Raw genomic sequence first — 44,056 nt, forward strand, 5'->3', positions numbered from 1 at the left:
CCCCGATTGCGGTGTATCAGCCAACACATGCAGTGGCTGACACTCTGCAATCGGGGGCAAGCCCCCTCCCACATTTGATCTTCATAGGGCGCGGGATTGGGTCATACGCGAAAGGCTTGGACTGCGGTGTTGAGCTGCCCACCCAGCACCAGCAGATGCTCTCCCTGGCTACGCCCTTGCCCGATGCGCAGCAAATTATCCTCACCCAACTGGTGAATCCGTTCGCTGTTGTCGCGAATTTCGCTCACTGCACCGCTCTGCTGCGCGGTCACGTCGGCAATTCGCACCGCCGTGTCGGAAATCGTCTGGATGGCCCCGACAATTTCGTCCAGCGCGCCGTCCGCCGCCTGGGCTTGCTGGGCGGTGGCCTCGGCGTGTTCGACCTGGGCGCGCATGCCTTCCACCGATTGGTGGGCGGCGGTTTGCAAACCCGTGATCAAACCCTGGATTTCGGCAGTGGCGCCAGCGGTGCGTTGGGCCAGTGTGCGTACTTCGTCGGCGACCACGGCAAAGCCGCGGCCCGCTTCACCGGCGCGCGCGGCTTCAATCGCCGCATTGAGTGCCAGCAGGTTGGTCTGGTCGGCAATCGAACGAATCACCGTGAGCACGCCGCCGATGGTGGCGGACTCGGCGGCGAGTTTCTCGATCATCTGTGCGTTTTGCTGCACTTCGCCCACCAGCGCATGCAGGCCGGTAAGGCTCAGGCCGATCACCCGTTGGCCTTGCTCCACGGCCTGGCCCGCGCTGCGGCTGGCACCGGCGGCCTGGCTGGCATCGCCGGCCACTTGCTGGATAGTGGCTTCCAGTTCGCCCAGGGAGTCGCGAATCTGCGCGGTATCCCCGGCCTGGCGCTCGGCGCCGTCATGCAAGCCGCTGCTCAGTTCGGCGAGGGCGCGACTGCTGCCGGCCACTTCCTGGGCGTTGCCGCGAATGGTGTCCACCAGGTCCACCAGATAGGCACGCAAGCGGTTGAGGGAGGCTTCGATGTCGTGCAGTTCGCGGTTGGTCTTGCCCAGGACGATCGGCTGGCTGAAGTTGCCTTCACCCCAGGTCGACAGGGCCGGCGCCAGGTTGGTCAGCACCCGCGCCAGGCGCCGTTGCAAGGTGTCGATCAACAGTGCGATCAACAGGATCAGGCCGATCATCACGCCCTGCATCAGCCGCACTTCGCCCTGAATAATGGCGTGTTGTGCACGTACCACCGGCTCAAGCGCGGCGATGGCCTGTTGTACCGCGTTGATTTTCAGATGGGTGGCGGCGGCCAGGTCGGCGCGTTTTTGGATCTGCTCGCGAGTACGCTTGAGTTCGGCGGGGTAGCGGGTCAGCAAGCTGTTGAGTTCGCGCTTGAGATCGACGCCGGTGTCCTGGGCTTCGACTTTTTCGCTGTTTTGCAGGCCCATCAGGGCGGAAAAATCGTCGGTGTTGGACTCGGTACTGGCTTTGACGCCGAGCAAGGGCAGTTGCTCCAGCAGGTCAGCCTGGCTGCGGATACTGCCGACTTCGCGCTCCACGTCGGCGGCCAGTTCCGCGCGCCCGCTGCTCACCAGTTTGTCGCGGGCCAGGGACAGCTTGCCCAGATGCTGGGACGCGGCCAGCAGCGGCGGCAGATAACGCGCTGCTTCCGGGGTGTTCACGCCCATGGCGTATTGGCTCAATTGCTCCAGGTTCGCGCCCAGTTCGCGTTCGGCTTGCAGCAACAGGGCTTGCGGGTCGCCGGCCAACTTGCCGGCGGCGAGCAGGTCGGTTTTGCTGAAGGCGTCCAGCTCCACCAGGCTGGGGCGCAGGTTTTGCGTCAGCTCGGCGGGCAATTCATTCAGGTCCCGCAGCAGGCTTTCCAGGCTTTGGCTGGCGCCGCTCAAGCGCAGGGCGTCGCCGCTGGCCAGGTAGTCGTCGATATTGCGCGCGGCCTGGTTCTGAAAGCTCTGCGACAGCCCCAGGTAGCGTTCCATCAACAAATACGGGCGTTCCAGCGCGCGTTGCGACCACCACAGCGTCGCCCCGAGTGCCAGGCACACGGCTACCAGCAGAAGGGTATTGAGATTGGTCAGCAGCTTCAGGCGCATGCGGGGTTTCAACCGACAGCAAAAGGTAAGTGCCTGAAGTTATTGCGTTTCCATTACAAGGTTATGACGGATTCAGTGGATTCCGGTGAAAAGATGGCACTTTGCTTTGATGTGTGCGCGGCTTGTACGCGATTGCGTCCGGCGCCCTTGGCGCGGTACAGCGCTTCGTCCGCCTGAGCGGCCATCATCAAACTGTCAGAGTCATCGCACAGCTCCACCAGCCCGGCGCTGAAGGTGCACCACAAGTCCTGGGGCTGGGCCGGGTAATGAATTTCGGCGAAGCGCCCACGAATCTCATCCAGCACCTTGCAGGCCGACTCCAAGTCGGTGTCGGGCATCACGATGGCGAATTCTTCGCCGCCGTAGCGCCCGATGTAGTCGGTCTTGCGCAGCCGCTGCTTGAGGAACAGCGCCAGGCTCTTGATCACGCGGTCGCCCATGGGGTGGCCGTGGCTGTCATTGACGCGCTTGAAGTGGTCGATATCGAGCATGGCAAAGCTCAGCGGCTTGTTCTCGCGGCGTGCGCGGAAGCTGCAGTCTTCGAGCAGTTGCAGGATATGGGTGTGGTTGTACAACCCGGTCAGGCTGTCGCGCACCATGCGCGCCTTGAGGTGGCGCGCGCGGGCCGCGCGGTTGCGCACGGTGGTGATCAGGTGGCGCGGCTTGATGGGCTTGGTGAGGAAGTCGTCGCCGCCTTCACTCATGGCATCCAGCTGTTTATCCAGGTCATCTTCGGCCGACAGGTAGATGATCGGCACGCTCACATAGCGGTCGTTGTGGCGGATCACCTTGGCCAGCTCGGTACCGGTGCACGCGGGCATATACATGTCGAGGATGATCAGGTCGGGCTGGAAATCCGCCAGCTCGGCCATGGCCTGGATCGGCTCGATCAGGGTGCGGGTGACGATGCCGGCGCTGTTGAGGAGGCGCTCGGTGTGCAGCGCCTGGGCCCGTGAGTCGTCGATGATCAGCACTTTGTAGGGTTCGTACTGAGCGACGCAGGTCAGCACTTCGATCTTTTCCAGCAGGCTGGAGGCTTCCAGGGTGCCGGTGAGGAACTCCTGGCCACCGGCGCGCACGGCCGCCAGGCGGGTTGGGGTGTCGGTTTCGTGCAGGCTGAAAAACAGCAGCGGCAGCTTGTGCTCCAGGCCTTCCTGGGCTTCGGCGGCAAGTTGGAGGCCCAGGCCCGCACCGCAGAAGTCCACATCCATCACAATCACCGAGGGCAGGCGCTCGGCCATCGACGCGCGAAACGCCGCCACGCTGTCCAGCGACTGCGCGCTCATGCCAAAGAATTCCAGTTGCTTGGCCAGGCGCTCGGCGCGGTCGTGATCGGCCAGCATCACGTAGATCGGCTTGCGCATCGGCGGCAGGAAGGTCTGTTCCAACTGGTCGCCCTGGCGTAGGCCGGTACGGGACAGGCGCTGCATCAAGCGGTTGATTTCGGTGATCAGTTGGCTGCTCAGACGCCCGCGATTTTCGTCCACGGCCTTGAGCGATTCACCGATATGGCGCGCCAGCTGGCCGTGCTCGGGTTGTTCGAAACGCTCGGCAAAGCGCAGCAGGCGCAGGTTGGCTTCGCTGAGTTCGCAAAGGTCGGTGTTCGACCATTCGCTGCGTTGCAGGCGCTGCCAGATCTCAAGAATTTGACGTGCCTGATGAATTACCCGCTGGGCAAAATGCTGCTTGAGACGCTCGCGGCTGGGGTCTTCTGGCTCGGTCATATCCTGACTACTAGTGAGGGTGCATGCAGAGGTCGAACTGATGGCTCTATGCTAGCACCTCTTTTCGATCGTATGAGTGTCATACATCAATTAACTGTGAGGCCCTTGCATTCAGTTAATGACCTGATGGTCACGCAGCGTAAAAAGCGTGCATCCTTTATAGTCGAACTTCCCGCACGCGCCAGTTTGATGAAAAGCCCCGCATTGGCTGGCACGATGGGGTAGGGTTGCTGTCGGAGTGTGTGAACGCACGCCGCCCGTTGAAGTGCATGAACTCAAGTGATTGAAAGGATATCGCCATGCTGGACTGGAAAAACCGCGCAGGCAGTACCAAAGGCCCCGCCCCTGAGCCCAAGTCGGCCAACCGCAGCTATTTTCGTACTCTGCTGATGAGCCGAGCGGTGCTCAGCGTCCTCGGCCTGTACCTGTTGGTCACCGGCGCCCTGGGCTGGTACTGGAGCGAAGAACCGGCGCTGTTCCCGGTCCAGCAAAACGCGCAAATTGCGGCCGAGAAGGAAGGCAAGCAAATGGTGGTGGGCTACACCACCGTCGAAACCCTCAAGACCGTGGTCGGCACCTTGCTGAACAAGCCCGGTGGCTATATCTCCAACGACCGTTTCCCGCCAGGCCTGTGGATGGACAACATGCCGAGCTGGGAATACGGCGTGCTGGTGCAGGTCCGCGACCTGACCCGCGCCCTGCGTAAAGATTTTGCCCGTTCCCAGTCGCAGTCGGCCGAAGACGCCGATTTGGCCAAGGCCGAGCCGCGTTTCAACTTCGACAACAAGAGCTGGGTGCTGCCCTCCAGCGAGTCGGAATACCAGGAAGGCATCAACTCCCTGAGCCGCTACGAAGCGCGCCTGTCCGACCCGAACCAGCGCGGCGCGCTGTTCTATGCACGCGCCGACAACCTGAACAACTGGCTGGGCGATGTGGCCACCCGCTTGGGCTCGCTGTCGCAACGTCTTTCGGCCAGTGTTGGTCGGGTCAAGTTGAACACCGCCCTGAAAACCGAAGCCCTGGCGCCGGGTGAAGTGCCGCAGGTCGACGAAGAAGTGGTGGAAACCCCATGGATGCAGATCGATAACGTGTTCTACGAAGCCCGTGGCCAGGCATGGGCCTTGTCCCACCTGCTGCGTGCCATCGAAGTCGACTTTGCCGACGTACTGGCCAAGAAAAACGCCACGGTCAGCGTGCGCCAGATCATTCGTGAGCTGGAGGCCTCGCAGGAACCGGTGTGGAGTCCTATGATTCTCAATGGCAGTGGCTTCGGTGTACTGGCGAACCACTCGCTGGTGATGGCCAATTACATTTCCCGGGCCAACGCTGCAGTGATCGATTTGCGTCAGCTCCTCAATCAGGGTTGATGATGGACGCTAGTCAAAAGGAGGCCGCGCATCGCCTGGCCTCCGATGCTGAACTGATCTGCTGGGTCGACGATCAGGACAACCTGCTCGGGCACCTTGTCAGGTCCGATCTGCGCCGGCGCGGCCTGATCGGTCGTTGCACCTTTATCTTCCTGTTCAACTCCCAGGGTGAGTTGTGTGTGCATCGGCGCACCTTGAGCAAGGCGCTGTATCCCGGTTTCTGGGATACGGCGGCCGGCGGGATGGTCGCGGCAGGGGAGAGCTACGCCGAGTCGGCGGCCCGTGAGCTTGAAGAAGAACTCGGCGTCAGCGGGGTGGTATTGACCGAACATGACCATTTCTTCTTTGAAGACGGCGACAGCAGGCTGTGGTGCAAGTCTTACTCCGCCGTATGGGACGGGCTACTGTGCCTGCAACCGGAAGAAGTCATGGAGGCGCGCTTTTTGCCGGTGAAGGCCGTCTTGCGGGACGCCAAGAAAAAGCCCTACTGCCCGGACGCTCAAGAGGGCCTGCGGCGCTATCTGGCGTTACGTCGCTAAAGTTGCATGAAATGGCGCCATTTGGCCCTTAGCAACTTCGCTTTTTGCCGTTACACTGCGCCACTTTTCATCCCCTAGAGGATTGCCGGTGGCCAAGAAAGCCGCATCCTTCGCCGCCCTTGGTGGCCTGGTATTTTCCACTGACGCAGGTCGACACTGCCCGGACTGCCGTCAGCCCGTGGATTCGTGCACCTGCAAACAGACCCTGATCCCCGAAGGCGACGGTATTGCCCGCGTGCGACGCGAGAGCAAGGGCCGTGGCGGCAAGACGGTGACCACCATCACCGGCGTGCCGCTGGCGGAGGACGCGCTCAAGGAATTGGCCACCACGCTGAAAAAGCGCTGTGGCACTGGTGGCGCGTTGAAAGACGGGGTCATCGAGATCCAGGGCGATCACGTCGAACTGCTGTTGGCCGAGCTGATCAAGCTCGGTTACAAGGCCAAGAAGTCCGGCGGCTGAAGGCCTCTTCCCAACCTGTGTCTAAACTCTGTCCTGCTAGTGGGGTCTGACCTTCTTACAGGCAAATCGTCATTTTCATTCTTTAGACTGCGCCAGCCTCGAACGAGAGGTGGCGCCTTCGCCTTCATTTATAGGGGACTTCGATGTCCGTACGACGCACACGCAAAGACGATGGCAGCCAATGGACAGTTGCGGACAGCCGCAGTGTTTACGGGATTCGCCATTGGGGGGCCGGGTATTTCGCGATCAATGAAGCCGGTCGCGTTGAAGTCCGTCCGAACGGCCCGAACAGCACGCCGGTCGATCTGTACGAGCAAGTCGACCAACTGCGTAAAAGCGGCCTGTCGCTGCCGCTGCTGGTGCGCTTTCCCGACATCCTGCAAGACCGTGTACGCCAGCTGACCGGCGCCTTCGATTCGAACATCGAGCGCCTGGAATACCAGAGCAAGTACACCGCGCTGTACCCGATCAAAGTGAACCAACAGGAAGCGGTGATCGAAAACATCATCGCTACCCAGAACGTGTCCATCGGCCTGGAAGCCGGTTCCAAGCCTGAGCTGCTGGCCGTGCTGGCCCTGGCGCCGAAGGGCGGCACCATTGTGTGCAACGGTTACAAGGACCGTGAATTCATCCGCCTGGCGCTGATGGGCCAGAAGCTCGGCCACAACGTGTTTATCGTGATCGAGAAAGAATCCGAAGTCGGCCTGGTGATCGAAGAGGCCGCGAGCCTCAAGGTCAAGCCGCAGGTCGGCCTGCGCGTGCGTTTGTCGTCCCTGGCGTCGAGCAAGTGGGCGGACACCGGTGGCGAGAAATCCAAGTTCGGCCTGTCGGCGGCGCAGTTGCTGTCGGTGGTCGAGCGCTTCCGCGCAGCCGGCCTGGACCAGGGCATCCGTCTGCTGCACTTCCACATGGGCTCGCAGATCGCCAACCTGGCCGACTACCAGCACGGGTTCAAGGAAGCCATCCGTTACTACGGCGAGTTGCGCAACCTCGGGCTGCCGGTGGACCACATCGACGTCGGCGGCGGCCTGGGCGTGGACTACGACGGGACTCACTCGCGTAACGCCAGCTCGATCAACTACGACATGGACGACTACGCCGGCGTGGTCGTGGGCATGCTCAAGGAATTCTGCGATGCGCAGAGCCTGCCGCACCCGAATATCTTCTCCGAAAGCGGCCGTTCCCTGACCGCCCACCACGCCATGCTGGTGGTGCAGGTGACCGACGTCGAGAAACACAACGACGAAATCCCAAAGATCGAAAACAAGGAAAGCCTGCCGGAAACCGTGCAGTGGCTGGTGGACCTGCTCGGCCCGACCGATATCGAGATGGTCACCGAAACCTACTGGCGCGCCACTCACTACATGAGCGACGTGGCCACCCAGTACGCCGACGGCAAGCTGACCCTGGCCGAAAAAGCCCTGGCCGAGCAGTGCTACTTCGCGGTATGCCGCCGCCTGCATAACTCGTTGAAAGCCCGCCAGCGCTCGCACCGCCAGGTGCTGGACGAACTCAATGACAAGTTGGCCGACAAGTACATCTGCAACTTCTCGGTGTTCCAGAGCCTGCCGGACACCTGGGCGATCGGTCAGGTTCTGCCGATTCTGCCGCTGCACCGCCTCGACGAAGAACCGCTGCGTCGCGCCGTGCTGCAAGACCTGACCTGCGACTCCGACGGCAAGATCAAGCAATACGTCGACGAGCAGAGCATCGAAACCAGCCTGCCGGTACACGCCTTGAACGAGGGCGAAGACTACCTGCTGGGCATCTTCCTGGTAGGCGCCTACCAGGAGATTCTGGGCGACATGCACAACCTGTTCGGTGACACCGACTCGGTGAACATCTACCAGCGTGAAGACGGTTCGGTGTACAGCGCCGGGATCGAGACCCACGACACCATCGAAGACATGCTGCGCTACGTGCACTTGTCGCCGGAGGAGTTGATGACTCACTACCGTGACAAGTGCGCCAGCGCGAAGATCAGTGCCAGTGAGCGCACCCAGTTCCTGGATGCGTTGCGCCTTGGCTTGACCCGCTCCTCCTACCTGTCCTCATAAAAAATGTGGGAGGGGGCAATCCCCCCTCCCACGTTTGGACCTTATTCCTTCAGTTTCTAACGAGCCACTGCCCTTGGCGATTCAGCCGCCAGGCTATCGCCCACAGGGTCAGGCTGCGTACCGTCATGAACAGCAGGAAGGTTATCCACAGCCCGTGGTTACCCAGCCCCTGCAACGCCCACGCAACCGGCAGCACCAACAGCACCGTCAGCACCATCCCATTGCGCATTTCCCGTGCGCGCGTTGCGCCGATAAACAAGCCATCGAGCAAATAACTCCACACCGCAATCAACGGCAGTGCCGCGAGGTAAGGCAGGTAAATGTCCGCCGTTTCGCGCACGCTGGGAATATCGGTTTGCATGGCGATAAACAGGTGCCCGCCAAAGGTGAACAGCAGGGCGAAACCGAGGCTGGCGATCAGTGACCAACCACAAGCAACCACCAATGATCGCCTTAACGCTTGGCGATCATGTGCGCCGATGGCGTGACCGCACAGCGCTTCAACTGCGTGAGCCAAGCCGTCCAGTGCGTGCGCGGTCAGCAACAGGCCGTTGAGCAACAGCGCATTGGCGGCGACGGTGGCATCTCCCAGCCGCGTGCCCTGCACCGTGATCATGAAAAACACCGACTGCAACGCCAGGCTGCGGATAAAAATATCGCGGTTCACCGCCAGCAGCGGGCGCCAGCTTTGCCAACGCTTCAGCGCGGCCCAGGCGATATGGCCGGGATAGGCGCGCAGGGCGTTTTGCGTCAGGGCCAGGCCGAGCAGGGCGCCGGTCCATTCGGCGATCACCGAGGCGCGGGCGGAGCCGACCACGCCCCAGTCCAGGCCGAGGACGAACCACAGGTTCAGGGCGATGTTGACCAGGTTGGTCGTCAGCAGGATCGCCAGCGGCGCGCGGGCGTTCTGCGTGCCGAGGAACCAGCCGACCAGGGCATAGCTGGCCAGCGCCGCGGGCAGGCCAAACAGGCGAGTGTGGAAGAAGTCGCGGGTCAGCAGGTTCAGTTCAGGCGAAGGCTGCATCCATTCCAGGGCCAGGTGGCTCAGGGGAATGCCCACGGTGCCGAGCAGCAGCGCCAGGCCCAGCGCCAACAGCAAACCTTGCAGCAGGATTTGCCGCAATGCCGCGCCGTCATTGCGCCCGGCGGCCTGGGCGGCGAAACCGGTGGAGCCCATGCGCAGAAACCCCATGGCCCAGGCGAGAAAGGTATACAGGCTGGCCCCGACGGCCACCGCGCCCAGCTGATGGGCATGAGGCAGGTGACCGATGACCATGCTGTCGACCAGGGCCACCAGCGGCACCGAGATATTCGACAGGATCATCGGCGCAGCCAACGCCCATACACGGCGGTGAGTGGGGCGGTGGCGCCAGTCGGTGAGTAAGGTGGGCATGCGGGCTCCTTCGGGGAGCGGCATTGTAACTGCCACCCGCTACGCAGTAGAACCAATATGGGAGGGGCAAGTCCGCTCCCTCATTTTGATCTTCAGAGGCTGTGGGATTTGGCTTGGCTTCAGGCTCATCCAGAACAAAACCACCCTCCGTCGGTCAATGTGACCAGCGCCACATCGGCTTGGCCGACGCTGATATATAGTTCACACCCTCGGTTCCCTCTGACGATGAGTGCCCCATGCTTAACAAAGGACTGTTCCTCGCTTGCGCGCTGGCCCTGCTGAGCGCCTGCGATTCTTCCGACAAACCGGCTGTCCCTACAGCGCCTGCGGCGGCCACGACCGCTGCACCGAAACCGGTCAAGGCGGCGGTGGATGTGGCGGCGTTGAAGCAGCGTTACGCCGGGCGTGAGTTGAGCGTGGTTGACGTGTCCGAGGTGCAGTTGGACGGCGCCAGTACCTTGTCGGTGAGTTTTTCCATTCCCCTGGACCCTGATCAGAAATTCGCCGACAAACTGCACCTGGTGGACAGCAAGTCCGGCAAGGTCGACGGCGCCTGGGAACTGTCCGATAACCTGATGGAACTGCGCCTGCGCCACCTCGAACCGCAGCGCAAACTGGTGCTGACGGTGGACGCCGGGGTCAAGGCGGTCAACGATAACAAGCTCGCCACCGAGTACACCGCCCGCCTGGAAACCCGCGACCTGCAAGCCACCGTCGGCTTCGCCAGCCGTGGCACGCTGTTGCCCACGCGCCTGGCCGAGGGGCTGCCGGTGATCGCGCTGAACGTCGACAAGATCGACGTCGAATTCTTCCGTATCAAGCCCGAATCGCTGCCGTCGTTCCTGGCGCAATGGGGGCGCAATACCAGCCTGCAAAGTTATGAGTCGCGCGAATTGCTGCCGCTGGCCGATCTGGTCTACGGCGGCCGTTTCGACCTGAACCCGGCACGCAACACCCGCGAAACCCTGTTGCTGCCCATCGCCGGCCTCAAGCAACTGCAGCAGCCGGGCGTATACCTGGCGGTGATGCGTGCCTCGGGCACCTACAACTATTCGCAACCGGCCACGCTGTTTACCTTGAGTGATATCGGCCTGTCGGTGCACCGCTACGCCAATCGCCTGGATGTGTTTACCCAGGCTTTGGACGGCGGCAAGGCGCTGGATGGCGTGGACCTGGAAGTGCTCGATGCCGACGGCCGCGTCGTGGGCCAGGGCAAGACCGAGAAGGGCGGCCACGCTGAGTTGCCGTTGCCGAAAAAAGCCCAGGTACTGTTGGCCAAGCAGGGCGAGCAGACCAGCCTGTTGCGCCTCGACAGCGCCGCGTTGGACCTGGCGGAGTTCGATATCGGTGGCCAGCCGTCGCACCCGCTGCAATTTTTTGTGTTCGGTCCACGCGACCTGTATCGCCCCGGCGAAACCGTGCTGCTCAATGCGCTGCTGCGCGACAAGGACGGCAAGGCGGTCAAGCCGCAACCTGTGAGTGTCGAAGTGCGCCGCCCGGACGAACAGGTCAGCCGCAAGTTCGTGTGGGACGCCGATGCGTCCGGCCTCTATCAATACTCACTGCAACTGGCCGGCGAAGCACCGACCGGGCGCTGGCAGTTGGTGTTTGACTTGGGCGATGGCAAGCCGCAGCTGTATGAATTCCTCGTCGAAGACTTCCTGCCCGAGCGTCTGGCGCTGGAACTCAAGGGCAGCGACACGCCGCTGAGCCCGGCGGATAACCCGGTGATTCAGGTCAACGGGCGCTACCTGTACGGCGCGCCGGCTTCCGGCAATCGGGTCAGCGGGCAAGTCTATGTGCGGCCGTTGCGTGAGGCGGTCAAGGCCTTGCCGGGTTACCAGTTTGGTTCCGTCACCGAAGAGGAGCTGAGCCAGGATTTCGAGCTGGACGAGAGCGTACTGGACGCCAAGGGCCAGGAAAAGCTGACCCTGGAAAGCAAATGGTCCGAGGCCAAGTCGCCGCTGCAACTGATCGTGCAGGCCAGCCTGCAGGAGTCAGGCGGGCGGCCGATCACTCGGCGCCTGGTGCAGCCGATCTGGCCGGCCGAGCGGTTGCCGGGCCTGCGTGGGCTGTTTGACGGCACTGAAACCAATGGCGATGGCCCGGCGGAATTCGAAGTGCTGCTGGCCAACCCTGAGGGGCAGAAACTCGCCGCGCAGAACCTCAAGGTGCGCCTGGTTCGTGAGCGTCGCGACTACTACTGGAACTACTCGGACAGCGACGGCTGGAGCTATCACTACAACGAGAAATTCCTCAACCTCGACGAGCAGACCTTGAACATCAAGGCCGGCGACACCGCCAAGGTCAGCTTCCAGGTGGAGTGGGGGCCATACCGCGTGGAAGTCGAGGACCCGCAGACCGGTCTGGTCAGCAGCCTGCGTTTCTGGGCCGGTTACCAGGCTCAGGACAACACCGAAGGCGGTGCCGTGCGCCCCGATCAGGTCAAGCTGGCGCTGGATAAACCGGCCTATGGCGACGGCGATACCGCCAACGTCACGGTCACGCCGCCCGCCGCCGGTAAAGGCTACCTGCTGGTGGAGTCCGCCGAAGGGCCGTTGTGGTGGCAGGAAATCGACGTGCCGGCCGAAGGCAAAAGCTTCGCGGTGAAGCTCGACCCGAAATGGTCGCGCCACGACTTGTACGTGAGTGCATTGGTGATTCGTCCCGGCGAGCGCAAAGCCAATATCACCCCCAAACGGGCTGTGGGCCTGCTGCACCTGCCGTTGGATCGCACCCAGCGCAAGCTGGGCGTGACCCTCACCGCGCCGGAAAAAATGCGCCCCAAACAACCGCTGACGGTGAAAATCGCCGCCAAAAATGCCGACGGCAGCGTACCCAGGCAGGTGAATGTGCTGGTGGCGGCAGTGGACGTGGGTATCCTCAATATCACCGAGTACCCGACGCCCGATCCCTACTCCAGCCTGTTCGGCCGCAAGGCCTATGGCGTGGACCAGTTCGATATCTACGGCCAGTTGATCGAAGCCGGTCAGGGCCGCCTGGCCAGCCTGGCCTTCGGTGGTGACGCGGCATTGGCCAAGGGCGGCAAGCGCCCGGACACCAGCGTGACCATCGTCGCTCTGCAAAGCGCGCCGGTGACCCTGAACGACAAAGGCGAGGGCGAAGTCAGCGTCAATATCCCTGACTTCAACGGCGAACTGCGCCTGATGGCCCAGGCTTGGAGCGATGATCGTTATGGCATGGCCGAAGCCAAGACGGTGATCGCCGCGCCGCTGATCGCCGAGCTGTCGGCGCCGCGTTTCCTGGCGGGCGGAGACCAGACCACCCTGGCGTTGGACCTGTCCAACCTGTCGGGCAAGGCGCAGAAGCTGGAAGTACAACTGAGTGCCGACGGCCAGTTGGAGCTGGTCAACAGTGCCGCGCAAACCGTTGAGCTCAAGCAAGGCCAGCGCACCACGCTGCGCATCCCGGTCAAAGCCTGGGGTGGTTTGGGCCAGGGCAAGGTGAAGGTGACAGTTAACGGGCTGGACCTGCCGGGTGAAAACCTGCCGCCGTTCAGCCGTGAATGGACCTTGGGCGTGCGCCCTGCCTACCCGGCGCTGCTCAAGCATTACCGCGCGGTGCTTAAAAGCGAGCCGTGGAGCTTGCCTGCCGGAACCCTTGATCAATTCGATCCCTCGGGGCGCGAAGCGCTGTTGAGCCTGTCGAGCCGGCCGCCGCTGAATCTCGGGGCACAGATCAAGGCGCTCAAGGCATACCCCTACGGTTGCCTGGAACAGACCGCCAGTGGCCTCTATCCTTCCTTGTATGCCGATGACGCGTTGCTCAAGCGCCTGAGCATCAAGGGCGAGCCGGATGCCGAGCGTAAACGCAAGATCGAGCTGGGCATCGAACGCCTGCTGGGCATGCAGCGCTACAACGGCAGCTTCGGTTTGTGGGGCGCCGATGGCGAAGAAGAGTATTGGCTGAGCGCCTACGTCACCGACTTCCTGTTGCGCGCCCGCGACCAGGGCTTCGCCGTGCCGCCTGAAGCGCTGAAGAAGGCCAGCGAACGCCTGTTGCGGTATGTGCAGGAGCGCAACCTGATCGAGGTCGATTACAGCGACAACGCCGAACACACGCGCTTTGCCGTGCAGGCCTATGCGGGCATGGTGTTGGCGCGCAGTCAGCAGGCGCCGTTGGGTGCGTTGCGCAGTATTTTCGAGCGGCGCAGCGACGCGCGTTCCGGGTTGCCGCTGGTGCAGTTGGCGATCGCCCTGCAAAAGATGGGCGACCAGCCACGCGCGGACCAAGCGTTGCAGGCCGGTCTGGCGACGCAGCGCAGCGCCAAGGAATGGCTGGCCGACTATGGCAGCCCGCTGCGGGACCAGGCGATGATCCTGGCCTTGCTGGAGGAGAATGACTTGGCCAAGGGCAAGCGCGAGGAACGTTTGTTTAGCCTGTCGGACCAGCTGGCGGCCAGCCCGTACCTGTCGACCCAGGAGCGCAATTCGCTGTTCCTCGCCGGGCGGCTTGGGTTTGCCCAGCCTGAGGCGAACTGGCAGGTGGCGCTTACCGGCAGTGGTGGTGGGCAAGCGTTGGACAACCAGCATTCAACCCTTGAACTGGAAGGCAAGCTGCTGTCCAGCGACTTGAGCCTGAGCAATCAGAGCGAGGCGCCGGTGTACCAGCAACTGACGATCTCGGGTTATCCGCAGGTGCCCCCGGCACCGGGTGGCGACAACCTGAGCATCCGCCGCGAATACCTGGGCATGAACGGCCAGCCGCTGAACCTGCGCAACCTCAACAGCGGTGACCTGGTACTGGTGCATCTGGCGGTCAGCGCCAAGCAGCGTGTGCCGGATGCCTTGGTGGTCGACCTGCTGCCCGCCGGCCTGGAACTGGAAAACCAGAACCTGGCGCAAAGCGCCGCCAGCCTGGAAAACGCCAGCAGCCAAGTGAAGGAGTGGCGCGAGTCGATGCAGAACGCGGCGCTCAAACATCAGGAGTTCCGCGATGACCGTTATGTGGCGGCGATCAACCTGGAGAGCGATGGCACCACGCACCTACTGTACCTGGCGCGTGCTGTGACGCCGGGCACTTACCGCGTGCCGCCGCCGCAGGTGGAGTCGATGTACCGGCCGAACTGGCAGGCGGTGGGAGAAACCCCGGCGGACCTGGTGGTCAAGGGCCGCTGATATCTCGATTTGGAATGGGGACAATGTGGGAGGGAGCAAGCCCCCTCCCACAGGGACAAGCGGTGCTTTTAAGGGGTCAGTGCACGACCCAACTGAGCAGCCACAGGCCCAGCATCAACCAGATAATCCCCATGATCACCGACGCCCGCATGAACGCACGTACCGCCGAGTACAACAACATCAGACCGATGATCAACGTGAGGATGCTGATGATCGACGTGTCCATGCCCAACGTGCGTGACAGACCTTCGATAAAGTTGCCACCGGCATGGGTCAGGGCACCGAACAGTCCGCTGAGGCCGTCGACGATAAACCGGATGACGGAACCGAGCGCCTGGCCCAACCATTCGAAAAAGCTTTCTACCTGCATGTGTGTGTCCTGATCAGAGGGTGGGCGTGTCTGTGCCTTTGGTTGTTATTGCGACGGGCTAGTTCCCTACAAGCATAGAGGTTTGCTCGTTTGAATTTGCGTTTAGTTGTGCGCCGGACCCTGGCTAGCCTGCTGCTAGTGATTGCCCTGCTGTGGCTGGCCGACCGCATCTGGCCCTTGCCCCTGCCTCAGGACGACCTGGCGCGGGTAGTGCTGGCCGAGGATGGCACGCCGTTGTGGCGGTTTGCCGATGCCAATGGCGTGTGGCGTTACCCCGTGCAAACCAGCGAGGTCTCGCCGTACTACCTGGACGCGCTGCTCACCTATGAAGACCGCTGGTTTTACCAGCACCCCGGCGTAAACCCGCTGGCGCTGGCCCGTGCGACCTGGCAGAACCTCACCGGCGCGAGGGTGGTGTCGGGTGGCAGCACCTTGTCGATGCAGGTGGCGCGCTTGCTCGATCCGCACCCGCGCACCTTCCTTGGCAAGCTGCGCCAGCTGTGGCGCACCGCGCAATTGGAGTGGCACTTGTCCAAGGCACAGATTCTCAACCTGTACCTGAACCGCGCCCCGTTTGGCGGCACCTTGCAGGGCGTTGCGGCGGCCAGTTGGGCCTACCTGGGCAAGTCCCCGGCGCAACTGACCCATGCCGAAGCCGCCTTGCTCGCGGTGTTGCCCCAGGCGCCGAGCCGCTTGCGCCCGGACCGTCACCCGCAGCGCGCCCAGGCCGCCCGGGACAAAGTGCTGCGCCGCTTGGGCGAGTTCCAGGTATGGCCGCAACCGGCCGTGGATGAAGCCCTGGAAGAACCGCTGTTGCTCGCCCCGCGCCTGGAGCCGAGCCTTGCCCCGCTGCTCGCGCGCCGCCTGAACCGCCCCGACAGCCCGCCGCTGATTCGCACCACCGTGGACGCTACCCTGCAACGCCGCCTCGAAGACCTGCTGTTGGGCTGGCGTGCGCGGTTGCCGGAACACACCTCCGCCGCCATCCTGGTGGTCGAGGAAGAGAGCATGGCCGTGCGCGCTTACCTGGGCTCGGTGGATATCAGCGACGCCAAACGTTTCGGCCATGTGGATATGATCAGCGCGCTGCGCTCGCCTGGTTCCACCTTGAAACCCTTTCTGTACGGCATGGCGCTGGATGAAGGGTTGATTCACTCCGAATCGCTGTTGCAGGACGTACCCCGGCGTTACGGGGACTACCGGCCGGGCAACTTCTCCATGGGCTTTACCGGCGCGGTGCCGGCGAGTACGGCGTTGTCCAGTTCACTCAACCTGCCGGCGGTGCAGTTGCTGGAGGCTTACGGGCCCAAGCGCTTTGCCGCGCAGATGCGCATCGGCGGTGTGCCGTTGGTATTGCCGGCGTTGGCCGAGCCCAATCTGGCCTTGATCCTCGGCGGTGCGGGCAGTCGGCTGGAAGACCTGGTGAGCGGCTATAGCGCCTTCGCCCGCGACGGCAAGAGCGCGACCCTGCGATTTCAACCGGATGACACGCTTAGAGAACGGCCGTTACTGTCGCCAGGGTCGGCCTGGATTGTGCGGCGGATCCTCAGTGGCCAGGCGCGACCGGACCGCGATCCGCGTGCCGAGCTGGTACAGCGCCCGGTGCTGGCCTGGAAAACCGGCACCAGCTATGGCTTTCGCGATGCCTGGGCAATTGGCGTGGGGCCGCGCTATTTGATCGGCGTATGGATCGGCCGACCGGACGGCACGCCGGTGCCGGGTCAGTTCGGCCTGGCTTCGGCGGCGCCGCTGATGTTGCAGGTGCACGACGTGCTGACCAACCGCGACAGTCAGCGCGGCATCAGCGCCCCCGTGAAACCGGTGCCGGCCAATGTCGGCGTGGCGGCGATCTGCTGGCCGCTGGGCCAGCCCATGAGCCGCAGCGATCCCAATTGCCGGCGCCAACGCTTCGCCTGGACGCTGGACAACACCACGCCGCCGACCTTGCAAGCGTTGGACCAACCGCTGAGCGTGGGGTTGATGGACAGTGTCTGGGTCAATGCCAAGGGGCTGCGGGTGGATGCCCATTGCCCAGGCGCGGTGGCCCGGAATATCGCCTTGTGGCCGGCGCCACTGGAACCCTGGCTGCCCAGGGCGGAGCGCCGGGAGGCGCGCATCCCGCGGCCGACCCGGACTGCCCGCCGCCGGCCTTGGCGGCCTCTTCGCCGCTGTCGATTGTCGGTATCCGCGAAGGCGACCAGCTACGCCTGCCCGCCGGCAGCCAGCAAGTCCTGCGCCTGAAACTCTCCGCCCTGGGCGGCAGCGGCCGACGCTGGTGGTTTCTCAACGGTGAGCCGCTGGGGGACAGTGCCAATCAGGACTTCATCAATACCAGTTTCGAGCGGTTGGGGCGTTATCAGCTCAGTGTCCTTGATGAGGCTGGCCAAACAGCACGCCTGGAATTCAGTGTTGTTGATTAAATCGCCGATAGGGGCCTGAAGGTCACTACAAGTGATTCACTTGCCTTCAAGGCGCATCCCCCCGAAGCTACACACCTTCAGGAGCCCAGCATGAACCTCGAACACCTCACCGAACGCCTGCACCGCATCCGCGATACCAACGATTGGAAGCAGTTCCACAGCCCGAAAAACCTGGCCATGGCCGCCAGTGTGGAAATGGCCGAACTGGTGGAAATCTTCCAATGGCTGACCGAAGACCAATCGCGCCAGTTGCCTGCCGATAAACTCGCCCACGCCGGGCAGGAAGTCGGCGATATCGTGCTGTACCTGCTGTTGCTGTGCAGCGAGCTGGGCCTGGACATGAACGAAGTGGTGCGCGCCAAACTGGCCGACAGCGAACGGCGGTTTGCCCATGAGTGATCGCCATTTCGACCTGTTGGCCACGCGCTTTGCCGAGAAGATCTACGGTGGCGCCAAGGGCGCGATTCGCCTGGCGGTGTTGCAGGCCGATCTGGCCGAAGCGCTGCCGGATCGCCCCTTGCGCGTGCTGGATATTGGCGCAGGCCTGGGGCATATGTCGCTGTGGCTGGCCGAGCGCGGGCACCAGGTGACTCTGGCCGAACCCGCCGAGCCGATGCTCGACGGCGCGCGCCAGCGGTTTGCCGAAGCCGGGCAGACCGCGACCTTTATCCATGCGCCCTGGCAGGACTTGCTCGGCCAACTCACCGAACCCTACGATCTGGTGCTGTGCCACGCCGTGCTGGAATGGCTGGCCGAACCCCATGCAATCCTGCCGGTGCTGCATCAGTTGACGGTGCCCGGCGGCTGGCTGTCCCTGGCGTTCTACAACCGCGATGCGCTGATTTACCGCAATCTGCTCAAAGGCCACTTCCGCAAAATGCGCAAGAACGATATGGCCGGCGAGAAGCAAAGCCTCACCCCGCAACAACCCCTTGACCCACGCGAATTGGCGGCGCAACTCCAGGGACTGTGGCAGGTCGAAAGCCAAAGTGGGGTGCGGGTGTTCCACGACTATATGCCGGTGGAATTCCAGGCCCGCGCCAATCTTCAGGACCTTATAGAGATGGAACTCGCTCACCGTCGTCACCCAAGCTTTGCCGGACTTGGGCGTTATTTGCACTGGATCTGCCGTCCGGTTTAAGCGGCCTAGTCTGCGGAGGTCGAAATGCGTCGTCTCTGTTTGATCCTGTTATCCCTCGGCCTGGGCGCTTGCTCAAGCCCCAATCCCTATGTCGCAGCCTCGGCCCCGATGCCGCCGGCACCGGTCCAGGCAGCCAGCACCTTTGATGCCAGCGCCTACCCGGCGCCGGTGCGCGATTACGGCGCCTATCGCAATTGGGCCTGGCGCAACGGCCAGTTGCCGGCGGGCACGGCGTGGGCGGATTCGGCGCAAATCGCCGAAGCGGTCAGCGGTGCCCTCGACCAGCGCGGCTTGCGTCCGTTGCATGACACACGCGCGCCCGATCTGTTGGTGAGCGCCGATGTGCGGCTGGAGAAGCGCCTCAGACAAGTCCAGGACGACTACGGCTACGGCGGCTATAACCGCTATGGCAACGGCTACGGCATGTACAACTCGGCGCCGATCGTGCGCACCTATGAGGTGACGGTGGCCGTGGTGCGGGTCAATCTGTTTGACGCGCGCACTGGCCAGCCGGTGTGGAGCACCAGCGCTGAAACCGCCAGCCAGGGCAGCCTCGGCGAACGCGCGGATGCACTGCGCCAGGCGGTGCAAAAGGCGATGGCGGCGTATCCTCCGCGTTAACCGCTATTCTCATTTAAAGGCTGGGTCGTTTTGGAGATCATCATGTTTCGTCGCATCGCTATGCTTGCCGTTGTCGTGCTGCTGGGCGGTTGTCAGACCAGCCAGGTCAACCACGATTTTGATGCCAGCCGAGATTTCGGCGCCTACCGCAGTTGGGCCTGGAAAGACCCGGCGTTGCAATACCGCCCCGATGATCCGCGTATCAGGAGTGACCTTACCGAACAACGCATCCGCCAGGCCGTTGGCGAACAACTCGACCAGCGCGGCCTGCGCCCGGCGGCGGCCGGCACCCGGGCTGACGTGAACGTGCAGGCCTACCTGATCGTCGAAGACCGTCAGCAACAAGTCACCACCAACTACGGCGGCGCCTGGGGCGGCCCGTGGAACGGCTACTGGGGCGCGCCGATGTACAACGAAACGCGCAACATCACTTATAAGGTCGCCACCCTGCAGATCGACCTGCTCGACGGCAAGGACGGCAAACTGGTGTGGCGCGGCAGCGACGAACAACTGATGAGCAGCACGCCCAACCCCGAGGATCGCAGCAACGCCATTCGCACCACGGTCGCCCGGATTCTCTCTGCCTATCCTCCACACTGAAGCTCACTGCAAAACCTCTGTGGGAGGGGGCTCTGTCAGTCATTCATGGGCTGATTGGCCGCCATTGACCGACCATATGTTCAATATCGCCCGCGCCTTTCAAGCACAAATCACCACTGGAACCCGCAGCGCTGGCGAACAACACCACGTCGCCGGGCAGGCGCACCGGCTTCTTGAATTCGACCGCTATTTCGAGATTGGCGGCGGGCAGATGCTCAGCCAGGGCGGCGAGCGTGCGCGCCTTGTTCCACAGCCCATGGGCGATGGCCTGGGGGAAACCGAACAATTTTGCGCTCAGGGCGCTGAGGTGAATCGGGTTGTAATCGCCCGAGACACGCGCATAACGGCGGCCGATGTCGGCGGGGGCGCTCCAGCGGGCCAGTTCGCTGACCTGAGCAGGTATGGCGTGCGTGCCAGCCATTGTTTCGCCCTCGAGCTTCACACCTCGGCACAGCATGCGACTCTCGGCTTCCCACAGCGGGCCGAGGGAATCTTCAACGGTGGTCACCAGGTCAAAGGTCGCGCCCTTGGCGTGAGGCAGCAGGTTTTGCGCGTGCACGCCAACGGACAGGTCACTGACGCTGCCCATCGGCCGATGAATGCGGATCCGGTTGTTCAGGTGGACCAACCCCAACAGGGGAAAGGGGAAGCGCGGGTCGGTGAGCAGTTTCATCTGCAAACCGAACGCCAGAATGTGCGGGTAAGTGGGTGGCAACATAGGGCTGTCGATAAACCCGCAGACCTTGCGATAGGCCGCCACGTCCCTGGGATTGACGCTGACCCTGCAGCGCAAGCCCTGTTCCGGCAAGGTGCTGCCAGTGATCTTGCGTTTGAGCGCCGCGCGCCAATACAGCGGCGGCAGAAACGGGGTATTGCCCAAGGTTTGCCAATGCATGCTTATGCTCCCAGCAGACTTTGCCCACACACCCGCAGCGCTTGCCCGCTGACCGCACCGGAGCCCGGCTGAGCCAGCCACGCCACGGCCTCGGCGACGTCCTGCGGCACACCGCCCTGGCCCAGCGAACTCATGCGCCGCCCGGCCTCACGCAGCGCGAATGGAATGTGCGCGGTCATCTGCGTTTCGATAAAGCCTGGGGCCACGGCGTTGATACTGATCCCGCGTTCCGCCAGCAGCGGTGCCCATGCCTGGGCCAGGCCAATCAAGCCCGCCTTGCTCGCGGCATAGTTGGTTTGCCCACGGTTACCGGCGATGCCGCTGATGGACGCGAGCAGCACCACGCGGGCGTTGTCGTGCAGGGCGCCACTGTCGAGCAGGGCCTGGGTCAGCACTTGGGGGGCGCTGAGGTTCACCGCCAGCACCGCGTCCCAGTATTCCGGCGTCATGTTGGCCAAGGTCTTGTCGCGAGTGATCCCGGCGTTGTGCACCAGGATGTCCAGGCCATCGGGCAGGTGTTCGATCAATTGGCCGGCGGCGTCTTCGGCGCAGATATCCAGCGGCACCGTGCGCGCCCCCAGTCGCGCGGCCAACGCTTCGAGATCGGCCTTGGCCTGGGGCACATCCAGCAGGATGACCTCGGCGCCATCGCGGGCCAGGGTTTCGGCGATGGACGCGCCGATGCCACGGGCCGCACCGGTAACCAGTGCTTTGCGACCCGCCAACGGGCGAGTCCAGTCCTCGACGGGCGTAGCGCAGGCCTGCAGGCGAATCACTTGGCCAGAGACGTACGCGCTTTTTGGCGAGAGAAAGAAGCGCAGCGCGCCTTCCAACTGGTCTTCGGCGCCGTCGCCGACATAGAGCAATTGCAACACCCCACCGTGGCGCAGCTCCTTGGCCAGCGAGCGGCTGAAGCCTTCGAGGGCGCGCTGGGCGCTGGCGGCAAACGGATCGTCGAGGCTTTCCGGAGCGCGGCCGAGGATCACCAGGTGCGCGCTGTTATCCAGGTTCTTCAGCAGCGGTTGGAAGAACTCGCGCAGTTGCTTGAGTTGGTCGGTGTGCTGCAGGTGGCTGGCGTCGAACACCACGGCCTTGAGCTTGGGACCGTGCCCGGGAATCCATGTCGACGTCTCGGTGCCATAGCTGTAAATGGCATCGGTGAGTTTGTTGGCAAACGCTGCACCCGGTTTACCAGCGCGCCGCCGCCCAGCAGCAGCGCACCGTCCACCGGGCGCAGGCGGCCTGCCTGCCAGCGTTCCAGGCGTACCGGTGACGGCAGGCCAAGGGCGGCGACCAGACGATGGCCGAGGCTTGAATTGGCGAAGTCGATATAACGGTCAGACATGGAACGCTCTCCGAAGGCTGGGGTTCAAAGGGTTGACCATCCCAGGGTAGCAGTCGTTCGACTAGGCTCAGTGATCAGGTCCATAACAGACAAAGGGAGCTTTCCATGACTCAATTGCGCCGTGTGGCGATCATTGGCGGTAACCGCATTCCGTTCGCCCGCTCCAATGGCCCCTATGCCACGGCGAGCAACCAGGCGATGCTGACGGCGGCGCTGGAGGGCCTGATCGAACGCTACAACCTGCACGGCCTGCGCATGGGCGAAGTGGCCGCCGGCGCCGTGCTCAAGCACTCGCGTGACTTCAACCTCACTCGCGAATGCGTGTTGGGCTCGCGCCTGTCGCCGCAAACCCCGGCCTATGACATTCAGCAGGCGTGCGGCACCGGGCTGGAAGCGGCGTTGCTGGTGGCCAACAAGATTGCGTTAGGCCAGATCGAATGCGGCATTGCGGGCGGGGTGGACACCACGTCCGACGCGCCGATCGGCGTGAATGAAGGGCTGCGCAAGATTCTGCTGCAGGCCAATCGCAGCAAATCCATGGCGGATAAATTAAAACTCCTGTTACAGCTTCGTCCCCATCACCTCAAGCCCGAACTGCCGCGCAACGGCGAGCCGCGCACCGGGTTGTCCATGGGCCAGCATTGTGAATTGATGGCGCAGACCTGGCAGATCCCGCGTGCCGAGCAGGACCAGCTTGCACTTGAGAGTCACCAGAAAATGGCCGCGTCCTACGCTGAGGGCTGGCACAACGATTTGCTCACACCGTTCCTGGGCCTGACCCGTGACAACAACCTGCGTCCCGACCTGACCCTGGAAAAACTCGCCGCGCTCAAACCCGCGTTCGAACGCAGTGAAAAGGGCACCCTCACCGCCGGCAACTCCACGCCGCTCACCGATGGTGCATCCCTGGTGCTGCTGGGCAGCGAAGCCTGGGCCAAGGCGCGTGGTTTGCCGATCCTGGCCTATCTGCGTGATGGCGAAGCGGCGGCGGTGGATTTCGTCAACGGTGCCGAAGGCCTGCTGATGGCGCCGGTGTACGCCGTGCCGCGCCTGCTGGCGAGGAATGGTCTGACGCTGCAGGACTTCGATTACTACGAGATTCATGAAGCCTTCGCTGCCCAAGTGTTGTGCACGCTCAAGGCATGGGAAGATGCGGACTACTGCAAGACCCGCCTGGGGCTGGACGCGCCGCTGGGTGCCATTGATCGCAGCCGCTTGAATGTGAAGGGCAGTTCCCTGGCCGCCGGGCATCCTTTCGCGGCCACGGGTGGGCGTATCGTCGCCAGTCTGGCCAAGCTGCTGGACGTGGCGGGCAAAGGGCGCGGGTTGATTTCGATCTGCGCCGCCGGTGGGCAGGGCGTCACGGCAATCATTGAGCGTGATTACCCGTGAAACTGGCATATAGGATGCATTCTTGAGTGGTCAAAGGTCGGTCGCCTCTCCCCCCGGCGGGCCGATTGCCGTATAACGAGTGCCATACGCGTATTTGGTAATAAAGGACCCACAATAAAAGCTGATGAAGACTCCTAAACGCATTGAGCCCTTGATCGAGGACGGTCTGGTCGACGAAGTGCTGCGCCCACTCATGAGTGGTAAAGAAGCAGCTGTTTATGTGGTGCGCTGCGGCAACGAACTGCGTTGCGCCAAGGTTTACAAGGAGGCGAACAAACGAAGTTTTCGTCAGGCGTCCGAATACCAGGAAGGCCGCAAGGTCCGCAACAGCCGTCAGGCCCGGGCCATGGCCAAGGGTTCCAAGTTCGGCAAGAAAGAAACCGAGGATGCCTGGCAGAACGCTGAAGTCGCGGCGTTGTTCCGCCTGGCGGGTGCGGGCGTTCGCGTGCCCAAGCCCTACGATTTCCTGGAAGGCGTGCTGCTGATGGAGCTGGTGGCCGACGAGTACGGCGATGCAGCGCCGCGTCTGAATGACGTGACATTGGACCCGGACCAGGCGCGCGAATACCACGCCTTCCTGATTTCCCAGATCGTGCTGATGCTGTGTACCGGCCTGGTGCACGGTGACTTGTCCGAGTTCAACGTGCTGCTCACGCCCACTGGCCCGGTGATCATCGACCTGCCCCAGGCGGTGGATGCGGCCGGCAACAACCACGCGTTCAGCATGCTGGAGCGGGATGTGGGCAACATGGCCTCCTACTTCGGGCGTTTTGCCCCGGAGTTGAAGAAGACCAAGTACGCCAAGGAAATGTGGGCACTGTACGAAGCCGGCACCTTGCACCCGGCCAGCATCTTGACCGGCGAGTTCGATGAGCCGGAAGAATTGGCGGACGTGGGCGGTGTGATCCGCGAGATCGAAGCGGCGCGTTTGGATGAAGAGCGTCGTCAGGCGATTCGGGCTGCGGATGATGCGCCGGCGAGCAAAGCGTCCGAAGAGCCACCGCCTCCGCCTTGGATGCAGTGATCTCCCAGCAAATGGAGATCTGAAAGATGTGGGTGGGGCGGTGCGACGATTCGACTTGTCCCTCCCACATTGGGTTTTGTGTGGTCAGTTACACCCCTCAGGCGCAGCAGCTTCCAGACGCCAACTCTTTGAGAATCGGGCAATCCGGTCGATCATCGCCGTGGCAGTGTTCCACCAGGTCCTGCAACGTGTCGCGCAGTTGCCCCAGTTCCACAATTTTCTGATTCAACTCCTCGATATGCTGGCGCGCCAAGGCTTTCACATCGGCGCTGGCCCGTTGCCGGTCCTGCCACAGGGTCAGCAGTTTGCCGACCTCTTCCAATGAAAAGCCCAGATCCCGCGAGCGCTTGATAAACGCCAGGGTGTGCAGGTCCTCCGCGCCGTACACGCGGTAACCGCTGTCGGTACGGTGGGCGGCCTTGAGCAGGCCTATGGACTCGTAGTAGCGAATCATCTTTGCACTCAGCCCGCTCTGTCGGGCGGCTTGGCCGATGTTCATGGGCGTTGATCCTCCAGGTCCTTGGGCTTCCAGGTTTTGAGCAGCAATGCATTGCTCACCACGCTGACGCTGGACAAGGCCATGGCCGCGCCCGCGAGTACTGGGTTGAGCAGGCCGAACGCGGCCAGGGGAATGCCGATCAAGTTATACACAAAGGCCCAGAACAGGTTCTGGCGGATCTTTGCGTAGGTTTTGCGGCTGATCTCCAGCGCGGCGGGTACCAGGCGAGGGTCGCCGCGCATCAGGGTGATCCCGGCCGCGTGCATGGCCACATCGGTGCCGCCGCCCATGGCGATGCCGATATCGGCGGCGGCCAGGGCCGGGGCGTCGTTGATGCCGTCGCCGACCATGGCCACCACAGCGGTTTTTTTCAGTTCGGCGACGGTGGCGGCTTTGTCGGCGGGCAGTACTTCGGCGTGTACATCGTCGATGCCCAGCGCCTGCGCGACCACTCGGGCGCTGCCGCGATTATCGCCGGTGAGCAAGTGGCTGCTGATATTGCGTGCCTTGAGTTGAGTCACCGCTTGCAGCGCGCCGGGCTTGAGGGTGTCGCCAAAGGCGAACAGCCCCAGCACCTTGGGCTGCGCGCCTTGTTCAAGCAGCCACGACAGGGTGCGGCCTTCGGCCTCCCAGTCTTGGGCGCGGGTAGCCAGGTCGCCGGCGCTCAAGCCGCTCTCTTGCAACAAGCGGTGGTTGCCCAGGGCCAGTCGCCGGCCGTCGAGGGTGCCGGCGATGCCGCGTCCGGTCAGGGATTGGCTGGCGCTCACATCCGCGACCGTCAGCCCTCGTTCGTCGCAGGCGTCCAGCACTGCCTTGGCCAACGGGTGTTCGCTGCCGCGTTGCAGCGCGCCGGCCTGTTGCAGCAGCAGGGCTTCATTGCCATCCACTGCGGCCAAATGGGCGATTTTCGGTGCGCCGGAGGTGAGGGTGCCGGTCTTGTCGAACACCACGGCGCTCACTTCATGGGCACGTTCCAGAGCTTCGGCGTCCTTGATCAGGATGCCGTAGCGGGCGGCGACGCCGGTGCCGGCCATGATCGCAGTCGGGGTGGCCAGCCCAAGGGCGCAAGGGCAGGCGATCACCAGGACCGCCACGGCATTGATGATCGCGGTTTCCAGCGGGGCGCCGTACAGCCACCAGCCCACCAGGGTGATCAATGCCAGCACCAGCACCGCCGGTACGAACACCTGGCTGACTTTATCCACCAGTTTCTGAATCGGCGCCTTGGCGGCCTGGGCGTCTTCCACCAGACGAATGATCCGCGCCAATACGCTTTCGGCACCCAGCGCGGTGGTGCGCACCAGCAGGCGACCATCGCCATTGATGGCGCCGCCAGTGACCTTATCGCCGGGTTGTTTGGGCACCGGCAGGCTTTCGCCGCTGATCAACGCCTCGTCGGCGTGGCTTTGACCTTCGATCACTTCACCGTCCACCGGGAAGCGTTCGCCGGGCTTGACCAATACCCGGTCATCCAGCTTCAGTGCGCTGATGGCAACCTCTTCTTCGTGACCGTCCTGCACGCGAATCGCGCGTTCAGGACGCAGAGCTTCCAGCGCACGGATAGCGCTGGCGGTCTGGCGTTTGGCGCGGCTTTCCAGGTATTTACCCAGCAGCACCAGGGCAATCACCACGGCCGAGGCTTCAAAGTACAGGTGCGGCATGCTGTCGGTGGGGGCGGTGAGCCATTCATAGATACTCAGGCCGTAACCGGCGCTGGTGCCGATGGCCACCAGCAAGTCCATATTGCCGGCACCGGCGCGTACGGCTTTCCAGGCCGCTGTATAAAAGCGCGCACCGAAGATGAATTGCACGGGAGTGGCCAGGGCGAATTGCACCCAGGCGGGCAACATCCAATGCACGCCGAAGGGTTGCACCAGCATCGGCAATACCAGCGGCAATGCCAGCGCAATGGCCAGCAACAGCGCCCAGCGCTCGCGGTGCAGTCGCTGGGCCTGGTGGGCGTCGGTAACGGTTTCGCTTTGGGGCAGGGTGGCGGTGTAGCCGGCTTTGTCGACGGCAGCGATCAACACCGCGGGGTCCATCTGGCCGAGTACTTCAACATGGGCGCGTTCGTTGGCCAGGTTGACGCTGACGCTTTGCACCCCCGGCACCTTGCCCAATGCGCGCTCGACACGCCCGGCACAGCTGGCGCAGGTCATGCCGCTGATGGGCAGGTCAAAGGTGGTGGATCCATTCATGGGGCGGTCCTCCAGAAGAAGTTGCGCCTAGGATCAACCTTGACCTGTGGGGAAGGTCAAGCGTCTTCAGTATTCCAGTGCAGCGGGCTTGAGGTACATGCCGTCCGGGCCTTGGGCGATACGCAACTTGCGCACTTCACCGACCTTGAGCTTGATGTTTTGCGCCGGCGGCGCCAGCAGGCCTGGAAGGCATCCGGGTGCCTGGCCCGGCAGGAGCTTCAAGCGCAACGACAGATCGCCCGCCGGCAAGTTGAACGAGGTGGCCTGCTCCTGGAACAGCCGCCCTGCCAACTGGTCATTGAGGTACAGGCCGATCTCACAGTTGGTCAGTACTTCCAGGCGCTCCCGGGAAATAATCAGGACCGCATAGTCTTCGGCGGCGCTGGCCAGGGGCGCAGCGGCAGACAAGCTCATCAGGCCGACAAGGCCAAAAAACGACCAGCGCATGGCGAATGCTCCGAGGGTTGAATCAACGATGCGTCAAGCTTGGCCGACAGCGCCACCGAATACCAGCCCGGCCAAAGTTTTCAAAACTTGACCTTGCCATCGTGGCAAGGTCGAAACTGGCGTCAATCTCATCAAAGGAGTCATGTCATGCAAGTATTCAGCGTTGAAGGAATGACCTGCGGCCATTGCGTCAAGGCGGTGACCCAGGCGGTGCAAGACCGCGATCCGGCTGCGCAAGTGGAGGTCGACCTCGCGACGAAGCAAGTTAGTGTGCAAAGCCAGCTTCCCCCTGAAGAGATCGCGAAGTTGATCACGGAAGAAGGCTACACCGTCGTCTGATTTTTAATCGTTAGCGAGCTATCGTTATGTTCAAGGCACCCAGGCCCGGCTAGACTGTGGGGCTGCCGACTCACTTGGGTGCCTGATGAACCTTCGCATAATTCTGATCCTGGGCGCCTTGAGCGCCTTCGCGCCGCTGGCGATCGATTTTTACCTGCCGGGCTTTCCGGCAATGGCCACGGCGTTCGCCACCGATGAAAAACATATTCAGTTGACCCTGGCGGTGTATTTTGCCGGCCTGGCCATCGGCCAATTGATCTACGGCCCGCTGGCGGACCGTTTCGGTCGACGCGGGCCGCTGCTCAGCGGCGTGACCCTGTTTACCCTGGCGTCTTTCGCCTGTGCCTATGCACCTTCCCTGGACTGGTTGATCGGCGCCCGCTTCGTGCAGGCGCTGGGCGGCTGTGCAGGCATGGTGATTTCCCGCGCGGTGGTGAGCGACAAGTGTGATGCGGTGGGTTCGGCCAAGGTGTTTTCCCAATTGATGCTGGTGACCGGTCTGGCGCCGATCCTTGCGCCACTGGCCGGTGGCCTGATGGTAGGGCTGTGGGGCTGGCAGTCGATCTTCCTGGCGTTGTCGATTTTCAGTGTGATGGCGGCGGTCGCCGTGGCGGTCGGTTTGCCGGAAACCTTCCCGGCTCATCAGCCGCGTCAGCCGTTGTCCGGCTCGCTGCGCCGCTATTTGGGGCTGCTGTCGGACCGGGTTTACCTCGGTTACGCGCTGACCGGCGCGCTGTCGATTGCCGGGATGTTTGCCTACATCGCCGGTTCACCGTTCGTGTTTATCAAGCTCTATGGCGTGCCCGCCGAGCATTACGGCTGGGTGTTCGGTTCCAACGCCGCCGGTTTTATCCTGGTGGCACAGCTCAACGCGCGCTTGCTGGCCAAGCGTGGCCCGGCGTTTTTGCTGTCGCGCACGGTGTGGCTCTATGCGTTGGCAGGCATGACGCTGCTGGGTATTTCGGCGCTGCACACTGACGCATTGTGGCCATTGCTGGTGCCGTTGTTTATCTGCATCGCCAGCCTGGGCTGCATTTTGCCCAACACGTCGGCCTGCGCCATGAGCGGGCAGGGCGCCCGAGCGGGGAGCGCGTCGGCGTTGCTCGGCTGCATCCAGTTCGGCGTGGCGGCGGGCGCGGCGTCGTTGGTGGGGCTGTTGCACGATGGCACGGCCATGCCGATGGCGATGGTCATCAGCCTGTGCGGTGTGTTGGCGGTGACGGTGGCCGTATCGACCCAGCGCCTGCAACGAACCAGAGCCTTGCAGGCGCAGGTCTGAAGGGCGGTTCAGCCAGCGGCGGACTGTGGCTGGCTGACAGGAAAGCGATGGGGCGCCTGGATGCGCGCCTGCAGGGTATCGGCAAAGGCGCGGGCCTCGGCTTCGGTGTGGAAAATAATGGCTTTCTGATCCAGCCGGACCTCCCACTGGGATTTTGCTAACGCTTTTATCAGGATTTTCATTGCTGACTTCCTCACGTAAAAGAATCGTGGCAAAGGCGGCCAATATAAACCTGAATACGCTCACAAATGTGACAAGGATCAAGTCTCTGACTAGCGGTGTCGTCCATGACTCACGTGAATAATGGACGACACTGACAGACGCTTCCTAGAACCCTTCCAACACGATCTTGCCCTTGGCTTTGCCGCTTTCCAGCAGCGCATGGGCCCGGCGCAGGTTCGCCGCGTTGATCACGCCAAAGTGCTCGCCCACCGTGGTTTCCAGGGTTCCGGTATCGATCAGTTCGGCCACGCGGTTGAGCAGGTTGTGCTGCTCGATCATGTCCGGGGTTTCGAACATCGAGCGCGTGTACATGAACTCCCAGTGCAGTGACAGGCTCTTGCGCTTGAGCTTGCTCACGTCCAATGCCTTGGGATCGTCGATCAACGCCAGTTTGCCCTGAGGCTGCAGCGCTTCGACCAGTTGGTCCAGGTGATGGTCGGTCTGGGTCAGGCTGGCGACGTGGGTCACTTGCGGGTGGCCGGCCTGTTTCAGCGCTTCGCTCAGTGGTTGGCTGTGGTCGATCACCAGGTCGGCGCCAAGTGCCTTGGCCCATGCCTGGGTTTCCGGACGCGAGGCGGTGCCGATCACTTTCAAGGCGGTGAGCTGGCTGGCCAATTGGGTCAGGATCGAGCCCACGCCACCGGCGGCGCCGACGATCAGCAGGCTCTGGCCTTCATCCTGTTTACCCTCACGCACTTGCAGGCGTTCGAACAGCAGTTCCCAGGCGGTGATGGTGGTCAGCGGCAGCGCGGCGGCTTCGGCAAAACTCAGGCTCTTGGGCATATGACCGACGATGCGCTCGTCCACGCTGTGCAGTTCGCTGTTGCCGCCTGGGCGCAACAGGGAGCCGGCATAGAACACCTTGTCGCCGGCCTTGAACAGGGTCACGTCACTGCCGACCGCCTTGACCACACCGGCCACGTCCCAGCCCAGCACTTTGGCGGCGCCGTTTTCCGGGGCGACGTTTTGGCGCACCTTGGTATCCACCGGGTTGACCGAGATGGCTTTGACTTCCACCAGCAGATCGCGCGGGCCGGCGACCGGCGCTGGCAGTTCGATGTCTTGCAGCGATTGTTCGTCGTTGATGGGCAGGGAGGCGTAGTAGGCAATGGCTTTCATGGGGGTTCCGGAGAAAGGGTGGTGATCAGGTAAACAGATAATTGGCTATTTCCCACGAAGATAAAAGCCGCTAAAACGTTAGGCTGTTTCAATAAAATTTTGATAATGGGCGGATAGATGCTGCGCTTTGATGATTTGCAGTTGTTTGTGCGCGCGGCCGACTTGGGCAGCCTGTCGGCCGCGGCGCGGGTGATGGAACTGTCGCCCGCCGTGGCCAGCGCTGCGCTTAAACGCATCGAACAGCAACTGGGCGCGCGCTTGCTGGCGCGCTCGACTCGCAGCCTGCGGTTGACCGCCGAAGGTGAAGGCTTCCTGGACTACGCGCGCGCTGCGCTGAGTTCGCTGGATGAGGGGCGGCGCTTATTGGCCAGTGGCCAGGACCATGTCAGCGGCGTGTTGCAACTGTCGGCGCCCTCCGATTTTGGCCGTAACCAGTTGTTGCCATGGCTGGACGAATTCCAGCGCGAATACCCGCAGCTCACCGTGCGCCTGTTGTTGGGCGATCGGATTGCCGACCTGTTCCGTCAGCCGGTGGACATCGCCCTGCGCTACGGTGAGCCGGAGGATTCCAGCCTTATCGCGCTGCCTGTGGCCCCGCACAATGTCCGCGTATTGTGCGCGGCCCCCGGCTACCTGGCGCGGCACGGCGAACCTCGACACCTGGAGCAGTTGGCCCAGCACAATTGCCTGCTGTATATGCTCGGCAGTCGCGTGCATGACCATTGGGCTTTTCACGACGGCAAACGTGACGTCAGCCTGACAGTTGGCGGCGACCGCTTCAGTGACGATGCCGATGTGGTGCGCCGTTGGGCGGTGGCGGGCGTGGGCATTGCCTACAAGTCCTGGCTGGATGTGAGCACCGACGTGCTGGCCGGGCGCTTGCGCTTGATCCTGCCGGAGCTGCGTGGCGAGCGTACGCCGCTCAACCTGCTGTGCGCCCACCGCGCCCAGTTGAGCAAACCCATCAACCTGCTGCGCGAAATGCTCGTGTCCCGTTGTGCGACATTGACCGCGCAGTTGCCGGCACGCGTGGGCACGGGGCAATAACCTTCATCACAGCAGGAAATTTCACTCAGAGCCTGTCCCTATCTACGCTGTCAGACGCCGTGGAACTGGCGGAAAGCGCACCTATACTTTGGCGCCAACCGCAGCACAAAAATAGTTCGACAGGGAGTGAATCGATGGAAGAAGCACCTTGCATCAGCCAGATCGCCAGCTTGCTTGCCGAGCCAAAACGCACGGCCATGCTCTGGGCGTTGATGGACGGTTCGGCCCGATCGTCGCAGGAGCTGGCAACGCTGGCCGGGCTGTCGCCGGCCTCGGCCAATGCGCATCTGGCGCGGTTGACCGGCAGCGGCTTGCTACGCATTGAGGCACGCCGCGGCGGGCGCTTGTTCCGCGTGGCGGCCCCGGATGTGAGGGCTGCCATCGATGCATTGGCAAACACCACCTTCGCCAGTGCGGCACGCAGAGCGTCGGGAACTTCACCACCGCTGCTGCTGGCGCCACCGTCATTGCGCCATGCCCGGCTGTGCCATGGCCATCTCGGCGGCGAGTTGGCGGCGGCGCTCTACGAACGGATGATGGCGACGGGTTGGATTGAACGCCTTGAACAGCGCATCGAGGTCACGGTCAAGGGCGCGCAGCAGTTGGCGGACCTGGGCATTTTCATCCAGGCGCTGGCGTCGCCGCTGGTGTGCGATTGTTTTGATTGGAGCCGGCAGCAACCGCATCTGGGGGGGACGTTGGGTACTGGGCTGTTACAACTGTTTTTGCAGTCGAACTGGGTGAGTTTGATCAATGAGTCCCAGGCGCTTGAGGTGAGCGATCTCGGGCTGGTGGAAATCGCCCGATTGGCCCTGTCGTAGATACCTTTCGCTGTGCAAGCAGGCAACACAAAGCCAATGCGGGCTCGCCACGGCAAGCCCGCTCACAGTTTTGGCCTGTGTTATCCAGTTACGGTTTTACGAGTCGAGCGTCCAGGCTGTTTTGCGCCAGGCGTTTGGCCTGGTCCTGGGTCATGCCCAGCGAGGTGTACAGCGCGTGGAAGTTCTCGGTTACATAACCACCGAAGTACGCCGGATCGTCCGAGTTCACCGTTACCTTCACGCCACGCTCAAGCATGTCGAGAATGTTGTGCTGGGCCATGTCGTCGAATACGCAGAGCTTAGTGTTGGACAGCGGGCACACGGTGAGCGGGATCTGCTCGTCGATGATGCGTTGCATCAGGCGCTCGTCTTCGATGGCCCGCACGCCATGGTCGATACGCTGGATTTTCAGCAGGTCGATGGCTTCCCAGATGTACTCCGGCGGGCCTTCTTCGCCGGCGTGGGCGACGGTGAGGAAGCCTTCGTGGCGGGCACGGTCGAACACGCGCTGGAACTTGCTCGGCGGGTGGCCCATTTCCGAACTGTCCAGGCCGACGGCGACGAACGCGTCACGGAAAGGCAGCGCCTGGTCGAGGGTTTTCTGCGCTTCGTCTTCGCTCAGGTGGCGCAGGAAGCTGAGGATCAGGCCGCTGGTGATGCCCAGTTGCTGCTCGCCATCTTTAAGCGCAGCGGCGATGCCGTTAAGCACCACTTCGAACGGCACGCCACGGTCGGTGTGGGTTTGCGGGTCGAAGAAAGGTTCGGTATGGATCACGTTCTGCGCTTTGCAGCGCAGCAGGTAGGCCCAGGTCAGGTCGTAGAAATCCTGAGAGGTGCGCAGCACGTCGGCGCCTTTGTAGTACAGGTCGAGAAATTCCTGCAGGTTGTTAAAGGCGTAGGCCTTGCGCAGGGTTTCAACGTCGTTCCACGGCAGCGCGATTTTATTGCGTTCAGCCAGGGCGAACAGCAATTCAGGCTCCAGCGAGCCTTCCAGATGCAGGTGCAGTTCTGCCTTGGGCAGGGCGTTGAGCCAATCGTACATTTTTAAAATCTCATCAGGTGCAATGGCGGCATTCTACAGGGCATGGCCGAAATAATCGGTAAAACCTGACCGGCAGGAGAGTATTCGTTTTATTCGTACAAGGGCGGCGTCAACTAAGATGTAACGAAACGTTAGCAGCGTGGCGCAGTCTGTACCCCATCAATGACTGATTTGCCGTTTGAAAAGGCCCGTAATGCTCACACTCCTCAAGCAAGAAAAATTCATGCTGCTGGCGCTGATTGCTGCCATTGCTGCGTACCCGTTGGAGCATTGGATGCTGCACAGCGGGCAAATGGTGGCGCTGTTGGCCGGTGTGGCGCTGATCGCTTTCATCGTGATGGCGTCGATGCGTGTGGCCCACCACGCCGAGCAATTGGCGGAAAAAGTCGGCGATCCCTACGGCACCATGATCCTGACCCTCGCGGCGGTGTTGGTGGAGGTGGTGATCCTGGCGATCATGATGAGTAACGAACCATCGCCGACCCTGGTGCGAGATACCATCTACTCCGCTGTAATGCTCGATATCAACGGTATCCTCGGCCTGGCCGCGTTGATGGGCGGCATCAAGCATGGCGAGCAGTCCTACAACGATGATTCAGCACGTACCTACAGTGTGATGATTCTTACCGCCATGGGCGTGTCGATGGTGGTGCCGGAATTTATCCCCGAAGCTGACTGGAAAATTTACTCGGCCTTCACCATCGGCGCGATGGTGGTGCTCTACACCTTGTTCCTGCGTATGCAGGTTGGGCCGCACAGTTACTTCTTCAGCTACAGCTACCCGGAAAAACGTCGCAGGAAACTGCCCGAAGAAGAGCAGGAAACGCCGGTGAACCTGGCGTTCTCCATCGGTACCCTGGTGTTTGGTGTGATCGTGATTGGCGCACTGGCCGAGGTGATGTCCAAGACACTCGACCTGGGCCTGGAAGGCACGGGCGCACCGCCGGTGATCACGGCGATTGTAGTGGCGGCTATTTCGGCGGCGCCGGAAATTCTGACGGCGTTGCGCGCAGCGTTGGCCAACCGCATGCAGTCGGTGGTCAACATCGCGCTGGGTGCTTCCTTGTCGACGGTGATTCTGACGGTGCCGGTGATGGAGGCCATGGCGCTTTACACCGGCCAGCCGTTCCAGATGGCGATGACCCCGGTGCAGACGGTGATGGTGTTTATTACGTTGATCGTGAGTGCGATCAACCTCAACGATGGCGAAACCAACGCCATCGAAGGGATGACCCATTTTGTGCTGTTTGCGACCTTTATCATGTTGTCTCTGCTAGGCCTATAAGCACTGCAGGATTTGAACTGTGTTTGCTTAGGTGCCGGCGATCAACTGCCGTGCGGCCTGGGTGTGATCGGCGATCAAACCCTTCAAGTCCAGGCCCTCGACCTGCCCGTCGATCACTCGCCATTTGCCTGCGACCATTACCCGATCCGCTCGGTCAGCGCCGCACAACAGCAGCGCTGAAATCGGATCATGGCTACCGGAGAAGCGCAGCTCATCGAGCTTGAACAGCGCCAGGTCGGCCTGTTTGCCGACGGCCAATTCGCCGATATCCGTACGTCCCAGCAATTGCGCCGAGCCTTTGGTGGCCCAGCCGAGCACGCCTTCAGGAGTGATTTTTTCGGCGCCGTAACGCAGGCGCTGGATGTACAGCGCCTGGCGCGCTTCGAGGATCATGTTCGAGGCATCGTTGGATGCGGAGCCATCCACGCCAAGCCCGATAGGCGCGCCGGCGGCGAGCAAATCCTGGGTCGGGCAGATGCCAGAGGCCAGGCGCATGTTCGAGCTTGGGCAGTGGCAGATGCCGGTACCGGCGGCGCCCAGGCGCGCGATTTCATCCGGATTGAAGTGAATGCCATGCGCCAGCCAGGTGCGCGGGCCGAGCCAGCCGACGCTGTCGAGGTAGTCCACGGTGCGCAGGCCGAAGCGCTGCAGGCAAAAGTCTTCCTCGTCGAGGGTTTCCGCCAAGTGGGTGTGCAGGCGCACGTCCAGGCTGTTGGCCATCTCGGCGCTGGCTCGCATGATTTGCGGCGTGACGGAAAACGGTGAGCAGGGCGCCAGGGCGATCTGGATCTGTGCCCCTTCGCCCCGCTCATGGTAGGCGCGGATCAGGCGTTGGCTATCGTCGAGAATCACCTGGCCTTGTTGCACCGTCTGCTGCGGTGGCAAGCCGCCGTCCGCTTCGCCCAGGCTCATGGAACCGCGGGTGAGCATGGCGCGCATGCCCAGTTCACGCACGCTGTCGACTTGTACATCGATGGCGTTTTCCAGCCCATCGGGGAACAGGTAGTGGTGATCGGCTGCGGTGGTGCAGCCTGAGAGCAGCAGCTCGGCCAGTGCGACTTTGCTGGCCAGGGCGAGTTTCTCCGGCGTCAGACGCGCCCATACCGGGTACAGGGTTTTGAGCCAAGGGAACAAGGGCTGGTTGACCACCGGTGCCCAGGCGCGGGTCAGGGTTTGGTAGAAGTGGTGGTGGGTGTTGATCAGCCCCGGCAGCACCACATGCTCACGGCCATCGAACACCTGTGTGCAAGGCTGCGCGGGAGCTTGCCCGTGGGCCAGCACTTCGGTGATCACGCCGTCTTGCAGCACCAGGCCGCCACGGGCGTCGAGACCATTGGCAGTGAAAATCGCGAGGGGGTTTTTTAACCAGATACGGGTCGCAGGCATTGGCCGGCTCCTCTGAATGATGGGTTCAGGTTTGCCAGCTCAGTGTTGCCCTGTCTGCTGATCCAGGGTCGCCGGTGAAGGCGAGGTGGTAGATTACGTGTAGTTCGGAATCGGGTCTACCTGTAGGAAATAGACGTTATCAATGTGGGAGGGGACTTGCCCCTCCACATTTCGATCCGCAGCGTTTACCAGGCGATGGTGTCGCCTTTGTAGTCCACAAAGTGGTGGCCGCCTTTGCCGGTGTAGGCATTTACCTGCTCCACCAGGCCGCGCACGCTGGTGTCGACATCGATAGGCGCGTCTTCTCCGCCCATGGCGGTCTTGACCCAGCCCGGGTGCATCGACAGTACGGTGAGTTTGTGGTCGCCCAGCTGGGTGATGAAACTGTTGGTCATGGAGTTGAGCGCGGCTTTGCTGGCCTTGTACAGCGCCAGGTCTGAGCCGTCGGGGATGGTCACGCTGCCCAGTACCGAACTCATGAAGGCCAGTACGCCGCTGTCCTTGCGGATCTGCCCGACAAAGCGCTGTGCCAGGTTGATCGGTGCCACGGCGTTGGTGAAAAACAGTTGGCCGACTTCGGCCAATGTGACGTGACCAGGCTCCTGGTTGGCCGGGCCTTTGACACCGGCATTGACGAACAGCAAGTCGAAAGTCCGCTCCTTGAGGCGTTGGGCCAGGGCAATCACGGCTTGCTGATCGTCCATGTCGAGTTTTTCGATCTGCACCGGGCCCACGGCTTTCAGAGCATCGGCCTTGCTCGGGTCACGCACGGTGGCGGTCACGTCCCAGCCGTCCTGGAGCAATTGCTTGACAAGGCCAAGGCCCAGCCCGCGCGAGGCGCCGATGATCAGTGCGGTTTTTGGCGTAGACATGAATAGCTTCCTTTGGCGTCGCGGTTCAGGGAATGGCGCGGAACAACAGTAGCAGTTTCAGCGTTGCAGCAGGATACGCCCACGGCTCAGGTCGGCGAGCTGGGTTTGCAGGGTATCGATGTGGGCTTCACCCAGGGCCAGTTGCAGTTCCACACCGTTGGCGGTGAAGGTTTCCTCTATAACCAGTCCGTCCAGTTCGGCAACGCGCAGCTTCACCAGGTTCAACTCGGAGAAGCCGCAGGCGCAACTCAGCGCTACGCGGCTGATCAGTTCAATGCGCTCGGCTGTTTGCAGACATTTATTTGCGCCGCCACCGTAGGCACGGGCCAGGCCACCGGTGCCCAGTTGGATGCCGCCGTACCAGCGAATCACCAGCACTGCGACTTGATCGAAACCCTGGGCCTCGATGGCCGCCAGGATTGGCCGCCCGGCGGTGCCGCCGGGTTCGCCGTCGTCATTGCTGCGGTATTGATCGGCTAGCTTCCAGGCCCAGCAATTGTGTGTGGCGTTCAGATCACTGTGCTGCTCGAAAAACGCCTGGGCGTCCTGCGGGCTGGTAATCGGCACGGCGAGGGTGATAAAGCGGCTTTTGCGTATTTCTTCGCGAAATTCGCACAGGCCTGTGAGCGTGAAAGGCATGAGTGGCTTCGTCTAGAGGGCTGGCTTGATGCCGCAGCCTTTGAGAATGATGTGGATCAGGTTGCTGCCGGCGTCTTCCATGTCCTGCTTGGTCAGCTTGCTGCGACCGGTCACGCGGCAGATCTGGGTGGCGAAATCGGCGTAATGCTGGGTGCTGCCCCACAGCAGGAAGATCAGGTGTACCGGGTCGACGGCGTCCATCTTGCCCGCGTCGATCCAGGCCTGGAACACCGCCGCACGGCCACTGAACCAGGCGCGGTAGTCCTGGCTGAAATATTCGGTGAGGCATTCGCCGCCGCTGATGATCTCCATGGCAAAGATCCGCGAGGCCTGGGGCTGGCGCCGCGAGAACTCCATCTTGGTGCGGATGTAGCGAGAGAGGGCCACGGCCGGGTCGTCTTCGGCGGTCAGCGTATTGAACGTGCTGTCCCACAGTTCGAGGATATTGCTGAGCACCGCGATATACAGGCCCAGCTTGTTAGTGAAGTAATAATGCAGATTGGCTTTGGGCAGCCCCGCACTCGCAGCAATGGTGTTCATGCTGGTGCCCTTGTAGCCATGGCGCGCGAACTCATCCTCAGCAGCCTGGAGAATCGCTTGTTCGTTCTTTTGCCGAATGCGGCTGGCGGGTTTACCGGCGTGGTTGCTGTGGGCGGGAACTTCGAGGCTCATGGAGAGTACCGTGCTGATCGAGAGAGACGACGTGTGCACAGATAACCCACCCTCAAGCCCCAGACAAGTCCCGATGCAATAAAACCGTCAAAGCGATTCCAGTGTGTCGCTTTCCGGCGAGTGGTTTGTGCCTGTGTGGGTCGCTTTGGCTTCCGGTAACAAGAGGCACAACACAATGGCGGTCAGGCCACCGCTGGTGATGGCGGAGTCGAACAGGTTCTGTACCAATGTCGGCATCTGGTGCAACAGGTTTGGCTGGGCGGCGATGCCCAGGCCGACGCCAAACGAGGTGGCGATGATCAGCATGCTACGTCGATCCAGCGGTGCCTGGGCGAGGATGCGTACGCCGGCGGCGGCCACACTGCCGAACATTACCAGGGTCGCGCCGCCCAGTACCGGTTTGGGGAGTTGTTGCAACACGGCGCCAATCAACGGAAACAAACCGAGGCAAAACAACACCACACCGATATATAAGCCGATGTAACGGCTGGCCACGCCGGTGAGTTGGATCACACCGTTGTTCTGCGCGAAGGTGGTATTGGGGAAGGCACTGAACGTAGCGGCAATCATGCAACTGACACCATCACCCAGCACGCCGCCTTTGAGTCGGCTTATATAAGAAGGGCCGCTGATGGGTTGGCGCGCGATCATGCAGTTGGCGGTGAGGTCGCCGACCGTTTCGATGCTGCTGATCAGATAAATCAGCGCGATCGGTAGGAAGGCGCTCCAGTCGAAATTGAAGCCAAAGCGAAACGGTATCGGCACGCTGACCCAGGGCAAGTCCGCAAGGGCCTGGGGGACCAGTTTGCCGCTGAGCCAGGCGGCCAGACTGCCGAGAACCAGGCCGATGATGATGGCCGAGAGGCGCACCCAGGCCGTGTTCGAGCGGTTGAGCAGGATGATCGTCAACACCACGAACAGGCCCAGCGCCAGATTGGTGGGGGCGCCGAAGTCAGGGGCATTGAAGCCGCCGCCGAGGTCGGTGATGCCGACTTTGATCAGGCTGATACCGATCAAGGTGATCACGATGCCGGTGACCAGTGGCGTGATTACGCGGCGCAGTTGGCCAATGAAACGGCTCAGCACGATCTGCACCGCTGCGCCGAAAAAGCACACGCCGAAGATCATCGCCATGATGTCTTCCGGGCTGCCGCCGCGTTGTTTCACCAGGAAACCGGCTGAAAGTACCGCGCCGAGAAATGCGAAGCTGGTGCCTTGCAGGCAGATCATCCCGGCGCCGATGCCAAACGGCCTGCGCGCCTGGATGAAGGTGCCGACCCCGGACACCATCAGCGCCATGCTGATCAGGTAGGGCAAATGCGCGGTCAGGCCCAGGGTGGAGCCGATGATCAGTGGCGGGGTGATGATGCCTACAAAAGCGGCCAGCACATGTTGCAGTGCGGCCAAAAAGGCCGGTGCGGGTTTCGGACGGTCGTTGAGGCCGTAGATCAGGTCGCTGGGGCTGGAGGATTCTGGTGGCATGGCGGGCTAACTCGAGGCGGACGATTCTAGGTCCAAGTACTCTTGCAAAAAGCTGTCCAATTGCTCAGCTTTTTGCGCGAGGCCCGCGTCAACGTGTTGCGGCCAGGCTGTCCAGGAAGCTTTCCAGCACCAAATGAGGGCGACGGCCCTTGCGCGTGACCGATGCCAGGCTTAAATCGTAAAAATGCGTAGCCGATTTCAGCGCGCGCAGTCGGCCTTGTTGCACCCATAGGCTGGCGTAGTGATCGGGCAGGTAGCCGATATAGCGGCCGGTGAGGATCAGGAAGGCCATGCCTTCGCGGTCCGAGGCGCTGGCCGTGCAGTTGAGCGCCTGGTAGTGGGCCTGGATCTCGGCAGGCAGGCGGAAGGTGGGGGCGATGGCGTCCTGGCTGTCGATGCGTTCGTCGTCCAGTTGCTTGTCGTCGGCATAAAACAGTGGATGACCGACCGCGCAGTAGAGCAGGGAGCGTTCGCTGTACAGCGGTTGGTATTCCAGCCCCGATAGGGCGCTGGCCTGAGGGACCACGCCGACATGCAGGCGCCCGTCGAGCACGCCCTGTTCGACTTCATTGGGCGCGATCATGCGGATCTGGATCTGCACATCCGGGCCGCGCTCCTTCAACTGCGCCAAGGCGTGGGTGATGCGCATGTGCGGCAGGGTGACGAGATTGTCGGTGAGGCCGATGATCAATTCGCCGCGCAAATGCTGGTGCAGGCCGTTGACCTCGGTGCGGAAACTTTCCAACGCACTCAGTAGTTGCAGAGCAGATTGGTAGACCTCCCGGCCTTCTTCGGTCAGGGAGAACCCGGCGCGGCCCCTTTGGCAAAGCCTTAGACCGAGGCGCTGCTCAAGGTCGCTCATCTGTTGGCTGATGGCTGAACGACCGATACCGAGTACCGTTTCCGCCGCGGAGAAACCGCCGCACTCCACTACACTGCGAAAGATGCGCAGCAGGCGGATATCGAAGTCGCTGACTTGGGCCAGGGGATCGGGTCGACGCAGGCTCATAGTTTAGTCGTGGTCTGACTGAAGGTTAGAAAAGTTGGATTTCATCAACTTTATCCCCGTGGCAATTTAGCTGCAACAATGCTTTTCAATCCCGACGCCGTCGTTTGCCCTGCGAGGTTTTGCTGATGAACATGCCCGAAAACGCCCCATCGTCCCTGGCCAGCCAACTGAAGCTTGATGCTCACTGGATGCCCTACACCGCTAACCGTAACTTCCAGCGTGACCCGCGCCTGATCGTGGCCGCCGAAGGCAGCTGGTTGACGGATGACAAGGGGCGCAAGGTCTACGACTCGTTGTCGGGCCTGTGGACTTGCGGCGCCGGGCATACGCGTAAGGAAATCCAGGAGGCGGTGGCCAAGCAACTGGGCACCTTGGACTACTCTCCGGGCTTCCAGTACGGTCATCCGTTGTCCTTCCAACTGGCGGAAAAGATTACCGACCTGACCCCAGGCAACCTGAATCATGTGTTCTTCACCGACTCCGGTTCCGAGTGCGCCGATACCGCGGTGAAGATGGTGCGTGCCTACTGGCGCCTGAAAGGCCAGGCGACCAAGACCAAGATGATCGGCCGTGCCCGTGGCTACCACGGCGTGAACATCGCCGGTACCAGCCTGGGCGGTGTTAATGGTAACCGTAAGATGTTTGGTCAGGCGATGATGGATGTTGACCATCTGCCGCACACCTTGTTGGCGAGCAATGCGTTTTCCCGTGGCATGCCGGAGCAGGGCGGTATTGCGCTGGCCGATGAGCTGCTCAAGCTGATCGAACTGCATGACGCTTCCAATATTGCCGCCGTATTTGTCGAGCCGATGGCCGGTTCCGCCGGTGTACTGGTGCCGCCGCAGGGTTACCTCAAGCGTCTGCGTGAGATTTGCGACCAGCACAACATCCTGCTGGTGTTTGACGAAGTGATCACCGGTTTCGGCCGTACCGGCTCGATGTTCGGCGCCGACAGCTTCGGCGTGACCCCGGACCTGATGTGCATTGCCAAGCAAGTCACCAACGGCGCGATCCCAATGGGCGCGGTGATTGCCAGCAGCGAGATTTATCAGACCTTCATGAACCAGGCGACGCCGGAGTACGCGGTGGAATTCCCCCACGGCTATACCTACTCGGCACACCCGGTGGCGTGCGCTGCCGGTCTGGCGGCGTTGGATCTGTTGCAGAAGGAAAACCTGGTGCAGAGCGTGGCCGAAGTCGCGCCGCACTTTGAGAATGCACTGCATGGTTTGAAGGGCAGCAAGAATGTGATCGACATTCGCAACTACGGCCTGGCCGGTGCGATCCAGATCGCCACACGCGACGGCGACCCCATCGTGCGCCCATTCGAGGCTGGCATGGCCTTATGGAAGGCCGGGTTCTACGTGCGCTTTGGCGGCGACACCCTGCAGTTCGGGCCAACCTTCAACAGCAAACCGCAAGACCTGGATCGCCTGTTCGATGCGGTCGGCGAAGTGCTGAACAAAATCGACTGATTTCTCCTTCTATATAGAACAATTTCTCAGGAGCCCTGCATGAGCCTTATCCAGCATTTGATCAACGGCGAGCTGGTCGACGACAGCGGCCGTAGTGCCGACGTATACAACCCGTCCACCGGTCAGGTGATTCACCAGGTGCCGTTGGCCAGTCGTGAAACTATCCAGCGTGCAATTGACTCGGCCAAGGCAGCTTTCCCCGCGTGGCGCAATACGCCGGCGGCCAAGCGTGCCCAGGTGATGTTTCGTTTCAAGCAGTTGCTGGAGCAGAACGAAGCGCGTATCTCGCAATTGATCAGCGAGGAACACGGCAAGACCTTGGAAGATGCTGCTGGCGAGTTGAAGCGCGGGATCGAGAACGTGGAGTACGCATGCTCGGCACCGGAGATTCTCAAGGGCGAGTACAGCCGTAACGTCGGGCCGAACATTGATGCCTGGTCAGATTTCCAACCGTTGGGTGTGGTGGCGGGTATTACCCCGTTCAACTTCCCGGCGATGGTGCCGCTGTGGATGTACCCGCTGGCGATTGTGTGCGGCAACTGCTTCATCCTCAAGCCTTCGGAGCGTGATCCGAGCTCAACGCTGCTGATCGCACAACTGTTGCAGGAAGCCGGTCTGCCTAAAGGCGTGCTGAGTGTGGTGCACGGCGACAAGGGCGCGGTGGATGCATTGATCCAAGCGCCGGAAGTAAAAGCGCTGAGCTTTGTGGGCTCAACGCCGATTGCCGAGTACATCTATTCCGAGGCGACCAAGCGCGGCAAGCGCGTTCAGGCGCTGGGTGGGGCGAAGAACCATGCCGTGCTGATGCCGGATGCGGATCTGGACAATGCGGTCAGTGCCTTGATGGGCGCGGCATATGGTTCCTGCGGCGAGCGCTGCATGGCGATTTCGGTGGCTGTGTGTGTGGGTGATCAGGTGGCGGATGCGTTAATCGCCAAGCTGGTGCCGCAGGTCAAGGCGCTGAAGATCGGGGCGGGTACGTCCTGCGGCCTGGATATGGGGCCTTTGGTGACGGGGCAGGCGCGGGATAAGGTCAGCGGTTATATAGAAGACGGTGTGGCTGCGGGTGCGGAACTGGTCGTCGACGGTCGTGGCTTGAGTGTTGCGGGGCATGAGGAAGGGTTCTTCTTGGGCGGCAGCTTGTTTGATCGTGTGACGCCTGAGATGCGCATCTACAAAGAGGAAATCTTCGGCCCGGTATTGTGCGTGGTACGGGTGGACAGCCTGGAAGCGGCGATGCAATTGATCAATGATCATGAATATGGCAACGGTACCTGTATCTTCACTCGCGATGGTGAAGCGGCGCGTCTGTTCTGTGACGAGATTGAAGTGGGCATGGTGGGTGTGAACGTTCCTTTGCCGGTGCCTGTGGCCTATCACAGCTTTGGCGGCTGGAAGCGCTCGCTGTTCGGCGATTTGCATGCGTATGGGCCGGATGGGGTGCGTTTCTATACCCGTCGCAAGGCGATTACCCAGCGTTGGCCGCAACGGGCCAGCCATGAAGCATCGCAGTTCGCATTTCCCAGCTTGTAAGGCTCGGTAAACGCAAAGCCGGCCCCTTGGGGCCGGCTTTCGCGTTTCTGGGCGTTTTTGACCTATATGACAGAAATATGAAAAAGAAGGTTGACGGCAGATTCTGGAAGCCTATAATTCGCCCACTTCCGGCGCAGTCGA

Annotated in this window: 34 protein-coding genes and 3 pseudogenes; 19 read left to right on the plus strand and 18 right to left on the minus strand. The window is 62.1% G+C overall.

Annotation, left to right across the window (positions count from 1 at the left end):
* Positions 1–101 precede the first annotated feature (101 nt).
* Together JWR98_RS30265 and JWR98_RS18125 are read right to left on the minus strand one after the other, a co-directional pair.
* Positions 102–617 (minus strand): annotated as a pseudogene (locus JWR98_RS30265) (methyl-accepting chemotaxis protein); the annotation flags it as partial.
* A 1,499-nt stretch (positions 618–2,116) separates the two neighbouring features.
* Positions 2,117–3,787, minus strand: a complete 1,671-nt coding sequence (locus JWR98_RS18125; protein WP_205490722.1) for a response regulator — start codon at positions 3,785–3,787, stop codon at positions 2,117–2,119.
* A gap of 389 nt (positions 3,788–4,176) precedes the next feature.
* Here JWR98_RS18125 and JWR98_RS18130 point away from each other — a divergent pair, with 389 nt between their 5' ends.
* From JWR98_RS18130 to speA, 4 genes are all read left to right on the plus strand, one after another.
* Positions 4,177–5,154, plus strand: a complete 978-nt coding sequence (locus JWR98_RS18130; protein ID WP_370694842.1) for a DUF2333 family protein — start codon at positions 4,177–4,179, stop codon at positions 5,152–5,154.
* Between the two features lie 2 nt (positions 5,155–5,156).
* Positions 5,157–5,693 (plus strand): NUDIX hydrolase, encoded by a 537-nt coding sequence (locus JWR98_RS18135; protein ID WP_205490723.1) that lies wholly within the window; start codon positions 5,157–5,159, stop codon positions 5,691–5,693.
* An 88-nt stretch (positions 5,694–5,781) separates the two neighbouring features.
* Positions 5,782–6,153, plus strand: a complete 372-nt coding sequence (locus JWR98_RS18140) for a translation initiation factor Sui1 (RefSeq protein ID WP_005784408.1) — start codon at positions 5,782–5,784, stop codon at positions 6,151–6,153.
* A 143-nt stretch (positions 6,154–6,296) separates the two neighbouring features.
* Positions 6,297–8,210 carry an arginine decarboxylase gene (gene speA / locus JWR98_RS18145; protein ID WP_003171491.1) on the plus strand — a complete coding sequence of 638 codons (1,914 nt, stop codon included), beginning with the start codon at positions 6,297–6,299 and terminating at the stop codon, positions 8,208–8,210.
* A 49-nt stretch (positions 8,211–8,259) separates the two neighbouring features.
* Here the strand turns inward: speA and JWR98_RS18150 are convergent, their stop codons facing one another.
* Positions 8,260–9,603 carry an MATE family efflux transporter gene (locus tag JWR98_RS18150; RefSeq protein ID WP_078731387.1) on the minus strand — a complete coding sequence of 448 codons (1,344 nt, stop codon included), beginning with the start codon at positions 9,601–9,603 and terminating at the stop codon, positions 8,260–8,262.
* Between the two features lie 236 nt (positions 9,604–9,839).
* On the opposite strand from JWR98_RS18150, the gene JWR98_RS18155 reads away from it, so the two are divergent.
* Positions 9,840–14,741, plus strand: coding sequence for an alpha-2-macroglobulin family protein (locus JWR98_RS18155; RefSeq protein ID WP_205490724.1), 4,902 nt, complete (start codon positions 9,840–9,842; stop codon positions 14,739–14,741).
* A 76-nt stretch (positions 14,742–14,817) separates the two neighbouring features.
* Here the strand turns inward: JWR98_RS18155 and JWR98_RS18160 are convergent, their stop codons facing one another.
* Complete coding sequence (locus JWR98_RS18160; RefSeq protein WP_078731389.1) at positions 14,818–15,111, minus strand: hypothetical protein; 294 nt, start codon at positions 15,109–15,111, stop codon at positions 14,818–14,820.
* Positions 15,112–15,201: 90 nt separating this feature from the next.
* Here JWR98_RS18160 and pbpC point away from each other — a divergent pair.
* The 5 genes and pseudogenes from pbpC (at position 15,202) to JWR98_RS18185 (ending at position 19,893) form a co-directional block, all read left to right on the plus strand.
* Positions 15,202–17,531, plus strand: a pseudogene (gene pbpC / locus JWR98_RS18165) (peptidoglycan glycosyltransferase PbpC).
* A 90-nt stretch (positions 17,532–17,621) separates the two neighbouring features.
* On the plus strand, positions 17,622–17,930 hold the full coding sequence (locus tag JWR98_RS18170) for a MazG-like family protein (RefSeq protein WP_003188211.1): 309 nt from the start codon (positions 17,622–17,624) through the stop codon (positions 17,928–17,930).
* Positions 17,923–18,672 carry a methyltransferase gene (locus JWR98_RS18175; protein WP_078731391.1) on the plus strand — a complete coding sequence of 250 codons (750 nt, stop codon included), beginning with the start codon at positions 17,923–17,925 and terminating at the stop codon, positions 18,670–18,672. The genes JWR98_RS18170 and JWR98_RS18175 overlap by 8 nt, the downstream gene beginning before the upstream one ends.
* Before the next feature lie 24 nt (positions 18,673–18,696).
* On the plus strand, positions 18,697–19,293 hold the full coding sequence (locus JWR98_RS18180; protein ID WP_078731392.1) for a DUF4136 domain-containing protein: 597 nt from the start codon (positions 18,697–18,699) through the stop codon (positions 19,291–19,293).
* Between the two features lie 42 nt (positions 19,294–19,335).
* Entirely contained in the window at positions 19,336–19,893 is a 558-nt protein-coding gene (locus JWR98_RS18185) for a DUF4136 domain-containing protein (RefSeq protein WP_205490726.1), read from the plus strand.
* Between the two features lie 43 nt (positions 19,894–19,936).
* On the opposite strand, the gene JWR98_RS18190 is transcribed toward JWR98_RS18185, so the two are convergent.
* Positions 19,937–20,788, minus strand: a complete 852-nt coding sequence (locus tag JWR98_RS18190) for a MaoC family dehydratase (protein ID WP_078731394.1) — start codon at positions 20,786–20,788, stop codon at positions 19,937–19,939.
* Positions 20,789–20,790: 2 nt separating this feature from the next.
* Positions 20,791–22,133, minus strand: a pseudogene (locus JWR98_RS18195) (3-oxoacyl-ACP reductase).
* 105 nt (positions 22,134–22,238) lie between these two features.
* Here JWR98_RS18195 and JWR98_RS18200 point away from each other — a divergent pair.
* Both JWR98_RS18200 and JWR98_RS18205 read left to right on the plus strand, forming a co-directional pair.
* Positions 22,239–23,525 (plus strand): acetyl-CoA C-acetyltransferase, encoded by a 1,287-nt coding sequence (locus tag JWR98_RS18200; protein WP_205490728.1) that lies wholly within the window; start codon positions 22,239–22,241, stop codon positions 23,523–23,525.
* A 124-nt stretch (positions 23,526–23,649) separates the two neighbouring features.
* Positions 23,650–24,549, plus strand: coding sequence for a PA4780 family RIO1-like protein kinase (locus tag JWR98_RS18205; RefSeq protein WP_078731397.1), 900 nt, complete (start codon positions 23,650–23,652; stop codon positions 24,547–24,549).
* A 97-nt stretch (positions 24,550–24,646) separates the two neighbouring features.
* Here the strand turns inward: JWR98_RS18205 and cueR are convergent, their stop codons facing one another.
* From cueR to JWR98_RS18220, 3 genes are all read right to left on the minus strand, one after another.
* On the minus strand, positions 24,647–25,048 hold the full coding sequence (gene cueR, locus JWR98_RS18210) for a Cu(I)-responsive transcriptional regulator (RefSeq protein WP_078731398.1): 402 nt from the start codon (positions 25,046–25,048) through the stop codon (positions 24,647–24,649).
* Complete coding sequence (locus tag JWR98_RS18215; protein ID WP_078731399.1) at positions 25,045–27,246, minus strand: heavy metal translocating P-type ATPase; 2,202 nt, start codon at positions 27,244–27,246, stop codon at positions 25,045–25,047. Before JWR98_RS18215 ends, cueR begins: the two co-directional genes overlap by 4 nt.
* A 66-nt stretch (positions 27,247–27,312) precedes the next feature.
* Complete coding sequence (locus JWR98_RS18220) at positions 27,313–27,693, minus strand: hypothetical protein (protein ID WP_003171511.1); 381 nt, start codon at positions 27,691–27,693, stop codon at positions 27,313–27,315.
* A gap of 147 nt (positions 27,694–27,840) precedes the next feature.
* Here JWR98_RS18220 and JWR98_RS18225 point away from each other — a divergent pair, with 147 nt between their 5' ends.
* Positions 27,841–28,032 carry a heavy-metal-associated domain-containing protein gene (locus tag JWR98_RS18225; protein ID WP_078731400.1) on the plus strand — a complete coding sequence of 64 codons (192 nt, stop codon included), beginning with the start codon at positions 27,841–27,843 and terminating at the stop codon, positions 28,030–28,032.
* A gap of 85 nt (positions 28,033–28,117) precedes the next feature.
* Positions 28,118–29,311, plus strand: a complete 1,194-nt coding sequence (locus JWR98_RS18230) for a multidrug effflux MFS transporter (protein WP_078731401.1) — start codon at positions 28,118–28,120, stop codon at positions 29,309–29,311.
* 8 nt (positions 29,312–29,319) lie between these two features.
* On the opposite strand, the gene JWR98_RS18235 is transcribed toward JWR98_RS18230, so the two are convergent.
* Positions 29,320–29,493 carry a hypothetical protein gene (locus JWR98_RS18235; protein WP_003171514.1) on the minus strand — a complete coding sequence of 58 codons (174 nt, stop codon included), beginning with the start codon at positions 29,491–29,493 and terminating at the stop codon, positions 29,320–29,322.
* A gap of 145 nt (positions 29,494–29,638) precedes the next feature.
* Positions 29,639–30,652, minus strand: a complete 1,014-nt coding sequence (locus JWR98_RS18240) for a zinc-binding alcohol dehydrogenase family protein (protein ID WP_205490730.1) — start codon at positions 30,650–30,652, stop codon at positions 29,639–29,641.
* Positions 30,653–30,769: 117 nt separating this feature from the next.
* Between JWR98_RS18240 and JWR98_RS18245 the strand changes: the two genes are divergently transcribed.
* Together JWR98_RS18245 and JWR98_RS18250 are read left to right on the plus strand one after the other, a co-directional pair.
* Complete coding sequence (locus tag JWR98_RS18245) at positions 30,770–31,699, plus strand: LysR family transcriptional regulator (protein WP_078731403.1); 930 nt, start codon at positions 30,770–30,772, stop codon at positions 31,697–31,699.
* Positions 31,700–31,833: 134 nt separating this feature from the next.
* Positions 31,834–32,520 (plus strand): ArsR/SmtB family transcription factor, encoded by a 687-nt coding sequence (locus JWR98_RS18250; RefSeq protein WP_205490733.1) that lies wholly within the window; start codon positions 31,834–31,836, stop codon positions 32,518–32,520.
* Positions 32,521–32,608: 88 nt separating this feature from the next.
* On the opposite strand, the gene JWR98_RS18255 is transcribed toward JWR98_RS18250, so the two are convergent.
* Positions 32,609–33,562: an adenosine deaminase gene (locus tag JWR98_RS18255; protein WP_003171521.1), complete on the minus strand. Its 954-nt coding sequence runs from the start codon at positions 33,560–33,562 to the stop codon at positions 32,609–32,611.
* A gap of 193 nt (positions 33,563–33,755) precedes the next feature.
* Between JWR98_RS18255 and JWR98_RS18260 the strand changes: the two genes are divergently transcribed.
* Positions 33,756–34,847: a calcium:cation antiporter gene (locus JWR98_RS18260; protein ID WP_141062988.1), complete on the plus strand. Its 1,092-nt coding sequence runs from the start codon at positions 33,756–33,758 to the stop codon at positions 34,845–34,847.
* A gap of 27 nt (positions 34,848–34,874) precedes the next feature.
* Here JWR98_RS18260 and JWR98_RS18265 read toward each other — a convergent pair whose 3' ends face one another.
* From JWR98_RS18265 to JWR98_RS18290, 6 genes are all read right to left on the minus strand, one after another.
* A complete protein-coding gene (locus tag JWR98_RS18265) occupies positions 34,875–36,233 on the minus strand; it encodes an 8-oxoguanine deaminase (protein ID WP_205490736.1) in 1,359 nt (452 codons plus the stop codon).
* Between the two features lie 185 nt (positions 36,234–36,418).
* The gene (locus JWR98_RS18270) at positions 36,419–37,105 is read right to left on the minus strand and encodes an SDR family oxidoreductase (RefSeq protein WP_078731407.1); all 687 of its coding nucleotides are present in this window, start codon (positions 37,103–37,105) and stop codon (positions 36,419–36,421) included.
* Positions 37,106–37,162: 57 nt separating this feature from the next.
* Complete coding sequence (locus JWR98_RS18275; protein ID WP_078731408.1) at positions 37,163–37,744, minus strand: IMPACT family protein; 582 nt, start codon at positions 37,742–37,744, stop codon at positions 37,163–37,165.
* A 12-nt stretch (positions 37,745–37,756) separates the two neighbouring features.
* Positions 37,757–38,416 carry a TetR/AcrR family transcriptional regulator gene (locus JWR98_RS18280; RefSeq protein WP_078731409.1) on the minus strand — a complete coding sequence of 220 codons (660 nt, stop codon included), beginning with the start codon at positions 38,414–38,416 and terminating at the stop codon, positions 37,757–37,759.
* Positions 38,417–38,503: 87 nt separating this feature from the next.
* Positions 38,504–39,898: a uracil-xanthine permease family protein gene (locus tag JWR98_RS18285; protein ID WP_078731410.1), complete on the minus strand. Its 1,395-nt coding sequence runs from the start codon at positions 39,896–39,898 to the stop codon at positions 38,504–38,506.
* An 88-nt stretch (positions 39,899–39,986) separates the two neighbouring features.
* Entirely contained in the window at positions 39,987–40,907 is a 921-nt protein-coding gene (locus JWR98_RS18290; RefSeq protein WP_205490739.1) for a LysR family transcriptional regulator, read from the minus strand.
* A gap of 125 nt (positions 40,908–41,032) precedes the next feature.
* On the opposite strand from JWR98_RS18290, the gene aptA reads away from it, so the two are divergent.
* Both aptA and JWR98_RS18300 read left to right on the plus strand, forming a co-directional pair.
* On the plus strand, positions 41,033–42,382 hold the full coding sequence (gene aptA, locus JWR98_RS18295; protein WP_003171529.1) for an omega-aminotransferase AptA: 1,350 nt from the start codon (positions 41,033–41,035) through the stop codon (positions 42,380–42,382).
* 39 nt (positions 42,383–42,421) lie between these two features.
* Positions 42,422–43,915 carry a CoA-acylating methylmalonate-semialdehyde dehydrogenase gene (locus tag JWR98_RS18300; protein ID WP_003171530.1) on the plus strand — a complete coding sequence of 498 codons (1,494 nt, stop codon included), beginning with the start codon at positions 42,422–42,424 and terminating at the stop codon, positions 43,913–43,915.
* Positions 43,916–44,056 lie beyond the last annotated feature (141 nt).

The organism is Pseudomonas lactucae (assembly GCF_016937615.1).
Taxonomy (GTDB): domain Bacteria; phylum Pseudomonadota; class Gammaproteobacteria; order Pseudomonadales; family Pseudomonadaceae; genus Aquipseudomonas; species Aquipseudomonas lactucae.

What these genes read in the sequence shown, in the direction of transcription:
- JWR98_RS18125 (WP_205490722.1), bottom strand. Translation starts at nt 3,787, where the DNA reads ATGACCGAGCCAGAAGACCCCAGCCGCGAGCGTCTCAAGCAGCATTTT.
- JWR98_RS18130 (WP_370694842.1), top strand. Translation starts at nt 4,177, where the DNA reads ATGAGCCGAGCGGTGCTCAGCGTCCTCGGCCTGTACCTGTTGGTCACC.
- JWR98_RS18135 (WP_205490723.1), top strand. Translation starts at nt 5,157, where the DNA reads ATGGACGCTAGTCAAAAGGAGGCCGCGCATCGCCTGGCCTCCGATGCT.
- speA (WP_003171491.1), top strand. Translation starts at nt 6,297, where the DNA reads ATGTCCGTACGACGCACACGCAAAGACGATGGCAGCCAATGGACAGTT.
- JWR98_RS18150 (WP_078731387.1), bottom strand. Translation starts at nt 9,603, where the DNA reads ATGCCCACCTTACTCACCGACTGGCGCCACCGCCCCACTCACCGCCGT.
- JWR98_RS18155 (WP_205490724.1), top strand. Translation starts at nt 9,840, where the DNA reads ATGCTTAACAAAGGACTGTTCCTCGCTTGCGCGCTGGCCCTGCTGAGC.
- JWR98_RS18160 (WP_078731389.1), bottom strand. Translation starts at nt 15,111, where the DNA reads ATGCAGGTAGAAAGCTTTTTCGAATGGTTGGGCCAGGCGCTCGGTTCC.
- JWR98_RS18170 (WP_003188211.1), top strand. Translation starts at nt 17,622, where the DNA reads ATGAACCTCGAACACCTCACCGAACGCCTGCACCGCATCCGCGATACC.
- JWR98_RS18175 (WP_078731391.1), top strand. Translation starts at nt 17,923, where the DNA reads ATGAGTGATCGCCATTTCGACCTGTTGGCCACGCGCTTTGCCGAGAAG.
- JWR98_RS18180 (WP_078731392.1), top strand. Translation starts at nt 18,697, where the DNA reads ATGCGTCGTCTCTGTTTGATCCTGTTATCCCTCGGCCTGGGCGCTTGC.
- JWR98_RS18185 (WP_205490726.1), top strand. Translation starts at nt 19,336, where the DNA reads ATGTTTCGTCGCATCGCTATGCTTGCCGTTGTCGTGCTGCTGGGCGGT.
- JWR98_RS18190 (WP_078731394.1), bottom strand. Translation starts at nt 20,788, where the DNA reads ATGCATTGGCAAACCTTGGGCAATACCCCGTTTCTGCCGCCGCTGTAT.
- JWR98_RS18200 (WP_205490728.1), top strand. Translation starts at nt 22,239, where the DNA reads ATGACTCAATTGCGCCGTGTGGCGATCATTGGCGGTAACCGCATTCCG.
- JWR98_RS18205 (WP_078731397.1), top strand. Translation starts at nt 23,650, where the DNA reads ATGAAGACTCCTAAACGCATTGAGCCCTTGATCGAGGACGGTCTGGTC.
- cueR (WP_078731398.1), bottom strand. Translation starts at nt 25,048, where the DNA reads ATGAACATCGGCCAAGCCGCCCGACAGAGCGGGCTGAGTGCAAAGATG.
- JWR98_RS18215 (WP_078731399.1), bottom strand. Translation starts at nt 27,246, where the DNA reads ATGAATGGATCCACCACCTTTGACCTGCCCATCAGCGGCATGACCTGC.
- JWR98_RS18220 (WP_003171511.1), bottom strand. Translation starts at nt 27,693, where the DNA reads ATGCGCTGGTCGTTTTTTGGCCTTGTCGGCCTGATGAGCTTGTCTGCC.
- JWR98_RS18225 (WP_078731400.1), top strand. Translation starts at nt 27,841, where the DNA reads ATGCAAGTATTCAGCGTTGAAGGAATGACCTGCGGCCATTGCGTCAAG.
- JWR98_RS18230 (WP_078731401.1), top strand. Translation starts at nt 28,118, where the DNA reads ATGAACCTTCGCATAATTCTGATCCTGGGCGCCTTGAGCGCCTTCGCG.
- JWR98_RS18235 (WP_003171514.1), bottom strand. Translation starts at nt 29,493, where the DNA reads ATGAAAATCCTGATAAAAGCGTTAGCAAAATCCCAGTGGGAGGTCCGG.
- JWR98_RS18240 (WP_205490730.1), bottom strand. Translation starts at nt 30,652, where the DNA reads ATGAAAGCCATTGCCTACTACGCCTCCCTGCCCATCAACGACGAACAA.
- JWR98_RS18245 (WP_078731403.1), top strand. Translation starts at nt 30,770, where the DNA reads ATGCTGCGCTTTGATGATTTGCAGTTGTTTGTGCGCGCGGCCGACTTG.
- JWR98_RS18250 (WP_205490733.1), top strand. Translation starts at nt 31,834, where the DNA reads ATGGAAGAAGCACCTTGCATCAGCCAGATCGCCAGCTTGCTTGCCGAG.
- JWR98_RS18255 (WP_003171521.1), bottom strand. Translation starts at nt 33,562, where the DNA reads ATGTACGATTGGCTCAACGCCCTGCCCAAGGCAGAACTGCACCTGCAT.
- JWR98_RS18260 (WP_141062988.1), top strand. Translation starts at nt 33,756, where the DNA reads ATGCTCACACTCCTCAAGCAAGAAAAATTCATGCTGCTGGCGCTGATT.
- JWR98_RS18265 (WP_205490736.1), bottom strand. Translation starts at nt 36,233, where the DNA reads ATGCCTGCGACCCGTATCTGGTTAAAAAACCCCCTCGCGATTTTCACT.
- JWR98_RS18270 (WP_078731407.1), bottom strand. Translation starts at nt 37,105, where the DNA reads ATGTCTACGCCAAAAACCGCACTGATCATCGGCGCCTCGCGCGGGCTG.
- JWR98_RS18275 (WP_078731408.1), bottom strand. Translation starts at nt 37,744, where the DNA reads ATGCCTTTCACGCTCACAGGCCTGTGCGAATTTCGCGAAGAAATACGC.
- JWR98_RS18280 (WP_078731409.1), bottom strand. Translation starts at nt 38,416, where the DNA reads ATGAGCCTCGAAGTTCCCGCCCACAGCAACCACGCCGGTAAACCCGCC.
- JWR98_RS18285 (WP_078731410.1), bottom strand. Translation starts at nt 39,898, where the DNA reads ATGCCACCAGAATCCTCCAGCCCCAGCGACCTGATCTACGGCCTCAAC.
- JWR98_RS18290 (WP_205490739.1), bottom strand. Translation starts at nt 40,907, where the DNA reads ATGAGCCTGCGTCGACCCGATCCCCTGGCCCAAGTCAGCGACTTCGAT.
- aptA (WP_003171529.1), top strand. Translation starts at nt 41,033, where the DNA reads ATGAACATGCCCGAAAACGCCCCATCGTCCCTGGCCAGCCAACTGAAG.
- JWR98_RS18300 (WP_003171530.1), top strand. Translation starts at nt 42,422, where the DNA reads ATGAGCCTTATCCAGCATTTGATCAACGGCGAGCTGGTCGACGACAGC.